The organism is Pseudoalteromonas sp. NSLLW24 (genome assembly GCF_015864725.1).
Taxonomy (GTDB): domain Bacteria; phylum Pseudomonadota; class Gammaproteobacteria; order Enterobacterales; family Alteromonadaceae; genus Pseudoalteromonas; species Pseudoalteromonas arctica.
Window position 1 is genome coordinate 1 of the sequence record NZ_JADYWQ010000020.1, and the last position, 57,671, is coordinate 57,671.

Here is a 57,671-nt window from a genome sequence, read left to right on the forward strand (position 1 = left end):
AAAGTGGTGGAGGGAGCTGGATTCGAACCAGCGAAGGCTGAGCCGTCAGATTTACAGTCTGATCCCTTTGGCCGCTCGGGAACCCCTCCACGATAATTCTCTACTAATTCACTTCCGGTAAAAGGAAAGTGGTGCCGACTAACCGAGTCGAACGGTTGACCTACTGATTACAAGTCAGTTGCTCTACCAGCTGAGCTAAGTCGGCACTGCTTTAGTACGGGGCGAGATATTAGAGTAAGGTTTATTGGGATGCAACAATAAAATTAAAAAAAGTGTAAATTTTTAGTTTAAATGCTCAATATTCACGCGAAAACGCGTTTTTTGCACTTTTTTATACTGTTTCGGTTAATTCGTACCAATAATTCAATCCCTTCATTACGAGCAATGAATCAAAAATACTTCCTGCAAATTGCTGCTGCAATAGTGAGCCATAGCCACCAGCAAAAATAATTTGTGTTGCTTGTTCTGTTTTTTGAGCCGTTAAATTCAGCTTAGCTTGCTCAATTGCCCCGATGGTTGCCACTAAGGCACCGTTTTTTAAACCATTTGGCGTGTTTTTACCCAATTCATTAGTAAACGGTGTTTTACCGTCATCAAAAACACGTTGGGTGTTTTGTGTAAGCGATGAGGTCATTAAATCAAGCCCGGGTAAAATCCAGCCACCTAAATGTAGGCCTTCACTATTGAGCACATCAATTGTTGTCGCAGTACCCGCATCAACAACAATACATACTGTGTTTGGATATAACGTAAAGCCTGCAATAAGCGCAAGCCACCTGTCTATGCCTAAGTTACCCACATGCTCGTAAGCGCATACAAGATCTCCAAGCGTTTTGGTTACCTTGGCCTCAAAGCTAGTAATATTATTACTAGCCGCTTGCACGAGAATATCATTTAGTAAATCACTGCGCCCTACGCACGCATAAATCACTTCGGTTATTTGTAACCAAGGTAGGTTATTTATATCTGCTGGTTGTGCTTGCTCGTTATGCCACAGCACAGCTTTTAGTGATGTATTTCCTACGTCGATCAGTAATCTCATACTTGCGCCTTTCTGAGGGAGACTTCACCACCGTAATAACTTTTTACTTCACCATCTTGGCGAATTCGTATTCCACCTTGTGGGTCAATACCTTCGCATATTCCACGCCAGCTTCGGTGCCCTGTATTTAGCTCAACATAATCGCCAGCAAACGCATTAAGCGAATTCCATTGCTCATACATATCTTGTAAGCCAGTTTGACGATACTGCACTAAACGCTGCTCTAAATGATAAGTAAGTGACGCCACCAGCTGGTTTTTATCAAGCTTTTGAGTATGTTGATTTAAGTCGGTCCACGCTTGGTCTATATGTTGGCTAAAACTCTCAGGCATTTGTAAATTAATACCTATACCAATCACTAACTGACAAGGTCCTTGCGGTTGCCCATCTAATTCAACCAATACACCTGCAAGTTTTTGTTTATTTATATAAATATCGTTAGGCCATTTAAGCTCTACGTCAATTTGGTATAACGCTTTAATTGCATCATAAACAGCAAGGCCTACCGCAATTGATACACCCATTGCAGCTTGAAGCCCGTCATCTAAGCGCCAAAAGTAACTGTAATACAGATTAGCGCCAAATGGGGATTGCCAAACACGGCCGCGTCGGCCGCGCCCTGCTTGCTGCATTTCAGCAACAATAACAGCACCAGACTCAAGCGCTGTTTTAGCCTGTATACGGCGCATAAGCTCGCTGTTGGTCGAATCAATAATAGGGTGTACTTCTACATCGGCAGTATTAGCACCTAGCGCTTTGTAGTGCTGATCAATTTGTGTTTTATTTAAAAGGCCCACCTGACTATTCAAACAGTAGCCTTTGCCAGTCACTTTAAAAATATCCAAGCCCATTTCTTGTAACGTTTTGATATGTTTACTCACCGCAGCTCGGCTAATTCCTAGCTTTTCACCCAAGCCTTGGCCAGATACAAAGCCCCCTTGGTTAAGTGCATTTAAAATAGCGAGTTTGTTTCCATCAGGTGCTTTCATTGCTCAGGCTCCGCGTTAATATGGCATTCGCTGCGCGCATCTATTAAACGTACCTCGTGTTCTAGCATAATGTTGTAACGTGTATAAACCACTTGCTGAATGTGTTTAATCATATTTATTAGGTCACCACCTTCACTATTTCCGTGATTCACAAGTACTAATGCTTGTTGTTGATGCACTTCTATACCGGCCTCGCGGTGCCCTTTTAAACCACTTTGATCGATTAGCCAACCTGCCGCGACCTTGTGATGACTTTGCCCATATTCGTAATGAGGTAAATCTGCAAATTGCTTTAATAGTTCAGCTAACTGCTGGTTGGTTATTATTGGGTTTTTAAAAAAGCTACCCGCATTGGCAAGTGTATATGGGTTAGGTAATTTGCTATTGCGCGTTTTTATAACCTGATCGAATACTGCTTGCGGGGTAATGCTTGAGAGCTGTTGCAGGGGGCCATAACTTAATACTGGTTGCCATTTTTTTGGGAGCGCTAAATGCACTTGCGTGATCACCGCTTTATTTTTGAGAGCATTTTTAAATATTGAGTCTCTGTAAGCAAATTCACATTGCTCGTTATTTAGTGAATGCATAGTTTTAGTGGTTATATCAAAGTACTCTACCAACTCAACAAATTTAGCTATCTCAACGCCATAAGCACCAATATTTTGTACCGGTGATGCGCCAACAGTGCCCGGTATAAGTGCTAGATTTTCAAGCCCGGGTATATTTTTCTCTAATAAATAACTGACTAGTTGATGCCAGTTTTCGCCTGCAGCAATACTTATTAGTGTGTCGCTCTCACGCTCGGTGATTTTAATACCTTTTAAGGCTATTTTTATAACCGTACCCATGTAGTCATTTAAAAATACGGTATTACTGCCCTCGCCTAGCAAACAAAACGGTGCACTAAAACTTTGCGTTTTAAGTTGCTCAAGCTGAGTAATTTCAACAAAATTTTGGCATTGGCTGTTTAATGCGAATGTATGTAAGGAGTGTAATGAATGCGCCACAAAGCTCTCTAAAAATACCGGTAACTAATCGCAATAGTTTACCTCATCGTCGCAAATGTGGCACTAGATTGTAAAAATCACTCAACCCACCGTGTCAATCGTGATATAAAACCAGCACTTTTTTATTTGTGTTCAGAGTAATGATGAAAATTAAACCTCTTTTTTTAAGCCTCGCTATGGCGGGTATGTGTTCGCAAGCAATGGCTAATGCGATTGACCAAAACTCGTATGCTAACCTTGATGATGTTGTTACTACTCACTTAAACCTTGATTTAGATGTCGACTTTGCCGACAAGCAGTTAGAAGGTTTTGTGGAGCATACTCTTCAGTGGAACAACAGCAAAAGTAGAACTCTCGTACTTGATACCCGCGACTTAGACATTGATAAAGTAATGTACAAAGATCAAAGTGGTAACTGGAAAAAGGCGACTTTTGATTTAGCTAAGCGAGATGACGTTAAAGGTTCAAAGCTTACTATTGTGTTTAAAAACCAAGCTGAAGTAGTTCGTATTTACTACAACAGTCGTCCAGAAGCATCTGGCCTGCAATGGTTAACACCAGAGCAAACGGCAAGTAAAACGCATCCATTTATGTACAGCCAATCGCAAGCAATTCATGCACGTAGTTGGATCCCAGTGCAAGATACACCCGCAATGCGTGTAACTTACTCTGCACGAATTCATACACCAAAAGATATACGTGCTGTAATGAGTGCCGACAACAAAGATGCACTTTATAAAGATGGCGACTACATTTTTGATATGCCACAAGCAATTTCACCTTACCTAATTGCTATTGGCGCAGGTAACTTAGAATTTAAAGCAATGTCGCACCAAACGGGCATATTTGCTGAGCCTACAATTTTAGATGCCTCAGTTGCTGAATTTGACGACACCCAAGCCATGATCGACAAAACAAACGCTATGTACGGCGAATATGCATGGGGTCGCTACGACTTATTAATGCTACCGCCAAGTTTTCCGTTTGGTGGCATGGAAAATCCACGCTTGTCATTTATTACTCCAACGGTTGTTGCCGGTGATAAAAGCTTAGTTAACCTTATTGCCCATGAGCTTGCTCATTCTTGGTCAGGTAACTTAGTAACTAACGCAACGTGGGAAGATTTATGGTTAAACGAAGGTTTTACCTCGTACGTTGAAAACCGCATTATGGAAGAAGTATTTGGTCGTGACCGTGCGGTTATGGAACAAGCACTTGATTCAGCGTCTTTACGCGCACAAATTAAAACAATTGATGCACCAGATACACGCCTTAATTTAAAACTTAATGGCCGCGACCCAGACGATGCGTTTAGCTCAGTGCCTTACACTAAAGGTCAGTTATTTTTAATCTATCTAGAAAACAAGTATGGCCGCGATAAGTTTGACCCGTTCGTAAAAGCGTACTTTAAAGAGTTTTCGTTTAAATCACTTACTACCGCGCAATTTGTTACTTACTTAAAAGCTAATTTAATTGAGAAGTACCCTGGTGTTGTAAGTATGGATAAAGTAAACGAATGGATTTTTGAGCCTGGCTTACCAAGTGATGCGCCAAACCCTACTTCTGATGCATTTGATAAAGTAGATACTGCAACAGCAGCATGGTTGAAAGGCGACACAACAGCAGCTCAACTACCAACGGCTGATTGGTCTGTACATGAGTGGCTACACTTTTTAAATAACTTACCACGCGATTTAAGCATAGAGAAAATGAGCGAGCTTGATAGTGAATTTAACCTAACGCAATCAACTAACGCTGAACGTGCGTTTGCTTGGTTTATGCTAGCAGTAGGTAATGGTTATCAACCAATTTATCCTGCGCTTAATAAGCACTTATCAGGTATTGGCCGTCGTAAGTTAATTGTGCCGTTATATAAATCACTTATCACTAACGGTAAAAAAGACTGGGCACAAAGCGTGTACTTAAAAGCACGCCCTGGGTATCACCCTCTTGCGCAAGGTACTATTGACGCATTATTTGAATAAATAGTGTTAACTAGAAACTAAAAAGGGCCAAATTTGGCCCTTTTTGTTTTTCTGTTATTTTACTTTGTTACTTTTTCTAAAAAAGCTTTACGCTCTGTAGTTGTGGCTTGTTGCCACCAAAAATCAAGCATTTGCGGCGCACTTGGCATGCCTTTACCTGTAATTGGTGCTATCGGCTTTATTGGCTGACTAGGACGTGAGGGTCCTGCAGGCATTGTATTTTGCATTACCGGTTTATTGCTTGCTAGCTGCGTGTTAGAAATAACACTTAAAGGCTTAGCAACAGCGCTACTTTTTGCTTTTAAACTAACTTGTGGTGCTTCTGCAAATACTTTTGCAGATACTGAATTTTCAGCACGATTAAAAACTAAGGTATAATCTTTACCTGCTTCAACAGTTACACTTACCCAAAATGGTTCCGACTCCACAACTTCATGCGTGTCATAATCATCTTCATATAAATCGGTGTACTTTAGCCTAAGCTGATAAGTTCCGGGGGCAAGCTCTACATCATCAATACGACTAAACAAAGAGCTTTCTAGCATTTTATCGCCCACTTGCAGTGGTACAAATTCTTCTGGAAAGTGAATATTCTCAGCATTAGCCGAAAAACTAAGTAGTAATGCAACTGCACTACTTATTAAAATTGGTTTAAGCATATTAACTCCTTTATTTGATTTCAGTTTGACACTGCTTTGAAAGTTTGTCATTAGTGAGCTTAAAATTCACAACACTTAATTAGGAACACACTATGAGCCAAGAAACTATTTTTACCAAAATCATTAATCGTGAAATTCCAGCAGATATTATTTACGAAGATGAAAACACTCTCGCATTTAAAGATATAAACCCACAAGCGCCATTTCATGTGTTAATTATCCCAAAAAAAGCAATTGCTACTATAAATGATATAAATCCTGAAAACTCACATTTAGTAGGCAACTTATACGTAGTTGCAGCTAAATTAGCTAAGCAACATAATTTTGCTGAAGACGGATACCGCGTAGTTATGAACTGTAACGAACATGGTGGGCAAACTGTTTATCACATACATTTACACATGCTTGGCGGTAAAGAAATGGGCTGGCCACCTTATCAAAATGTAAAAAAAGTAAAATAATTAAAAGTTTTTATTAAATTGTTCCACTCAATTAATTAGTTACAAATGTTATGATTTTTCATAGTTATAAAGAATAAATAGTTACTTATTTGCAACATTTTGTGTTTAAATAATCGTAATATCGTATTTGTTATTGAGTACATCAGCGATTTTCTAATACAAAAGGTGTGGAAGTCGTGGTAAACTTAGTCAGTCAGCTTTATAAAAGAGTATAAAAAACATGAGCAGTTCAGCCTTTTTGTTATTAGATCAAGAGCCAATTAACACTATTGGTATTAACGTTTTAGAACCTTTGTTAAAAACGCAAGGCCTTGACGTAACCACAGGTACTAATATTTTAGACATACCTGAAGGGACTCGACTTTTGTTTATTGAAACATCAAGCAAGGATGCATGGGGAAAACTAAAAGAACAACTAGTAAACCTACGTATTAAATGCGATATCATATTATTTAATTTAGACGAAAACCCTGAACTTGCTAATCGTGCATTGTTAAGCGGTATTCGTGGCGTATTTTACACAACAGATAACGCCGATGTATTAATGAAAGGTATTCGCTTACTACTTGAAGATCAACTTTGGTACCGTCGCGATATTATGTGTAATGCATTAAATCGTATGCTGCAATTTAATAAAGATGCGCTGCATAAACTAACCGAAGGTGATATTGAGCCTGTTAAACTTACTAAGCGAGAAAAAGCAATAATCTCACTAATGAGTAAAGGTTCGAAAAATAAAGAGATCGCAGAAGATTTAAGTATTAGTCCACATACTGTTAAAACACATTTATACAGTGCATTTAGAAAAACTAAATGTCGTAACCGTATTGAACTTCTATCGTGGGCACAACAAAATATCCCTGATGAAATTCGTTAATCAAATATTTAGTTTAAATTTAAAAGCAGACACTTAGGTGTCTGTTTTTGTATGCGCTATATACTTCTCTAATAACAATTAGCTTAATTAAGTAATCTGTTTTGAGGATTGGTATAAGTGTATACTTTTGATAACTTTAGTTTAATAGCTACTTTGCTGGAATATTAATGCTCGACTCCTTCACTCTTTATTTTGCCAGCATCGCCATCATGGTCGTAATGACCTTACTTAACTTTTTGACATGGCGAACAAACAAACAAATATCGGGCACGCTGCTATACATTTTTTATCCCATATTGCTATTAGGCTCTGTTATTGGCTTTACTCTTGTTGGTGATACACATAATTTAGTAATTATTAGCGCTGCCAGTAGCATGATGTTTGCCGCATCAATAGTGCACTGCCTTTCACTTAGTCAGTTTTTAAATTATCGCGGTATTGGTTTTAAATTACTCTGCTCAGTGACCGCTTTTTGCACTGTAATGCTTGGCTATTACACCTTTTTTGACCCATCTTTACACGAAAGAGTGATTGCATCCGATATACAACACATAGCAGAAGCCGGTTTTTTACTGTTTATATTTATTAAGTGTGCACGCAAACCCTATCCTAATGGCAGTATTGTATACATAACCATTTTAACGCTTGTTGCTTTAAGCTTTATTGGCCGCTCGTTATTTATGGATAACATTGAACAAAAAAATCTTTTAGTAAACGGCTGGTTTAGCTCTTTGCTATTTTTAAATGGCGTAATTGCACCCATGTTTTATGCTGCAGGTATGGCGTTATTATGTAATGAGCGCAGAGAGCAGCACCTCAATAAATTAGCCGATAAAGCACAAAAAGATTTAGAAATACGCGGGCTCTTTTTATCAACTATAAGCCACGAAATTCGCACCCCGCTAAACGGTATTTTAGGCAGCGCCCAACTTGTTATGAACCAAACAAGTGATACCCGCAATAAAGCCTATTGCGAAGCGATTATAAATTCTGCCGAATCACTTAACTTATTGGTAGATAAGGTCCTTGATTACGCGAGCCTAGATCAAAGTGACGAAGCGCTTTACGAAGAAGATGTAGAGTTTAAAACATGGCTTAATAATTTATGCTTATTACTCAGTCCTCTCGCCGAGCAAAAGCAACTCAAGTTTGAACTAATATGTAATATTCCTGAGCAAGCCTGTTATTACTGCGACCAGCAAAAACTTAGGCAAATAATTATTAATTTAGTGGGTAATGCCATTAAGTTTACAGACCACGGAACCGTTAAAATTCAGGTTGATTTAGTATTAGAAAAACAACTTGAGCACACTATAAAAATTAGTGTCAAAGATTCAGGGCCAGGTATAGAAAATGATGAGATAGCCTACTTAACAGAACCTTATGTACAAAGTAGTGCAGGAAAAGAAAAAGGCGGAACCGGCCTTGGTTTAGCTATTACCAGTCGCCTGCTTGAAAAGCTCAGTAGCCGACTCGAAATAGCCAGCCAGCTTGGTACTGGTAGTGTATTTAGCTTTACCGTTACTTTTACTTTAGGTGAATTAAGCCTTGTAGAGCAGCGCCATCAAACTAAAGATTACTTAACAGGTCTTGATGTACTACTGGTTGAAGATTTAGATTTAAATCAAAAAATTGCTATAGAATTTATGGCCGACGATGAGCACAAAATTAAGCTCGCAAAAGATGGGAAAAGCGCCATAGAGCTCATGCAAGCTCACCACTTCGATGTTGTTTTGCTTGATATGAACCTACCTGATTTAACAGGCCAAGAAGTACTTAAACGTCTAAAACGCATTGATCATAAAAATCAACGAACTCCAGTACTCGCATTTACTGCAAGCCTTAGCCCTGACGAAGTAAAAGAATATTTAGAATTAGGAATAAAAGACATTGTAGGCAAGCCTATTAAGCACGAAAAGCTTCGCCAAGCACTTAGCGACTCTCAATCTAATCAAACTGCGAGTATTGCAGTAGAGCTTATTGATACGTTGTATGACAAAACAGCGGCCGAAACACTCACCAGCTCGTTTAGTGAAGATGAAGTATCGTCGATTTATAATGAGTTTGTGCTTTCGGCGCGTAACAAGCTAATTCGCTGTCAAAAGCTTATTGATCAACAACCAGAGCAATGCATTAAGCTTTTACATCGCCAAGCAAGTACCGCTCTGCAACTTGGTTTTAATCGCTATGGTATTGAGCTTAAAAAAATAGAGCGCCGTTTACTCGATAAAAAGCCACATAACGACATGCTTGATGAAGCGCTAGATCTGTGGCAACGCAGCTTAGAGCAATATTTAAAGTTTGTGCGTGGGCAGTTAGAGTAATAGTGAATTAGCTTTAAAATAGCTAATTATTAGCCTCTTCCATATTTATCATCAAATCGCTCTATATCGCTTTCATCAAGTACAGCACCGGTTTGCACTTCAATGACAATTAACGGCTCTTTTTGATTATTAGCCAAGCTATGAATTTGTTTTGCGGCGATATAACACGATTGGTCGTGCGTTAGCGAATACGCTTGCTCATCAATACACACATCTGCAATACCCGAAACCACAACCCAATGTTCAGCACGATGCTGATGGCGCTGCGTCGAAAGCTTAGCACCGCTGTTAACAGTAATTTTCTTAACTTTAAAGCCAATGCCTTCAACCAAAGTACGGTAATTCCCCCACGGGCGAAAAACCACTTGATGATGATTAAGTTTATCAGCCTGTGTTGTAGCAATTTTCTTAAGCAACAAAGGCAGAGAATCTAGCTCATTTTGGTTTGCAATTAACGTGGCATCATGAGTATGAATAATTGCTAAATTGCTTACTCCAAGCATGGCAATAGTGTGTTCAGCCTCGTTAATAACTAAGTTATTAGTGCTTTTTTGAGCCATATAATTAGCATTTAAACTATTACCGTTTTCATCTTTTTTTGTAAGCGCATCAAGGGATGAAAAACTACCTACATCACTCCATTTTAAATCAACAGGCATAACAACTACGTTATTACTGCGCTCTAAAATGGCGTAATCAATTGAATCGCTTGGGCAGTGTTCAAGCGCACTGTTGCTTGGGCGGGTAAACCCTAAATCTTTAGTAAATTGTGCTGCTGCAGCGACACTCGTTGCTATTTTTGGCGCAAACCGCTCGAGCTCTTTTAAATAGGTCGCTGGGGTAAATAAAAACATCCCGCTATTCCAGCTATAACTACCTTGAGCTAAATAACGGTTCGCTGTATCTAAGTCAGGCTTTTCTTTAAATTGAGCAATATCGTAACAACCCGTTCCAGCAATAGCCGCGCCTTGTTTTATATAACCATAACCAGTATGCGGCTCTGTAGGAGTAATAGAAAATGTAACTAGCTTTCCTTGCTCAGCAAGTTTTACAGCTTCAGGGAGCTTAGCCGTTAATACATCAAAGTTTTCAATATGATGATCGGCAGGCATCACTAATAGCGGACCGGTAATCCCATTTTGCAGTGCATAGTGGGCGGCTAATGCGATGGCAGGCGCGGTATTTTTACCTTTGGGTTCGAGTAATAATGCAGTAGGAATTGAGCTTTCAGCTTGCTCGGCGGCAATAAATCTGTGCTGTTCGTTACACACTAAAATAGCATTATCAAACAACTCATTAGAAACACGCGCCAATGTACTTTGCAGCAATGACGTGTTTTCATTTAGTAGTGGTAAAAATTGTTTAGGCATTGCTTGGCGAGAAAGCGGCCACAAGCGAGAGCCTATGCCACCAGCTAAAATTACAGGAGTGATTAAAGTGTTCATGATGTATATTAGCCGCCAACAAAAATATCAGCGACTATTTTAACACTTTATTGGCTCTGCGCTAAATTAACGTGTTTATACTAATGTAAAAGGGTCTGCATCTAAATAGGCAGGAAACGCTGCTTTAAACTCATCCAGTGGCGATTTTTCAAGCGTGATAGTAACTAGTTGCTCTGCGTCATCTTGCGCTTTAGTTAACGCATCGCCTTTGAAGTCGTATACTGCGGTACCGCCATTGTGCGCCACACCATTACCGTCGTCACCCACACGATTAACGCCTACTACGTAACACAGGTTTTCCATTGCACGCGCCATAAGTAACGTATCCCAAATATGGCGGCGCACAGCAGGCCAATTTGCTACGTTTATCATTACATCGTAGTCGTTATTATTACGTTGAAATACCGGAAAGCGCAGGTCGTAACATACTTGCGGTAATAGTTTAAAACCATTGATTTCAAAAACTTTGCGCGCTTGCCCTGCTACAACGTAATCGCCCTCGCTGCCTAAGCGAAATAAATGGCGTTTATCGTAATAACTCACCTCTCCATCGGGCTTTACCCAATAAAACCGATTCGCTTTTTTATCACCTTGTGCAACAAGTACCGAACCTGCAATAACCGCATTATGTTTATGAGCCTGCGCCTTTAACCACGTCAGTACTTTACCGTTTTCTGGCTCTGCACAATCTACATTAATAGCAAAGCCAGTCGAGAATGTTTCGGGCAGCAAAATAAGATCGGGCCGATGCGTAATTGCCTCAAGCTGCTTATTAAACATGGCTAAATTAGCATCTTTATCAAGCCAATAAAGCGAGCTTTGCAATGCTGTAATGGTTAAAGTTGACATAATATTTGCGCAGCCTCTATGAGAGTGTTGTCGTTTTTAGCAAAGCATAAACGAATTACTTTGTCGGTTGGTGGATTTTGATAAAAAACACTTAACGGAATAGCCGCAACACCGGCTTGCTCAACTAACCAGTGGCAAAAATCAACATCGTTTAAATCCGATACATCGCTGTAATCTAACAATAAAAAGTAAGTGCCCTGGCTAGGTAAAATTTTAAAACGGCTGTTACTTAAATGACTCGCTAATAAGTCGCGTTTTTGCTGATAAAACCCACTTAGCTCATCTATATGCTCGCCTTGCTGCTCGAGCATATCGGCAAGCGCATGCTGTGCGGGGGTAAAACTTGAAAACGTAACGTACTGATGAATTTTTCTAAATTCGACAGCTAAATCTGCAGGTGCAATACAGTAACCCATTTTCCAGCCCGTGCTGTGAAACGTTTTACCAAAACTCGATACAACAAAGCTTTTGGCAAATAATTCATCATCGCGTAATACGCTTAAATGCGGTTGTTCATCAAACGTAATGTGCTCATATACCTCATCGCTTATTACATACAAATTGTGAGTACTAACTAACTCTTTAAGCGCTTTTATATCTTGTGGCTGTAATATTTTACCGCTTGGGTTATGAGGCGTATTAATAATAATTGCACGGGTATTTTTAGTAATTGCTTGGCTTACTACTTGCCAATCAATAGTGTAATTTGGCGCACTTAAAGCAATGTGTACCGACTTTCCACCAGCGAGTTCAATTGCCGGTTGGTAAGAGTCATATGCAGGGTCAAATACAATCACTTCATCACTGGGGCGCACAATTGTTTGAATAGCCACAAACAATGCCTCTGTTGCACCTGAGGTAACAGTAACTTGATCAGCTGCGTTTATATCAGCTGCATATTTGCGCTTTGCTAAATCAGCAATTTGTTGCTGTAATCGTGGTACACCACTTGAAGGTGAATATTGATTAACGCCCTGCTGCACATAATAATTTAACTGCGTTTTTAAAAGATCAGGAGCATCAAACTCAGGAAAGCCTTGAGAGAGATTAATTGCCGAAAACTCATTAGCCAACCCGCTCATTTGGCTAAATATACTAACGCCTAAATTTGGTAATTTACTTTCAAACACGTGATGCCCTTAATGATGGTTTTGCGCTTAAAGCGATGCTATCATTGCTTAAAACAGAAGTATAGCCGTCTAAAAACAATTAACTTTACGCTCATTAGTGAGGAATGTATGCAAAACAATACCGCTATTTCACAACTTATTGAAGCCGGAAAATGGGTTAGCCAAAAAGGCTGGGTACCCGCAACAGGTGGAAACTTTTCAGCTCGTACTAGCACTGGCTTTGTTGTTACAGCAAGTGGGCACGATAAAGGCTCACTGACGCAAGCGCATTTTTTGCAATTAGATCACCAAGGCGAGCGCCTAGCAGGAGCTGTAAAGCCATCGGCAGAAACACAATTACACCTAAGTTTGTATCAGCTTATACCTGATGCACAGTTTGTTTTGCATACTCATTCTGTAGCCGCCACCGTACTGTCGCAAATTACCCAAAGGCATCAGCTTGATTTAACAGGCTATGAAATGCAAAAAGCACTGAGCGGCTTTACTTCGCATTTAGAAACGCTGAGCATTCCTATTTTCGATAACGATCAAGATATTGACCGATTAAGCCTGCTGGTCAGTGACCATCATTTACATACACCTATAGAACATGGCGTACTTATACGTGGTCATGGCTTATATGCTGTAGGGCGCAATATTGATGAAGTTCGCCGCCACCTAGAAGCCTTAGAGTTTTTATTTAGTTGCGAACTAGAGCGCCTAAAAATAATAGGTATTCAAGCGGGAGTAACTAGATGATTAAAGCTATTTTAACCGACATCGAAGGCACAATAACCCGCATCTCGTTTGTTAAAGAGGTGTTGTTTCCTTACGCGGCAAAACAGTTACCTACCTTTGTACGTGCCAATGCTAATAAGCCAGATGTAGCCGAGCAAATTAGTGCCGTAAAAGCCTTTATCGAAAAGCCAAACGCCGATATAGAAGAAGTCATTAGCACTTTACTTACCTGGATTGATGAAGATAAAAAAATCACTCCACTTAAGCAGTTACAAGGCTTAATTTGGCAAACAGGGTATGAACACGGCGATTTTAAAGGTCATTTATACCCAGATGCATTTGATTTTTTACAAGCTCAACACAACAACGATATTACTTTATATGTGTACTCATCAGGGTCGGTAAAAGCGCAGCAGCTACTTTTTAAATACAGTGATTATGGTGACATTCGCAGCTTATTTACTGACTTTTTTGACACCAAAGTTGGCGCAAAACAAGAGCAAACAGCCTATAACACTATTGTTGATCTGTTATCGTTTAAAGCAGCAGAAATACTCTTTTTAAGTGATGTAGCCGGCGAGCTTGATGCCGCGCAGGCTGCGGGCTTAAAAACACTACATTTAATTCGTGATGGGCAAGCAAGCACTAAAGCACACCCTTATATTAATGACTTTAGCCAATTTAAATTGGAGCAATTAGTATGAGCCAATTAACAATATATGCCGACAACGATGCAAACAAAGCACTTGTAAGCACATCAAATGCTGATGATATTGCACAGCAACTAGCTAAAGTAAACGTACGTTTTGAACAGTGGCAAGCAAATGCAGATATTAATGAGCACACCACCCATGAGCAAATTATTAGTGCGTACAAAAACGATATAGATCGGTTAAAAACTGAAAATGGCTATCAAACAGTAGACGTTATATCTCTAGCTAAAGGTAATCTTGGCGCATCAGAGCTGCGCAAAAAGTTTTTATTTGAACATACTCATAGTGAAGACGAAGTACGTTTTTTTGTAAAAGGCCAAGGGTTATTTTGCCTACATTTAGGCAATAAGGTTTATCAGGTACTTTGCCAACAAGGCGATTTAATTTCAGTGCCTGAACTTACCCCACATTGGTTTGATATGGGAAGCGACCCTGAGTTTACTGCCATTCGCTTATTTAACAATACAGAGGGCTGGGTAGCAAAAAGCACTGACTCGTCTATTGCAGAGCAATTTCCCTTGCTCGATTAATAAAGCTCAGTGCACGCATGCCTAAACTATATTTTCTATAAGCGTATTTATGCTATTTGCAGGATGACTTCAATCACTTAACTCTGTAATATTATTTTAGCAATGCAGCTGATAAAGAGTAACTTTCTAATGGTGAACGAACAATATCAAAAGTCTAAACAACAACTAGCCTACTCACGTAAGCAAGTTGAAAAGGCTGGTCGTATTTTTCGTAAAAATGAAGGTGATTTTGACTTTGCAATAGAGGTTGTACAAAACTATCGTGCAGCACATTTATATCCGCTGACTATTATTAAAAACCTCGTATGGAAACATGTAAAAAAGCTTCATTTGCTAGAGTCGGCGACTATAGTTAGACGCTTAAAGCGCTTGCCAACTATTATAGATAAGTTACAAAGAGCCTCGTTAGATGGTAAAAGTGAAAACGCAATAAATCTGAAGCGAATGCACGATATAGGTGGCTGCCGAGTAATCTTAGATAATCTAGAGCATCTATATCAACTCAACGCCAGTTTAGACTCGAGTAGAGCAGTTCATAGCGTTAAATCATATGATTATATTGAAAACCCAAAAGCGACAGGCTATAGAGGTATTCATCGTGTTTATAAAAGTTATAACAATTTAGAATCTCACGATTATAAAGGCTTTCAAATTGAAGTTCAGTTGCGCACTAGGCTTCAGCACCTTTGGGCTACTACTGTTGAAATTGTAGATATTATTGAAAAAGAAACACTAAAAACTAATCCCCAAGCAGCCGACACAGATTGGAAGCGATTATTTTTTATCATGGGTGAGTTTCTTGCAGTCAAAGATGGTTCAAATCAATTAAGTTCACAACAATCGCAGGCCTTTGTTGATGAGCTTTCGGCACTAAATAAAAAGCTAGCCGCATTTCATAAGCTTGATGCATTTAATCGCGCATTCCAAGTTGACGAAATTAAAAATAAATCGAAAGATACAGGCTTTGCTTTACTCGTTCACAACACAGAAACACAAATGGGTCGAGTCTTTTTATATGCAGAGAATAAAAAGCAAGAAGCTCTAACACATTACGCCGAACAAGAAAAACAAACTCACAATAACGTGCTTCTGGTAGCAGGGAGCGACTTGAAATCAATAGAAAAAGCCTACCCCAACTACCTAAATAGTACCTCTGAGTTTCTTTCAGAATTCAGTCGCATATTATTGAGTTAGCTCTTTAAGTTTACCCATTAATACTTGTTGCTGGTCATACACACCCGTGTCTAACACCCACCCTGTAACCAGCTTTGCCGGCGTTATATCAAATGCAGGGTTATACACATTAGCATTAGTGGGCGCCCATAAAGCCTCACCAAAGCTACCGCTAACTCCGCGCACTTCTTGAGGATTACGTTGCTCTATTTCTATATCATCACCACAAGCGGTGTTGGTATCAAGCGTGGTAATAGGCGCAACTACATAAAATGGAATGTTATGAAAATACGCAAGTACGGCTAAATTATAGGTGCCCACTTTATTGGCAAAATCACCATTGGCAGCAATACGATCAGCCCCTACCACTATTTTATCCACCTTACCTGCAGCCATTAAACTCGCCGCCATATTATCGCAAATTAGAGTGTAAGGTATTTTCCAGCGCTCAAGCTCAAAGGCAGTTAAGCGACCGCCTTGTAATAATGGTCGTGTTTCATCAACCCACACATGTATGTTGCTATGCTTTTGCTGCGCTTTGTAAATAACACCTAGTGCAGTACCAATACCAGCGGTTGCAAGCGCCCCTGTATTACAATGAGTTAATACATTGTCGCCACTATTTATAAGTTCGGCGCCACGGTTTGCCATTCGCTCACACAGCTCAATATCTTCAATAAACAACCGCTCGGCTGTGGTAACAATACTGGCAACATAATCGCTTTGCGTTAAAGCTTTACGCAATGCCGCCATACAATGCATTAAATTAACCGCCGTTGGGCGAGTGGCTTCTAGCTCATTGATTGCTTTTTCAAGCTCACCTTTAACTACCCCTTGCTCAGCTAAATACGCCACTAACAAGCTCGCGCTTAAACCAATAAGTGGAGCTCCACGTACTTTTAAACTAATGATCAGCTCTTTCATGGTTTCTACATCATGGCATTGATGCCATACCTGCTGGTGAGGTAGTAAATATTGGTCGAGCACACTAAGCGACCCGTTTTCGTATTTTACACTGCTTGCGATTAAATTTTGCATAATGCTTAAGGTATTAAAAATGCGTAACGTTATTTTACACCACTTTGAATAACTCTCAAGTTGGACTTGTAGACATCTAAACATTTAAAGGTATAGAATGCTTAAAAGCTGATTTTTGAGATTTAAACCATGACTAACTATGTTGCTTTTAATGCACAGCGCGCTATCGATTATGTATCGACATTAATTGAATCTAAACAATGTAATTTTTTTGCTCCCGGACAAGCCTTATCGGCATATGAGTTTGGTGATGGCAATCTTAATTTAGTATTTAGAATTACTGATGAGCAAAACAATAGTGTTATTTTAAAGCAAGCTCTGCCTTATGCGCGTTGCGTGGGTGAGTCGTGGCCATTAACGCTTGATAGAGCTCGTATAGAAGCACAAGTTTTGCTTAATCACGGGGCTATTTGCCCAACTTATACTGCTAGGGTTTTACATTATAGTGAAATGCAAGCACTGACTATTTTAGAAGATTTAGGTAATTTACAAATACTGCGAACTGCACAAAATAATGCTGAGCAATTTCCTAAATTGGCGCAGCACGTAGCGACCTACTTAAGCCATACTGGTTTTTATAATTCAGATTATTATTTAACCGCACAAACTAAAAAAGCACTCGTTAGCCAATTCACTAATCCTGAGCTTTGCCAAATCACTGAAGACTTATTTTTTAGCGATCCGTACATTGAGCACGAACGCAATAACTACCCAAAGCAACTACAAAGCGAAGTTGATGCAATACACAAAAACAGCGCATTAAAGTTAGAAATAGCAAAATTAAAAGCTAATTTTTTATCTAACCCGCAAACATTACTCCATGGTGATATGCATAGCGGCAGTATTTTTGTTGATTGTAATAATACAAAGATGATCGATCCTGAGTTTGGTTTTTTTGGTCCTGCTGGGTTCGATATTGGCTCTTTTATTGGCAATTTACTTTTAAATTACTGCGCACAATACGGGCATATTGAAGATTTTGTGGCTCGTCGTAATTACCAAACCCACTTATTAAGCACCCTTGTTGAATGCTATACCTTATTTGAACAGCATTGGCTTACGCTTATAAATGAGCACACTACTGATAATGCGCTAAAGGTTACAGGCTACGGTGAATACTTTATAAAAGGGGTGCTACAAGACGCCATTGGTTACTGTGGTGCTGAGTTAATTAGGCGCACCATAGGGCTTGCACATGTAACCGATATAGATAGTATTGGTGATGATAAGGCGCGTCTTATAGTGCAAAAACAAACATTAGCACTAGGCGAGCAACTTATTTTGAATGCCCACATGTGCAACAACAAAGAAGCATTTTTTAGTTTATTAATAAGCCAATTAAACTAAAAAACACTAAAAAAGGCGCTATTAGCGCCTTTTTTAGTTAGTTAAAAACTTACTTATAGTTTTCGTAAATTTTATCGAGCGGTTCTGATAAACCACTTTCTTGCACTATACGTACATGTTCACGTTTTAATTCGCGTGCACTAGTCACACCACAAGAATGGGCTATTAGCCCAGCTCCGTAATGAATGTATTTATTATAGTTAGCTACTCGTTGCGCTTTATCAGCTACATTTAAACCGCGTTGCAAACGCTCGTTATGCGTAGTGATCCCGGTCGGACAGGTATCTTTATTACATTGCATTGCCTGAATACAGCCCAGTGCAAACATATGCCCTCGAGCCGATACAACAAAATCAGCACCGAGCGCTAACGCCCAAGCAACCTTTGAAGGAACAATTAATTTACCTGAGGCGATTATTTTAATACGATCTCGCAGCCCATGTTTTTCAAGCATATTAACTACAAGCGGTAAACTTTCGCGCAGTGGTAAACCCACTGAATCCATAAGCGGTTGTGGTGCTGCGCCCGTACCACCATCAGCACTATCTATGGTAATAAAGTCAGGCGCGGACTCTATACCACGGTGGTTTATTTCAGCGAACAACGTTTCTAACCATCCGTAAGCACCAATTACCGCTTTAAAGCCTGTAGGTTTACCTGTCGCGTTACGCACAGTGGCAATCATATCGAGAATATCGGCTGGGTTTTTAATTTCAGGATGACCATTGGGGCTAATAGAATCTTGCCCTTCTGGTATGCCCCTAATTTTAGCTATTTCGGCGTTAACTTTGCGCCCTGGTAACATACCGCCTTTACCTGGTTTTGCACCTTGGCTCATTTTAAGTTCAAACATTTTTACTTGTTCGTGAGCCGCTATTTCTTTTAGTTTTTCGGTACTTAAATTTCCATGCTCATCTCGTGCACCATATTTAGCTGTACCAATCTGAAACACTAAATCGGCACCACCTTCTAAATGATAAGGACTTAATCCCCCTTCACCGGTGTTCATCCAACAACCCGCTAGTTTTGCCCCTTTTGATAAGGCTCGTACAGCTGGCTTTGAAAGCGCACCAAAACTCATACCAGATACATTGAATAACGAGTTGGTCGTGTAAGGTGTTTTACAGTATGGACCCAAAGTAACATTACTCGGGTCGAGCGCTTCTTCGTCTAAAGTAGGAAATGCACAGTTCATAAACATAACCGTACCTGTTACTTCTAAGCTTTGCGTGGAGCCAAATGCAGCCGTACGGTCAACATCTTTTGCTGCACGATAAACCCAACTACGCTCTGCGCGGTTAAACGGCATTTCTTCTCTATCTTGAGCAAAAAAGTACTGTCTAAAAAACTCACCTTGGCGTTCAAAAAAATATCGAAAGCGACCAATAACAGGGTAATTACGTCTAATTGCATGCTTGGTTTGTGTTACATCTCGAATATAAAAAACGACAACGATTAAAACCAATAACCCTAAAACAACAATAAACATACTTGCAAATACATCAATACTAAACATTATAAAATTACTCACCCAAGGCCCCTTGATGACTGTTTTTAAAATAAAAAAGTGCTATATCACCAAAATGACATAACACTTTTATTTGTTCAAGGCTTTAACTGCCTTATATCTAATTCTGTTGTTTAGCTAACTCTGCTTTTATATATAAACGCACTTGCGTTTCAAGTACCGATAAAGGCACTGAACCATGGCGTAATATTTGATGATGAAATTCACGAATATCAAAGCTTTTTCCTAGCGCTTGCTCTGCTTCAATGCGTAAACGCTTAATAGTAAGCTCACCTATTTTGTACGAAAGCGCCTGTGCAGGCCATGTAATATAACGATCGGTTTCGGTTTTAACGTTATGCAACGAAAGCGCTGTATTTTCGCTCATAAAGTTCATGGCACGCTCGCGACTCCAGCCATACATATGCATACCTGTATCAACAACTAAACGCGCTGCTCGCCACATTTCATACGTTAAACGACCAAAACGGCTATATGGGTCTTGATAAAAGCCGGCTTCTAAACCTAAATATTCAGAGTAAAGCCCCCAACCTTCGCCAAATGCCGAGAGGTAAGCATCACGGCGATAGCTCGGCAGATTTTCAAGCTCTGCATTAAGTGATATTTGTAAATGATGGCCAGGCACGGCTTCGTGCAGCGTTAATGCTTCTAAAACATACAAAGGGCGCTTATCTAAAGCGTAAGTATTTACCCAATAATACCCTGCTTCATCATCTCGATTAGAGCCTGAATATCGACCGGTTGTGTATTTAGGTGCAATACTAGCCGGTACAGGTGCTACACCATAAGGTTTGCGCGGTAAGGTATGAAATAATTTAGGCAGTTGTGCATCCATTTTTTTAGCAATATAAGATGCTTCTTTTAAAAGTTGCTCTGGTGTTGTGGCGTAAAATTGTGGATCAGTGCGTAAAAAGTGGATAAATTCGGCAAACGTGCCTTTAAAACCTACCTCTGCTATTACGTTTTCCATTTCACTACGAATTCGCGCAACTTCTTTTAAGCCAAGTTCGTGAATCTCTTTTGGTGTCATGTCGGTAGTGGTGTAATGCTTAGCACGGTTTTTATAAAAAGCTTTGCCATTAGGGGTTTCTGAAATACCAATACTTGTGCGAGCGCCCGGTTGGTATTGCTGCGTAAAAAACACTAAGTAATCTTTATAAGATTTTATAACCTCTTTTTTTATAATGATTTTGGCTTTTTGTTGTAGCGCTTTAAATTCACTGTCGCTCAAACCCGCTGTATTAGTTAAAAAAGGTTTATAAAACTCAGATGTAGTTACATCGTCAACAATGTAGGCATTAATTGAATCTTCATAACCTTCTAATACAGCTCTAGGTTGAGTAAGCCCTGTCTCAAGCCCTTTTTTCATCCAATACATGTTTTGCTCAAAAAAGCGTGGAACTTGCGCCAATCGTGCAAGATACACTTGGTAATCTTCCGGTTTTTTATATTTAGAGCTATTTATTATGTACGACAAACCAGAATGAAACCCATATTCAGAGGTGAGCGGCATATAGTGCGCATTAAATACATATTCATCGACACTGTTTTGTACTTGAGCTCGAATAATATCGAAGTTAATTTGATTTTCATCGCTTAGCTTTTCAATATTAATAGTGTCTAATTCAGCAAGTAATCGCGTTTTATTTTTATATTCTTGCGCTAAAAATTCAGGGGATAAATTTGGCAATAAATAACCTTCAACACCACCTACACTATCGTAAGGGTTAATGCTTTCTCTATAATCAACAATACTTTGCGCTACTTTAGTAAATTGTTGATCTGAATTTTGCATGGTCATTTGGCATGCACTTAATGAGCACAAAACCGTGATACCAAATAAAGATTGGCGAAGTGGCTTAATTAAAAAATGATTCATTATAATGTAACTTAGCAGTGTTATTAATTTCATAAAGCTATCGTAGGGTAAATAAATAGCAAGTAAATGAGACCAACCTCATAGTAACAATCCCTACTTATACCAAGTGTATTAATACGTTACATACATTAAATGAAGTAAAAACCAGCCTAATTGATGAGAAAAACAGCGATTAAGCTGCTAAAGCAAAATTTAAGTTCCCTAACTATCGTTTTTGCTTTTAAATAGCTCGGATAATGATTACTGTATAAAAAAATAATAAAAAGCTCGGACGCATAACCGCCTCATGGAATGAGATATTTTAAAATTTGCACTTATGCGTACTTAGTTGGTATTTAAAATGATGTTCCATGATTCCATGGCTATTGCACAAGAAAAAATGACCAAAGTGTGTGTTTTTTTAGAGCGCTATACGCTCCCACCTACGCCGCTGAATTATCAAGTTATTTATGCTTATACCAGTCAAACTAATCTCAAGCTAAATAAAGCTTTAGACCGTGCTATCGCTGTTGAAGACAATATAGATAGCGTTTTAATTGAACAACTACATTCTGAGTTTTTAAATACTGGCCACAAAGCGCAAGTCAACATGATTCAAAATGTTGATGGTGTTATAAACTCACTTTCTCAAAATTCTCAAGCTACTGAAAAGCAAATAATTCGCTTTGCGGGTCAAGTGAGCGAATGCGTACATTCGCTAGATGAGAACAACATAGAACAAAGCCGTCAAGCGCTTGAAGTTCTTCATAATCAAACCGCCGAATTACTCAACCAACATAAGCAATTTAAGCAAGAACTAAGCAAAGCCAAACAACTACACGAAAAAACACAAAAGCAGCTAACTCAACTTCGTAAACAGCATATTATTGATAGCCAAACAGGGCTTTATAAGCGACATTATTTAACGCAACAAACCCAAGTGTGGACTAATCAACAAAAATCTATTTGCGCAATAGCGATTCAAATAGACAACCTTGATCACTTTACTAAAAATTATGGTGATATTATTGGTGAAGTCATTTTGAGTAAAGTCGCTAAGCAAGTGCAAAAATATGTTTTTCAAAGTGGCTTACCTGGTCGCACAGCAAAAGATCAATTTACTGTTCTCCTCGCCGACATAGACCCAGATACAGCTAATGTTATTGCCGAAAAAGTACGAAATGGGGTCGAAAAGCTACGCTTTGTTAGTTCAAAAACAGGTATCAAGCTACCAAGTATTGGCTTATCACTAGGAATTGCTCAGCATCAACAAGAAGATGATTTTAATCAGTTAGCAAAAAAAGCATCTCATGCGGCTTTTAAAGCACGTTCATTAGGTCAAAGTAGTTACACTGCAGGGCAATAAATTACCTGATAAATCATATTCAAATTGCACCTACTGTGTACAATAAAGTACACTAACCTCTATTGTCACGATAGAGATTAATCATGAACGAAACCGAACAAAAGACCACGCATTTTGGTTATAAAACAGTAGCCGAGAACGATAAAGCTTCTATGGTTGCTGATGTATTTCACTCAGTAGCTGCAAAATACGATGTAATGAATGATTTAATGTCTTTTGGGGTGCATCGTTTATGGAAACGTCAAACTATTGCAAGCTCAGGTGTTCGTAAAGGCCATCATGTACTCGATTTAGCCGGCGGCACTGGCGACTTAACGGCAAAGTTTAGCCAATTAGTGGGCGAAACGGGTCAAGTTGTTTTGGGTGATATAAACTCATCTATGCTTAAAGTTGGTCGTGAAAAACTGCATAATCTTGGATTAGTGGGCAATATCGACTACGTACAAATGAATGCAGAAATGCTACCGTTCCCAGATAATAGCTTTGATGTGATCACTATTGCCTTTGGCTTACGTAACGTTACCGATAAAGACAAAGCATTACGCTCTATGTACCGCATTTTAAAGCCAGGTGGTCGTTTACTTGTTTTAGAGTTTTCAAAACCAGAGCATGACGTACTTAGTAAAGCTTACGATTTTTACTCATTTAATTTATTGCCTACAATGGGTAAGCTAGTTGCTAACGACAGTGAATCGTATAAGTATTTAGCTGAATCTATTCGAATGCATCCAGATCAAGACACGCTAAAAGCGATGATGGAAGATGCAGGCTTTGAGCAAACAACATACCAAAACCTCACAGGCGGAATTGTTGCGCTGCACCGTGGTTTTAAATATTAAGGCTAGCAGTTATGGCGCTTGAGAAAATAACAAAAAATAATAATGATGCAATGCCATCTGAATTTTTTATGTTACCTAATTTTGTACTTTCGCTTATTGAGCGTGTACTAAATCAAGCACTTAGCCTTGACCCACAATTATCTCAAAAGCTAAGCGCCGTTAAACATCAGCGCTTAGTGGTTGAAGTAAGAGATTGGCAACAAAGCATCCAACTTGTTTATAGCGCTGAGCAATTACACTTATACAGTGCTCAAAATAATGAAAACGCAGATTGTATGATCAGCGCAGACATAGACACGCTTTTAGCGCTTAAAAACCCAGCTATGCTTACCCAGTTAATTCGCCAAGATAAGCTCGACTTACAAGGCGATTTAAATATTGCGCAAACTTATAGCAATGCGTTTTCAGGCATTGATATTGATTGGCCTGAACAGCTCTCTAGATACATTGGCGATACCCCCGCTCAGCAGTTATATCTGCACTTAAAAAAACTAAAACAAAAAAGCAGCAAAACCAACACTAAAATAAGTACAATGCTTACAAGTTTATGCCAAGATGAGCTCGCAATTACTATTCACCCATTAGAACTTGAGCAATTTAAACAAAAAAATAGAGAACTCAAAGGCCAAGTCGCTGCTGTTGAGCAGCGTATAAATACCTTGTTAAACTCTTTTTCACCTTCAAACACCCGCTAAGGATTTTTTGTGTCGACTGCACGTTTGTATAACATCACCAAAACATTACTTAGCTATGGGTTAGACGAGCTAATTCCAAAACATAAGATCCCTTGGTTTGGTAAAGTAGCTCGTGGCAGTTTGTTTTGGCTGCGTAATCAGCACAAAGAAAAACCTGCAGGGCTACGCTTACGTTTGGCACTACAAGAGCTTGGTCCTGTTTGGATTAAATTTGGCCAAATGCTCTCAACTCGTCGTGACTTACTCCCTCATGATATCGCTTTAGAGCTTGCGTTTTTACAAGATCAAGTTCAGCCATTTGAAGGCGCACTTGCACAAAAAATTATAGAAAAAGCGTTAGAAATTAACGACATAAGTGAGTTGTTTAGTGAGTTTTCACAAATTCCACTGGCCTCAGCATCTATAGCGCAAGTACATACAGCAAAGCTTATTGATGAGCAAAGCATTGAGCAAGATGTAGTAATTAAGGTTATTAGACCCAATATTTACGAGCAAATTAATGCCGACTTAGCGTTAATGGAAAAGCTCGCTAAGGTACTTGCAAAAGTCCATAACGAATCAAAACGTCTACGCCCCGTTGAAGTGGTTAAAGAATACAAAAAAACACTCCTAGACGAGCTCGATTTAATGCGAGAAGGTGCCAATGGCATTCAACTAAAACGCAATTTTGAAGGCTCTGATTCATTATATATACCTGCAGTTTACAGTGATTACAGCCGTAGCAATGTGCTGGTAATGGAGCGTATTTACGGTATACCAGTGTCTGATACGGATGCATTGCTGGCGCAAAACACTAATATGAAATTACTTGCTGAGCGCGGCGTAGAAGTGTTTTTTACGCAGGTGTTTAGAGACAGCTTTTTTCATGCCGACATGCACCCTGGTAATATATTCGTCTCTCGCGAGCATCCTGAAAATCCAATGTATATCGGTATTGATTGCGGTATAGTTGGTACGTTAAGCAAAGAAGATAAACGCTATTTAGCTGAAAACTTTATCGCCTTTTTTAATCGTGATTATCGCCAAGTTGCACAGCTACACGTTGATTCAGGTTGGGTACCACCAGATACTAGCATTGAAGAATTTGAATTTGCAATTCGCACAGTTTGTGAGCCTATATTTAATAAACCTTTGGCTGAAATTTCATTTGGTCACGTGCTCGTAAATCTATTTAATACTGCACGTCGTTTTAACATGCAAGTACAACCGCAATTAGTATTGCTACAAAAAACCTTATTATACGTTGAAGGATTAGGGCGTCAGCTTTACCCGCAACTCGACTTATGGAAAACAGCCAAACCCTTTTTAGAAGATTGGGTGAAGCAGCAAGTTGGACCGCTATCAGTACTGAAGCAAATGTATGCTAACTTGCCATTTTGGGCTGAAAAAATGCCTGAACTACCTGATCTAATTTACCAAAATTTAAAGCGTGCACCACACGCTCATCAACCTCAAGAACAAAAGGTATCTCATAAACCTTTAATATTGAGTTTATTTGGTAGTGCTACAATGATTATGGCAACACTTTGTTATTTACAGCACGATTTAGTAGCTGCAAGCATTGCAATAGCCTTATCTGCTATTAGCTTTATTGCAGCATGGCGCAACGCATAAACTGAGTGCTATTTGCGCTATTGGGCGTATAATTAGTATTTAAAATATACATTTAACCGTTTTATATATTGGAGAAAACCATGGGTTTTGGTGGTATTAGTATTTGGCAATTATTAATTGTTTTAGCGATCATAGTTTTACTTTTCGGCACAAAAAAACTACGCGGTATGGGAGGTGATATTGGAGGCGCTGTTAAAGGCTTCAAAAAAGCAATGTCGGACGACACAGCGAGTGAGCAAGAAAAATCAGAGCAAATTCAACAATCAGAAAAAAGCACCGTTGACGACTCAACCAATACTGAAAAAAACAAAGATAGCAATAAGGTTTAATTAGTATGGGGATGTGGGAGCTTGTTGTTATTTTTATTGTTGGCTTAGTGGTGCTCGGTCCTGAGCGCTTACCTGTTGCTATTAGAACAGTGAGTAAATGGGTTAAAACCGCTAAATCACTTGCCAACTCGGTAAAAGCCGAAGTAAGTGAAGAACTGCGTATTCATGAACTTCACGAAAACCTTAAAAAAGCAGAACAACAAGAACTAAAAGACTTAAGCCCTGAGCTACAAAGTTCATTAACAGAGCTACAAAAAGCGGCTGAATCAGTTACTCACAGCTACAAAAAAACACAATCTGATACATCAAATAACCAACAATTTGATGAGAAAAAGTGAAATTTATTTCTCACTTTGTGGTCAACTTACTACATGGTATAAAAAATAATGGCTGAGGAAGTAAAATCGGGGTTTGTAGCGCATTTAATTGAGTTACGTGATCGGCTAATAAAAGCACTATTGAGCATTTTAGTTATTTTCATTGCCATAGTATATTTTGCGAATGATATTTACGCCTTTGTTGCACAGCCGTTAGTTTCGCATTTGCCAAGTACTGCGACTATGATTGCAACCGATGTAACAGCCCCCTTTTTTGCACCTTTCAAACTTACTTTATTTGTCGCTTTATTTGCGTCGATTCCGTGGATATTGCATCAAATTTGGGGCTTTATAGCACCGGGGTTATATCAGCACGAAAAAAAAATGCTCATGCCCATTCTCGCCTCAAGTATAATATTATTTTATGGCGGCATAGCTTTTTGTTATTTTGTAGTTCTGCCAATTATTTTAGGCTTTTTTACAAGTACCGGCCCCGAAATGATGACCCTTGCGCCCGACATAAGTAGCTATTTAGGGTTTGTATTAAAACTATTTTTTGCATTCGGTATCGCTTTCGAAATTCCAGTAGCTATTATGCTGCTATGCTGGAGTGGCGCAACAACAACAAAAAGTTTAAAAGAAAAGCGCCCTTATATCGTCGTGGGTGTTTTTGTAGTCGCGATGTTTTTAACACCGCCTGATGTTTTATCACAAACATTATTAGCATTTCCGATGCTTCTTTTGTTTGAACTAGGTTTAATTTTAGCAAAATTTTATACCGCCAAACCACAAAAAGAATCTGAGGAATAAAATGAAAAAACAACTACTCTCACTATTGGTTTTATTAAGTGCGCCTACTTTTGCTGCGCAAACTGAATTTAATACTCAAGCGTTACAGGCATGTAGCTTTATTGAAAATGACTTTAACCGATTACTTTGCTATGACAATACAATTGCTGGTAAATCACTAACAAAGCCAACAATAACAAAAACGCTCACTCCACCAACGGCTAACAATGTACCTCAAGTCGTAGTTGCTGCACCAATTCAAGCAAAGGCAAAAGCTGACGATTTTGGCTTAGAGCACAAAGAATCACAGGTAGAAAAAGAGACTGAAATTAAAGCTATGGTTACTTCAGTGAAAGAAGCAGCTTATGGCGAGTTAATTATTTCGCTAGATAACGGCCAACAATGGCGTCAAATTGGCTCTGACAGCATGCGTTTAAAAGAAAACGATACAATTGTAATCAGCCGTGGTGCATTCAACTCCTTTTTACTGAAACAAGACGGTAAAAACCGCTCTATTCGCGTTAAACGTACTAAGTAATGTCATATACGTTAATTGATGCTGGAGTTAACTTAACTAATCATCAATTTGATGACCAGCATTATGATGTAATTACCCGTGCAAGCGAAGCCGGTGTTACAAATATGCTTATTATAGGTTGTGATATTGCGAGTAGTCAGCAATCACTTGAACTTGCGATAAAACATCTCCAATATTCTACGGCGGGTGTCCACCCACATGATGCTAAATCGGCGACGAATGAATTAGAAGCACAATTAACTGCACTTGCAAACAATAAGCAAGTCATAGCGATTGGTGAATGCGGCCTTGATTATAACCGTGACTTTTCGCCTCGCGATGTACAGCGTAGTGTTTTTAGACGCCACCTAGCACTTGCCGAAAAATTAGATTTACCTGTTTACTTACATGAACGTGATGCAAGTGACGACATGCTAAGTATTTTAAAAGAGTTTAATATTCGCGGTGTACTCCACTGCTTTACGGGTAACTCAGCAGCTCTAAAGCAATATTTAGATTTAGGTCTGTATATTGGTATAACGGGTTGGGTATGTGATGAAAGGCGTGGTAAAGATTTACAACAACTAGTGCCTAGCATTCCTCTAGATCGATTATTAATAGAAACTGATGCACCATTTTTAATTCCACGAACAGTTAAGCTAAAACCTAAATCGCGTAAAAATGAACCCGCTCTGCTTCCTTATATTTGCCAAACAGTTGCGCAACTTTATCAAATAGATGAAGAAGTTGTGGCCCGCAAAACTACAGAAAACTTTTACAATGTTTTTGGTTTAAAGAGCTGCTAATGGCGTGCGCAAAAGCATTACTAAGTCTATTGATGCTTCTTTGCACTTTTTGCTCTTTCGCAAGCCCTGTAATAATAAAACATGATTTTAACTCCCAAAACATTAATAACCTGCATTACTCTTTTGAACCAACTTCGCTATTAGATGCACATCAAAGTAGCCATATACAGTGGCAAAAAAACACAGGTAAACCTCTTAATTTAGGACTAGAGCAGCGTTCTGTATGGATGAAATTTAAAATAAAAAACACGCTTAGTTATAATACCGAACAACTGTTGTCACTAAACAACCCTCTGCTAAACGACGTTCAAGTATATCAGTTACATAACTCGCAATTAATTTCTCACACCCAAATTGGCGATGCATACCCCCTTGATAAACGTGCGATTAAGAGTGAATCTTTATTAGTTAAACTAATTAGCCCTGCAAATAGCGAAACCATTATTATTATGAGAGTGACGAATAGCTCCGGCTTGCGAGTCCCTTTAACGCTGTGGCAACCAGAAGCTTATTTGGCACATAAAGGTAAACTTAATTTACTCTATGGCTTATTGATTGGTTTTATATTTTCTTTAGGTGTGAGTTGCTTAGTTTTATATAGTTTTTCACGTAAACGTTATTTTGTTTATGCTGGTTTAATTACCCTCACATTAGGTAGTTTATTAGCCTACATTTGTGGCTTTGGCCTAAAATATATTCATCCTAATTTGCCAGCGTTACAGCAAGTTATGATCCCTATATTACTTATGCTTATTGCTTTAATGTTTTTGCCTTTACAAAAGCAAATTTGCCATCCAAAGCCCTCTTTTTTACTTACGGTTCAAAAAGTGATAGTTAACGCATTAGGTGTCTCGTTATTGTTTATTTGGCTATTTCCAACCCATATAGTGACACTATTTTGCTTAACTACTATCCCAATCGTTTTAGGCTTTTATATTGCAACTACACTTATGTGCATACGTTTATCACCTTCTAAACCTAATAAAGCGCTACTGCTCGTATTAGTTTTTTTCTTGGTGGTGATGCTTTATTTTATTGTTGCAGTAATAGGGCTATACGCCTTTGACAGAAGTACATTAGCATTTGTATTTACATGCTTTTTTAGCTGCACATTTTGTCTATGCTACAGTGTAATGAAGTTATTTATTTTGCAACGTGATGAAGAAGTAATTGCTCAGCAAACCTTGATTGCTGAAAATGCAGCTCAAGATACGCTACTTAAAGAGCGCTTAAAGTTACAAGAAAAAACACGCCAAGAACTCGAATCACAAGTCGACGAACGCACCTTTGAATTACAAGTTACACTCAGAGAACTTGAAGAAAAAAACCGCTCACTTGAGTTACTCAATACCGAAGACGCTTTAACCGGAATAAAAAACAGACGCTTTTTTGATAAAAAGCTAATAATGGAGATTCGTCGGTCTCGTCGAGAACAAACGCCGCTTAGTATTGTTATGCTTGATATAGACCGATTCAAAAGCATTAACGATACATACGGACACATAATTGGCGATCAAGTTATTAAAGCTGTATCTGACCTTATAAAAGATCATTTAAAGCGACCACTCGATGAAGTTGCTCGTTATGGCGGTGAAGAGTTTGTGGTGCTATTACCTAATACCCCCAGCGAAGGTGCACAAGACATAGCTGAAAAAATACGAGCAGCTATCTCAGCCAGTACAGTAACGGTTGCCAATAATGATATTCAATTTACAATTAGCGCTGGTGTATACACCAGCATTGCTGATGATGTTAGCAACCCTCAAATTTTTACTGAGTGCGCCGACAAAGCACTTTATTACGCAAAGCAACATGGCCGTAATCAAGTAATCACTTTTCCATTACCACAGTAGGAGCATATTAATATGGCCCAATCAGGATTAGACCTTTTCCCGTATACTCGCATGCGCAGAATGCGCCGCAGCGACTTTTCTCGCCGCTTAATGGCCGAAAACCAACTTAGCGTAAACGATTTAATTTACCCTGTATTTGTACTAGAAGGTAAAAATCGTCGCGAAGCAATTGAATCAATGCCTGGTATTGAACGTCTATCGATAGATTTACTATTACTTGAGGCAAAAGAACTTGTTGAGCTTGGCGTACCTGCCGTTGCTATTTTTCCGGTAACCCCTGCGGACAAAAAATCACTATTTGCCGAAGAAGCATATAATGACGATGGCTTAGTGCAACGCACTGTTCGCGCTTTAAAAGAAGCCTTTCCTGAGTTGGGTGTAATTACTGATGGTGCACTTGATCCATTCACGACGCACGGTCAAGACGGCATTATTGATGACACAGGCTATGTAATAAACGACGTAACCACCGAAATTTTAGTTAAACAAGCACTCTCGCATGCAGAAGCGGGCGCTGATGTAATTGCCCCTTCGGACATGATGGATGGCCGTATTGCTGCAATTCGTGAAGCACTTGAAGCTGATGGGTTTGTGCATACCCGTATTATGGCCTACTCAGCTAAGTACGCATCTAGCTACTATGGCCCATTCAGAGATGCAATAGGTTCTGCTGGAAACTTAAAAGGTGCCGATAAAAAAACCTACCAAATGGACCCAGCAAACTCTGATGAAGCAATACGTGAAGTCGCATTAGACTTACAAGAAGGCGCTGATATGGTCATGGTTAAGCCTGGCATGCCTTATTTAGATATTGTACGTCGTGTTAAAGACGAGTTTGGTGTACCTACTTTCGCATATCAGGTAAGTGGCGAGTATGCAATGCACAAAGCAGCTATTGATAACGGTTGGTTAAGTGAGGAAGCTACTATAATGGAGTCTTTACTTGCATTTAAGCGTGCAGGCGCTGATGGAATATTGACCTATTTTGCTAAGCAAGCCGCACAATACCTAGCTAAAAAGTAAGGTTTTTATAAAAAGGCGGTTAAACCGCCTTTTATTTACATTCGTTTACATTTTTGTATTATTTTCGTCATATTTATTCTCTAAACTGGTGTCCCATTTTGGGATTAATACACGGGAATAATAAAAAAATGTTTAAAACAAAAATAACACCACTCGCACTTGTTATAGCAAGTCTCAGTGCGCCAGCCTCCGCAGATCTAATCATTTCAGAATACATAGAGGGAAGCAGTAATAATAAAGCAATTGAGCTTTATAATAACTCGTCATCTCCACTAACTCTTGATCAGTACTCACTAAGTTTGTATGTAAATGGCAAAACTACAATTCAATCAACTCTTGATTTGTCTGGTACTTTGGCAGCTAACAGTACCTTTGTTGTTGTTAATTCAAGTTCAAATGATGCACTAAAAGAAAAAGCCGATTTAGAACATGGTGTTGCTAACTTTAATGGTGATGATGCGTTAGTTCTAATGCAAGGTAGCACTGTAGTCGATAGCTTTGGCCAGCGCGGTGTAGATCCCGGTTCGTTTTGGTCTGAGGGCGCAGTACAAACACAAAATAAAACACTTCGTAGAAAAGATAGTATTACCGCAGGTAGAACAACACCTGACGCAGAGTTTAACCCGAGTGAAGAATGGGTACAGTTTGACCAAGATGACTTTGATGGTTTAGGTTCACATGCAGGTAATGGTGGAACAACACCTGAACCAATTCCAGAACCAGAACCACTTGAACCACTTGTTTGTGGCGCAGAAAAAGTACTAATTAACGCTATACAAGGCGATAGCTCTGCAAGCCCGCTTGTTGATACTTTAGTAGAGTTTGAGGGGATTGTAACCGCAGACTTCCAAGATGATGATCAATTAAAAGGCTTTTTTGTTAGCTCACTTGCTGCTGACATAGATGCAAATCCTCTCACCTCTGAAGGTGTATTTGTTTATTTTGCAGATATTGACGTAAACGTAGGCGACCATGTACGTGTACAAGGTACTGTAGAAGAATATTTTGATGCAACACAAATCGGCAGTGTTAGCCAAGTTGCCATATGTGGCACTGGTTTAGCTGCAGCAGCTACAAAAATCACTTTACCTTTAGCTGATACAACTGATTTAGAAGCTTTTGAAGGTATGTTAGTTACATTAGAACAACCATTAGTAGTAACTAATAACTTTGGCCTTGGTCGATATGGTGAAGTTGAATTAGCAACAGAACGCTTGTATCAAGGTACCCAAGTTGCATTACCTGGAGATGCAGCTAATGCAGTTGAAACTGAAAATCTACTTAAAAAGATTTTACTAGATGATGGCTCTACAGTACAAAACTTAGACCCTACAGCCTACCCAACTCCAGGCTTATCAGCAGAAAATACATTACGTACTGGCGATACAGTTAATACGGTTACGGGGGCACTTGCTTATAGCTTTAGCCTTTACAGAATCCACCCAACGGTAGCACCTTCGTTTATTGCAACAAATGCACGTGAAAATGCGCCTGAACTTAATGCTGAAGCAGATTTACGTGTAGCTAGCTTTAACGTACTTAATTACTTTAATGGTGATGGCCAAGGCGGAGGGTTCCCTACAGCCCGAGGTGCAGATTCAGAAGCTGAATTTACTCGCCAAGAAGCTAAAATTGTAAGTGCCATTAGCGCTATCCAGGCCGATGTTGTTGGTTTAATGGAAATTGAAAATGATGGTTTTGGCGAATTTAGTGCAATTGCAAGCTTAGTAGATGCATTAAATGACGCTGATAGTGCTAACAAATATGCATTTGTTGATTTTAACGTAGATCAAATTGGTACCGATGCAATTACTACCGCACTTATCTATCGTGCTAACAAAGTAGAAGAAGTAGGTACTGCTGCTATTACGACTGAGGCTCCATTTGATTTTAGTAACCGTGCTCCAATTGCACAAAGCTTTAAATCATTAGAAACTGATGAAGTATTTACTGTTGCTGTGTCACACCTTAAATCTAAAAGCTGTGGTAGTGCTTCTGGAAACAATGCAGATTCAGGTGATGGACAAGGCTGTTGGAATGAAATACGCACAGAAGGTGCTAATGCATTCGCAAATTGGCTTGATAGCAAACCAACCGGTGTTGACGACGAAGATACTATTTTAGTCGGCGATATGAATGCTTACGCAATGGAAGATCCTATACGTGCATTTGCTGATAAAGGCTACAAAAATGTAGTTGCAGAAGTTGATGGTGATACGCTTGGTTATTCTTACCGCTTTTCTGGTCGCGCTGGTAGTTTAGATCATGCAGTAGCTACCCAATCACTACTTAGCAAAATTGTCGCAGCAACAGATTGGCACATCAACGCAGATGAACCTATTTCTCTTGATTACAATGTAGAGTTTAAAAGCGAAGGTCAACAATCTAGTTTGTACTCTGAAAGTGCATACCGCGCATCAGATCACGACCCTGTAATTATTGATATTAAATCTGAAATCACTTTAACACCTGAAGAGCAAACGCCAGTTATTAAAGCTGATCAAGTTTTTGCAGTCGATGAAAACAGCGCAATTGGAACAATTATCGGCACACTCGATTTTAGTGATCCAAATGCCGATGAATCACCAGTTGTTAAATTTATCACATCTGATAATGACAGCGTTTCTATTAACAATCAGGGGCAGCTAGTTGTTGCTGGAGAGATTGATTACGAATTTGAAAATCGTATTACTTTAACAGTGCAAGCTCAGGATAGCGTGGGTAACTTATCTAACGTTGAAAAAGTAGCCGTGAAAGTAAATAACTTACGCTCAGATGATGATAATGATGCAGGTTCATTATTATGGTTATCACTTCTTTTAGCACCACTATCAATAGTGCGTCGATTTAAAAAGAAATAACTAAGTTAAATCTAAACATTTAAAAGCCGCTCTTGCGGCTTTTTTATTTTATACAAATGTAATTCAGACAAGCTTCATTAAACCCCCCGTAATATGTTCAGACGATCTGTGAATCTTCTAGTAATTAATCAGTAACAACTACATACATTTGAGTGAATTTTACACAACAAAACCTCAGTGAATTATGTATATAAATATTACCTATTGAAAAATATGAACTTTTATTAAGGTTTAAATTTTGCTCTAAGTTATTTAGAAGATACTTACAAAATAAAATCAATATTTACCCTAAACGTAAAAATAAGTCGTGTTTTTATAAAGGAATGAGAATGAAACAACTAACCCAAAATCTGCCTAAATGGCAAAAGAAGTCAGCACCACTACTGGGTCTACTTATTATTTTTTCGACTTGGGGCAATAGCAACCAAGCGATTGCTGCAACCGTTGATGTAGCAATCCCACAAAGTAGCTTATTTGACGTAATTAGCGCCCGCGCTAAAAAGTTAGCAAGCGAAGAATACGTGGCGCCTAAAAACATTGAGCTTGAAGCACTTAACAATATTGATTATCAAGATTACCGTTCAATTCGATTTAAAAAAGACAAAGCAGTATGGAAAGATGAAGGCCTGTACGAGCTGCAATTATTCCATCCTGGTTTTTTATATAAAACACCTGTGACAATAAATACCGTTGATAGCGACTCTAAACGCAGTCGCTTACCTTTCAGTACTGACTTTTACCAATACGATGGCACTGCTGCACCACTACAAGAAGAAATAGCTAAAAGTGTTGCGGATACTCAACTAGGCCATGCTGGATTTCGCTTACATTACCCGTTAAATACTAACGAGTATAAAGACGAAGTAATGGTATTTCAGGGAGCATCGTATTTTAGAGTTGTTGGCCCTCAGCAAGTTTATGGATTATCAGCTAGAGGCCTTGCCATTGATACTGCAGAAAATTCAGGTGAAGAATTTCCAATGTTCAAAGAGTTTTGGTTAGTTAAACCAAAGGCCGACCAAACACAAATTACCATTTTTGCATTATTAGATAGCCCATCTATATCGGGTGCATACAAGTTTAGTGTTGACCCTACAACTAATATGCTAGTTGATGTTGATATGCAGATATTTGCACGTAAAGACATTAAAAAGCTCGGCGTAGCTCCATTAACGAGTATGTTTTACCACGGTGAAAACAGTACCAAATTTTTTGATGACTATCGCCCTGAAGTTCATGACTCGGATGGCCTATTAACTCAATCTGCTGATGATAAATGGGTATGGCGCCCTCTTAACAACCCTTCACAGCTAAGTGTAACTTCGTTTTCATACAATAATCCAAAAGGTTTTGGGTTAGCTCAACGAGATCGAGATTTTAATAACTATCTGGACACAGAAGCACATTACCACAACCGCCCTAGTCTATGGATTGAACCACAAGGTGAATGGGGAAATGGCCGTGTAGAGCTTGTAGAGATACCTACTGACACAGAAACTAACGACAATATCGTCAGTTACTGGGTACCAGAAAAGCCAATGAAAGCCGGTGATTCGTTAAAGCTAAGCTACAAAATGACGACCTTTAATGCAGCTTTAACTCAGCACGAAAAAGCGAGAGTACTGCGCACAAGAATCGGTAGTGCTGCTTTACCTGGTGAGGACAACCCTCCACCAAAAAGCCATCGCCAATTTACTGTTGATTTTACTGGGTCAGAAATAAATCAACTCTCTGAACAGTTAAAGCTAGATGCCGACATTCAACTTACAACAGGCGAAGTAACCGACGTGAATGTACAAAAACTGCCTGATTCACGAGGATGGCGTGTAGCCTTTAAAATTGCACCACAGGACGATCAACCCGTTGATATGCGTTTATCGTTAAAACTACGTGATAAAGAAATTAGCGAGGTATGGAGTTATGTTTGGTACCCAAATGACATCAAGTAATAAAGGTAAGGGCACTCCAATGCCATTCAAAACATTAAGAGTTTGGCTATTTGCTATTGCAGCGCTTGGCACATCTGGCTACGGCATATCTATTATGTTTGAGATTTTAAGCTCAAACGGTATGACATTACTTGAGTATGCTCTTTTAGTATTATTCTCAATCACTTTTGCCTGGATTGTAACGGCCTTTTGTAGTGGAACAATCGGCTTTGTATTACAGCTATTACGAATTGACCCACTTACGCTAAAGCGTATTAAACCAATTGAGTTCAATAGTGAGGCAATTAACGCCCAAAAAACCGCCGTTGTAATGCCTATTTACAACGAAGACACCCACCGTGTTATCGCGGGCTTTGAAGTTAGTCTGCAATCGTTAAAAGAAACAGGTCAACTTGCAAACTTTGATTTTTACTTATTAAGCGACACGCAAGACCCAGAAATAGCTAAAAACGAGCTAAGTGCATGGCATGCATTGTGTGAACGTTTAGGTGATACGGCTAAAAACGTTTTTTATCGTCGTCGCGAAGATAACAAACACCGTAAAGTAGGTAACCTAACCGACTTTTGTGAGCGCTGGGGCAGCCAGTACGACCATATGATTGTGCTTGATGCAGATAGCGTAATGACCGGGAAATGTATGTTAGAGCTTACTACAAGTATGCTCAACAACCCACAAGCAGGCCTGATCCAAACTATTCCGATCCCTGTTCGTCAAGATACCTTTTTTGGCCGCTTTTTACAGTTTGCGTCAGTGCTATATAGCCCAATGCTCGCTACTGGCTCAGCTTTTTGGCAAACTGATAAAGCCAACTACTGGGGTCATAATGCAATCATTAGAGTTGAAGCATTTATAACGTGCTGTGGCTTGCCAACACTAAAAGGTAATGCACCTTTTGGCGGCGAAATTTTAAGTCATGACTTTGTAGAAGCTTCACTACTTCACAGTGCTGGTTGGGATGTATTGTTGCTATCAGATATTGAAGGTAGCTATGAAGAAGTACCAAGTAACATTCTAGACTACGCTGTACGCGATAGACGCTGGGTGCAAGGTAATATTCAGCACTTGGGTTTACTATCATCATCAAAATTAAAATTAATGAGTAAGCTACACTTTTTACTTGGTGCGACAGCCTATATTTCATCACTAATTTGGCTCTCAATGCTAGCGCTAAGTACTATTGATGCAGTAACGCGCGCATTAAATAGTGATGTGTACTTTAACCGTGTTTATCAATTATTCCCTACATGGCAAATAGCTAAAACCGATCTGATTGATTCACTCCTGTATTTAACTATTGTTATTTTATTAATGCCTAAACTAATGGGCATAATAGTAACCTTAATACATAGAAACAAACGCTTTGGTGGTTCAATTAAGCTCATACTAGGTTCAATCATTGAAACCGTATTTGCTATTATTGTTGCCCCATTAATGATGGTATTTCATGCTTACTTTGTACTTTGTGTGTTTTTAGGTAAAAAAGTGAAGTGGGATGCACAACCGCGCGAAGGTCGTATGGTTCCGTGGAAAGAGGCGTTTGGTTATACGTTATTCTCAACTGTTGTGGCTATTGCATGGGGTTGTACGGCTTACTACTTCACGCCCGTATTCTTTTGGTGGTTATCACCTATATTGCTGGGCTTAGTATTAGGCGCTCCGATTATCCGTTATACCAGTAGCATTAAACTCGGTGTACAACTAAGAAAGTTAGGTATATTTATTTGCCCTAGTGAAGTTGATAACGACTCAACTCTAGAAGCACTTAAAATACATCTAAAAGAAATTTCGGTACCAAAGGAAGGTGCTTATCCACAAACAATACCGGCACTACCACAAGAGCATTTGGTAACAATGCCTATCCAGTCTTTTAAGAAGCCACGCAGGCTAAAGATGAAAGCGCTAAAAGCTAAGGCTATAAAAAAGTTTAATTAGCGCGTTATAAAATACAAAAACAAAAAAGGAGCGATTAATCGCTCCTTTTTGCTATCTAAATTAAAGATCAAGCATTGCATTTATCGCTAATATTTTCAATTTTGTTAGCTAACTTATTGCAGTACATTTTAGAAATAGCTGATTGCGTTTCATCATCAAGTTGCCAGTTATAAAAATGGAACGTTTTACCATTATCTAACTCCACCTTAAAAATGGTGAAAAGAAAAAACGAACTAAATGATACGCAACTAATTTCCTCGCTATTGATATAACGCTTTGTGCATAAACGCGTATAACAAATGCCTGCTTTATAACAATGTAAAAAACGAAGATGAAGAATATTAAAAGTAGTAATAATCAGTAGAGCTGGCATTACAGTGAGAAAAACAATTTTTAGGTTCACAGAAAATATAATATGAATTAAAAATATTAAGCTGAATGCTAAAACGCATTTTGTAAATTGTAGCCACCAGTTTGGTGCTAATTTAATAGATTTCATGATTGTTACGTCTTATATAGAATTAATAGCAAACGTCTCTGCTGCGGAGACTTCCTTATCTGACTTTAGAGCTCTAGTCTAAAAGTGCTAGTATTCTACATTACGTATATAGATGCATCAATAGAAGTTCTTAAAATTCATGCAGTTACATTTACTTTACAATTAACCTCTTATAAACCAACCAATTAAGTAATTGAGGTAAATAAATTGCTTTCTAGTACCTTTTTATTAATTAGTAACATAGGACTAATTAATAATAAAAAGTAGTTATAAACAACTAAAAAAATAAAACCAAATTATAGGCAATAAAAAACCCGCAACATGTGCGGGTTTTTTTAAAGAGTTAAAGAGCTAATTACTTAGCAGCTTTTTTCTCTTTTTCTGCAGCGATTACTGTATCAGCAACGTTTTGCGGACATGCAGCGTAGTGTGAGAACTCCATAGAGAACTGACCACGACCAGATGTCATTGTACGTAGTGTACCGATGTAACCGAACATTTCTGATAACGGTACGTCAGCTTTAATACGGCTGCCTGTTAAACCAGCTTCTTGGTCTTTCATCATACCACGACGACGGTTAAGGTCACCGATTACGTCACCAACGTGATCTTCTGGAGTGAACACGTCAACATTCATGATTGGCTCAAGAAGTTGTGCGCCCGCTTTAGGGATCGATTGACGGAAAGCGCCTTTAGCAGCGATTTCGAACGCGATTGCAGATGAATCCACGGCATGGAAACCACCGTCGAAAAGTTCAATTTCAACGTCAAGTACAGGGAAGCCAGCTAGAACACCAGTACCCATCATTGACTTGAAGCCTTTCTCAACTGCAGGCCAGAATTCTTTAGGTACGTTACCACCAACTACTGATGATTTAAACGTGAAGCCTGAAGCAACTTCGCCTGGCTTGATGCGGTAGTCGATTTTACCGAACTGACCAGAACCACCAGATTGTTTCTTATGCGTGTAGCTATCTTCAATTTCTTTAGTGATAGTTTCACGGTAAGCAACTTGTGGTTGACCAACAATAAGGTCTACGCCGTAAGTACGCTTAAGGATATCTACTTTGATATCTAAGTGAAGCTCACCCATACCTTTAAGGATAGTCTCGCCTGAATCTTCATCAGTTTCAACTTGGAAAGATGGATCTTCTGCAACCATTTTACCGATAGCAACACCCATTTTCTCATTACCGCCTTTATCTTTAGGCTGTACAGCAATCGAGATTACTGGAGTTGGGAATACCATTGGCTCAAGTGTTACAGGGTGCTTAGGATCACATAGAGTGTGACCAGTTTGCACGTTTTTCATACCTACGATAGCAATGATGTCACCAGCTTGTGCGCTAGTTAATTCGTTACGATCATCTGCTTGCATCTCAACCATACGGCCAACACGCTCAGTTTTACCAGTAAACGAGTTAAGGATAGTGTCACCCTTGTTTAGTTTACCTGAGTAAATACGTACGAATGTTAATGCACCAAAACGGTCATCCATTATTTTGAATGCTAACGCTTTGAAAGGTTCGTCAGTAGATACTACTGCGAACTCGCCATTTTCGTTACCTTCTTCATCCATAAGAGGTTGAGGATCAACTTCTGTAGGACATGGTAAGTAATCAACAACAGCGTCAAGAATAAGCTGCATACCTTTGTTCTTAAACGCAGAACCACAGTATGTTGGGAAGAAAGCAAGGTCACGAGTACCTTTACGGATACAACGTTTGATGTCTTCTAAAGAAGGTGCTTCACCTTCCATGTAAGCTTCAAGTAGTGCATCGTCTTGCTCAAGGGCAGTTTCAACAAGCATTTCATAATACTCGTCAGTTTTATCTACCATGTCTGCAGGAATGTCTGTGATTTCGTAGTTTTCAGGAAGACCAGTGTCATCCCAAACGTATGCTTTTTTAGTTAAAACATCTACAACACCAACAAACTCATCTTCAATACCAATTGGTAAAGTCATGATTAGTGGAGTTGCGCCAAGTACTTTACGTACTTGCTCAGTTACACGGTAAAAATCAGCACCCATACGGTCTAATTTATTTACGAAGATAATACGTGCAACTTCTGAATCATTAGCATAACGCCAGTTAGTTTCTGATTGTGGTTCAACACCACCAGAACCACAGAACACACCGATGCCGCCATCTAGTACTTTAAGTGAACGGTAAACTTCAACTGTGAAGTCAACGTGTCCAGGAGTATCGATAACGTTAAAGCGGTGATCTTTCCAGAAACAGCTTACAGCCGCAGACTGAATAGTAATACCGCGCTCAGCTTCTTGTTCCATGAAGTCAGTAGTAGATTCACCATCATGAACCTCACCAGTTTTATGGATTTGACCAGTAAGCTTTAGGATACGCTCAGTAGTCGTGGTCTTACCCGCATCAACGTGCGCGAAAATACCAATGTTTCTGTACTTCGATAAATCTGCCATTAATTTTGCTCTTAATAAAGTCGATAAATTATTCCGCAGGAGTATAACATCACTTAAAGCGAACATCACCATACAAGCCGCTTAAAATGCAATCAATTCAACATATTTTTTTTATCGTCAGTATCTATTAAATATCAAACATAACAAAAAAAACGTAAGACACTGAAATAAATAGCATTTAATATTTTAGCATCAGGTACACAAAGTTACTTCGCTATTTTATAGCAACGTTCAGGGCGGCCAATACTGCCATAACTTTGATCCGCTGTTAACTTACCTGATTCAAGCAAATACTCCAAGTAACGGCGTGCTGTAGAGCGACTAACACCAACCAAATCGCCCATTTGCTGAGCGGTAAATGCAGTGGTTGCGTGCTCTACAAAAGCATCATGTATTTTTTGCAGGGTAAGTTGATCGACCCCTTTTGGTAAACGAACAGACGTGTTGGTTTGCTGCTTTGAACCAAATAACGTATCAACCATTGACTGCGTTACTTCACTTGCATCAGAAAAACATTGTTGACGTGATTCAAAACGTGCAAGTGCTTGATCAAGTCGGTTTAACATTAATGGTTTTACTAAAAAGTCGCATGCACCTAACTGCATTGCTTTTTCAAGGGTTTCGACCTCTTTTGCAGCGGTGAGCAGCATAACTTCACTTTTAATCGTTCGACGTCGTAAGTCGGTCAATAAATCAAGTCCGTTACCATCAGGTAAATGTATATCGAGTAAAATCAAATCGGGTTCAATTGCATGCAGTAAGGCTGTTGCCGTGCTTAAATTACCTGCAATGCCCACTACCTGATACTGTGCTTGCCTTAAACTTTGCTTTGGCGTTTGACTACCTGCGACACCATTTGGTAATAACAAGTACTGCGCTAATAGCTGTGCTACCTCTACTTCGTCTTCAATTATTACTACTGAATACGTCATGTTTAATGCTCTTATTATTTTGGAATGTAAACACTTAGTCTTGCACCAAGTAGGTCTGACTCACCAATTTCTAACGTGCCACCGCATGAGTCTAAATTTGTTTTTACTAAATATAAACCAATACCATGCTCTGCTCCTGATTTAGAGCTGTACTGAGGGGTAAAAATAACATCATGGTCAGAACCTAACCCAAAGCCTGTATCTTCTACATCAAATAAGAGAGTTTGGCTGGTTTCATCAACGGTTACCCGTACTTTTGCAGAGCGAGAGTTCGATGACCTAATAGCAGCCTCAATCGCATTATCTATAAGGTTACCTAAAATAGATACAACTCGCTCGAGCATATCTTTACGTGCAATAACACCAAGTAGGCTGTCGGGGTTAAGCTCAAGCGCAACATTTAATTCTCTTGCTTTATGATATTTACCCACCAACAAACCAGCAAGCACAGGGTCTTGTATGCGCTCTAACAAGTTATGAATTTGTGCCTGAGAGCCCTGGCTTTCTTGCCCTATTATTCCTATAGCTTGTTCGTTTTTGCCCATTTGCACTAACGCACCAATTAAGTTGAGCTTATTAGAATAGTCATGAGTTTGTACCCTTAAAAGCTCTGCAAAAGCCTGAACTTTAGTAAGTTGTTGGCTTAAATACTCAAGTTCATCAGAGGGGCGCATACTCAGTAAAATACCATCCGCCTGCCCTTGCACTTGCAAAGAAAATCTCGATAAAATAAGGCGTTTATCGGCGGCAAATAATTCAAAGCCCACTATTTTACGTCGCTGATTACGCAATAAAAATTCTGCATGTTCAGGTAATAAATCGTTTAAGCTGAGGTTCTGATTAATAATTGAAGTTGGTTTATCTAATATTTCGCAGGCGCGTTGATTGAGTTTTCGTACTTTTCCGTCCGGGTCGAGTGCAATAATACCGCTGCGTACCGTATTTAAAATTGCATCTTGTTCTGAAAACAAACGTGCAATTTCATCTGGCTGCAGGCCAAAAATAGCATTTCTGACACGCTGTCCAATATAAATAGCCGCCAGTATACTTAAACCTACAAGTATTAAGCCCCATATTAAAATTTCACTACTGCGAGAGAGAATAAGCGGATCGATTGATTGTACTAAAAAACCAACCGATACAACGCCTACTATTTCATTATTACCTGCGTACACCGGCACTTTGCCACGAATTGATTCACCTAAGCTACCATGGGCCACCGAAATATAGCGTTCACCTTTTAATGCAGCTTGGCTATCGCCTCCGACCATTTTTTTGCCAATTTTATCTTCATCTGGATGCACAATACGAAGCGCATTTTCATCGCCAACAACAATAAAATCAGCACCTACAAGCTGTCGTAAATCTTCAATTTGCATGTTAATAGCGGTTAAGTCACTAGGTATTTTCAGTGCATTAATTACATCAGCACGTGTGGCAATACTGCTTGCCACAGCTAATGCTTTATCACCAATATGGTTATGTAAGCTTTGCGCTGTAAGTTGATACACCAACGCGCCAAATAATAAAGCCTGCAATACACACAATCCTGTTACCCAAATAATTAATCGTGTTTCTAATCGCTTAGGTTTTGTGACCATGTTTTGCAATGGATTTAGCTTGTTGGTGTTTTTCATTTCATTCTCAATCATGCATTCACTTTGTCTGCACGGCGTTGCATTAAATAATCTTTTAACGGAAACAACAGCACTAAAATTGAAATTACAAATATGCTCAATGTTAGCGGACGATCCCATAAAAAGCTTAATGAGCCATCAGAAATCATCATTGAACGACGGAAGTTTCGCTCAATCATATCTCCTAATATAAAACCTAATAATAATGGTGCCATAGGAAATGACAGTAATCGCAATACTAGCGCAACCACCGCAAATCCTACCATCATAAATAAGTCGAAGGTATTGAAGGACACTAAGTAAACACCAATTAAGCTAAAGAACAATATCATCACGGTGAGTACCGACTTAGGCATTGCTAATACTTTTGCAAAGTAAGGAATAAGCGGCAAATTTAAAATAAGCAGTACAATATTACCAAAGTACATACTTACAATAACCGCCCAAAATACACTTGGGTTTTCTTGCATAAGCATTGGACCTGGTTGAATGCCGTAAGCAATCAAAGCACCTAGCATAATTGCCGTAGTACCTGAGCCCGGAATACCAAGCGTTAACAGTGGAACAAACGATCCTGTACACGCCGCATTATTTGCCGACTCTGGCGCAGCTAAACCACGTAATGAGCCTTTACCAAACTTTTCTTTCAAACCTTTTGGCGCTAAATTTCGCTCTGTTGCATAAGCCATAAAGCTTGCAATAGTTGCACCAGCACCCGGTAACACCCCCACTATAAAACCTAAAATAGACGAGCGACCAATCACTGGTGCTATCTCTTTAATCTCGGCTTTACTTAACTTGGTTGAACCTATTTGCGGTGTGTCTGAGTCATTAATGTTTTTAGCATCTTTTTTCTCTGGTTTTACAACATTTACAAGCGCCTCGGCTAATGCAAACGTTGCCATAGCAACCAGTAAAAAGCTTATTCCGTCGAGTAAATCAGGTTGCCCAAAGGTAAATCGGTCAGTCCCTGATGATGGATCAATACCAACCGTTGCTAGCATCAAGCCAAACACAGTCATCATCATTGCTTTTAAAAATTGCCCTTTATTTGAAAATGCTGCAATAGCTGTTAAGCCTAAAAACATCAACACAACATAATCAGGGGATTGAAAACTCAATGACACTTTTGCTAATAAAGGTGCAGCTACCATTAATAATATGGCGCCAATCGTTCCGCCTATAAAGGAGGAATAAGCAGCAATTGCCAATGCTTTACCTGCGTGCCCTTGTTTAGCAAGCGGGTAGCCATCAAAGGAGGAAGCTACCGTACCCGCCACGCCAGGCGCATTAATTAAAATAGATGACGTAGAGCCACCAAAAATAGCGCCGTAATAAACACCCGCCATTAAAATCATGCCCGAATCGGCGCCAATGCTGTAAGTAATTGGGATCATCAAGGCAATTGCGGTAATTGGCCCCAATCCTGGTAACATACCTATAAAAGTACCTACCAAGCAGCCAGCTATAACGTACATTAAATTATTAAAGTCGAGCACGGTCGACAAACCAAGCATAATTCCATCAAACATAACTTAACTCCACAAATCGCCCGGAACCAAGTAAATACCTAATACTTGAGTCATCAAAAACCAAAAAACCACCGCAACCGGTATCGATGCAAATAGCAAAATTCCCTTACGTCTTTCGCCCATCACAAAAAAGCCCGCAAGCAAAAACGCACTAGTAGAAATTAAAAAACCAATTGGCTCCAGTGCCCCGCTATAAATTACCATTAATATTAATAAACCAAAGGTGCGCAGTACGTGTGACTTTTCAAGAACATCATCAGTATTAGTTTTCTCTCTTGGTTTAAGCAATGTTGAACCAATAGAAAGTAAGCACACCACAATACCAAACCCGGCATATACTTTAGGAAGTGTCGCTGAGGTAACCGTTTCGTATTCTTCAAACGGTAGTAGCGGAATTTGCCATGCAACCACAGCGTATAAAGTAAATAGCGCCAAGAATAAACTTGGCCCTATTAATTCTCGATTCGTCATTTTAAAACCTCGATTACGGCAATGTGCGGATAAAGCCAAGCTCTTCCATTACAGCTCTAAGCTGCACTTCTTGTGCTTCTAGTGACTTAATAAACTCATCTTTTTCTTGAAAAAGATTTAGCCAACCGTTACGAGCTCGTACAGCTTCCCACTCAGGTGTACTTTGCAACTCACGTAGTTTTTTTGTGTACTGTGCTAACTTTTCAGCGGGTAAATTAGGCGCAGCAAAAAGACCACGCCAATTAACAAATTCCATATCGTAACCTAGTGACTTAAGTGTGGGTATTTTTGGGTAATCAGGTAAGGGCTCACCCGATGTAACCGCTAAAATACGTGCTTGACCACCGTTAGCTACTTCAAGCGCTTCACTTAAGCCAGTAGAAAGTAAATTCACTTCGCCTGAAAGCAACCCAGCCTTAGCTTTACCGCCTGCATCGTAAGGAATATAACGTAGGCGTCGACCATCTATACCCGCAGCTTTAACTGCTTGAGCCGCCACTAAGTGATCCATACTGCCGCGAGCAGAACCGCCCGCTACTTTTACCGAACTTGGATCTTCTTTTATTGATTTAATAACATCCTCCCAAGTTTTAAATGGAGAATCGTTACGCACTACAAACGCGCCATAATCTGCAATCATACTGGCTACAGGTGTTAAATCGCGATAGCTATAAGGAATTCGGCCACTTAACGCGCGCAATACGATAGGCGTTGAGTTAACCATTAAAATATCGCCCTTTTTAGTGCCCGACTCAATTAAATACGCAATAGCACGACCGCCTCCACCACCAGACATATTTTGAAAAGATGCATTATTTTCAATGCCTGACTTAACTAAACCTTCGCCTATACCACGGGCTGTTGTATCCCAACCACCACCAGGTCCGCCAGGGATTAAAAAGTGAGTGTCGGCCATTGCCATTGGGCTGCTAAGTACTAATGATGCTGCAAGTATGGTCGTTTGTAATGATTTAAATAATTTCATTGTGTGTCCCTTTAAAATAAATACTGCATACGTGCACTAAAGCCCATACCAGAGTCTTCGTCGCCAACCAGCGCAGTAGTACCGGCACCTTCTACATCGCTGTAAATTAGATTACCCATAAACTTAATATCACTACTTACGTAATAAGATGTACCTAATGTATAAGTTGTCGCTTTTGTGCCTTGTAAGCTACTTGTAGCATCTACTTCTGAAACACGTGCCACCAACTCCCATGCATCTTTAATATTTTTAGGTTGTACAAATAATGCAGAGCTCGCTTTGTATTGGCGCTGTTCTCCACCTAAAAAGTAACTTGCCGATACATGAAAACCATCAAAGCGCTCGCCATCTAAAAAATCAGCACTATTAGCGGCATCAAGTGAGCGGCTTGCATATTCAGCCTCAAGTGTTAAAGAATCCGCCTGATAAGCAAACTCAAGACCGGTTTGCGATAAACTATCAAGTGGGCTTGTTACACCACCAGCAGCATAATCAACAAGGCGAGTATTAGTCTCGCGCACTTCACCACGCGCAAAACGTGCGCCTAATTCATTGCCACCCATATCGCGATATGAATGCCACACGCCTAAATGAATTACATCGCCAGGTGATGTACTCGACCATGTAGCACGCCCAGTAATAGCAAGAGTAAGCTTATCGTTTTCATCGCTACCTGTTGCACCAAATGCATCATTTTTATAAACGCCTATCGCGTAACGAAAGCCAGAGTCTTTAAAATATTGATAGGCAGAAGCGCCCCAACGAAAAAATGGGGAGAAAGTATTGGCAAGCGAACTACGCTCAATTGTATTAATGTGCTTTGAACTGGTTAATGCATTTAGCGATATATCTTCGCGAATTTTACCTGCTTTAACTTTAAGTCCGTTATCAAACGCATAACGAACACGCGCCATCACTATTTCAGCAGTGCCTTCGGCAAACTCGAGTAACAACTTGTGATCCCAATTTCCGTGCTCACTTTCAACGTAAGTACGAATACGACGAGGGAAAAAATTGCTCCCGCCAGAGCCCTCGTTATCAGCATTGTAAGCACCATCAAAATAGTTGTAGTCGAGCTGAACCCGTCCACCAAACTCTAAATTAAAACCACTGGTTGTTTTTAATGCACTTACTTCTTTTTGTAACGCATCTAATTGCTCTTGTAGTTTTTGCGTATCGTTATCGGCTAAAACGGATGTACTTGCTAATGCTGCAGCAACTGCCAAAGCGAGTTGTGTGTTACTTGCTTTCATTATTTTCTCCACGCTTGTGTATGTATTTATTGTCAGGTAGATAAGCGACGACAAACTGCTATCTAACTCGCAGCTTATTGTTAACGTGAAATTAACTAAATATTTAGAAGGTAAGGTGCATTGATGATCGTTATATGCTTTTTGCTCATAAAGTTCATGAACAAAAAGAGCAAAAACAGTTACTGTTATATTTTGATTTATAAACACTTTTAAAGGTTTGAATGATTACCGTACGAATAAATAGATAGGATTTTTGCAGCTCTAATAAAGCCCACAATAAAGTAGGCTTAGCTAATTATGATTTAGCAATACAACTAGAAAATCATTTTAGGAACATTTGAGGGGGGTTAAGCGTTTCGCACTTACCATAGCAGTTTATTTATATACTATTAATTAACTGCTCAACAATGAATTTGTTAACATCACATTGTCAAAAAAGCCTGAATTTGGTACATTATTCCTTCAATAGTATTTATAAAAACAACTATAAGACCCTACAATGAAATGGAACTTCCTTCGACTCAGCTCTTGGCTAATTGCACTTACCTTATTAATTTTCTCTCATAATATTTTTGCGCAGCAATATAAAATAGATAAACCAGCTAATTGGGTTAATACACATATTATTGAGCAACCCAAGCATTCCGACATAACCAAGGTACGTGACGGCACACTTTATTTGTTACTCGATAACCAATCCTATATACCGAGCAGACAAAAACAGCAACGCTATACGCGTTTGGTTATGAAAGCTTTAAATCAAAGTGGTGTTGATTATATAAGCCAGCTTAATCTTGATTTTGATCCAAGTTACGAGTCGCTAACACTAAATAGCTTAACGATTATTAGAAATAATGAGCGTATTGATAAGCTTGGTAGTGCGAGAATGACGGTTATACAAGGTGAATCTGAGTTAGCTGATCGTATTTATAATGGTAGCTTATCACTCAATATTATTATTGATGATATGCGCAGTGGCGACATACTCGATTACAGCTACACAGTGACAGGTAGCAACCCTATATATGCTAATAAATTTAGTACAAGGCGCACGCTTAACTGGTCGGTACCCGTAGTGCAACAAAATATGCGTGTACTTTGGGGTAAACAAACGCCTTTACATATTAATACAATAAACGGCGCAGCTGATATTCAAGAAACACTTAACAAATATGGCAAAGATTATTCTATAACTCTTTTTGAAGAACCTTTACTGGAGCAAAATTCTCAAACCCCAACGTGGTACGACCCGTATACACAAGTTTACTTTTCTGAGTTTGACGATTGGGGTCAGGTAGTTAACTGGGCATATCCGCTTTATCAATCAGCCATAGAAACCCCAGACAGCATTTTGGATGTAGCTGAAGAAATAAAAGCTAAACACACAAAAACATCAGATAAAATTGCTGCGGCACTGCGCTTTAGCCAAGACGAAGTTAGATATTTAGGGCTTGAAATGGGCACTAACTCGCATCAACCAACGTCAGCTTCAGAAACGCTTTCGCTACGATACGGCGATTGCAAAGATAAAACAGTACTGCTTATTTCGTTATTAAAAGCGATGGATATAGAAGCCTTTCCTGCGCTAGTTGATACGAAGGAAACCAAACGTTTAAAAGAACTTCCACCTTCTGCAAGTGTGTTTAATCACGTAATTGTTACGCTTAAACAAAACGGAAAACGCTACTGGCTCGATCCTACGATTAGCTACCAACGAGGTACTCTTGAATATTTAGCACAGCCTGATTATGGCTATGCCCTAATTATTGATAAAGGTGAAACCGCTTTAACTTCAATGGCGCAAAAACCTCTACATACAAATGTATCTATAGAAGATAACTTTTTTATTGCTGAAAAAGTATCTGAGCCATCACGTTTTGAAACTCAATACACTTATGCTGAATTTGAAGCAATTAACCGAAGAAGCAATATAGCCAGCAGTGGTCTAAATAGCGTTGCTAAATCTTACTTCGAGTATTACCAAGGCTTTTTAAATGGCTTATCAATCAATGAAGCAATGGCAATTAGTGAGCAAGAGCAAACGGGTAAACTAATAACCAAAGAATCGTATTTAATTAATGAATTTTGGGAAAAAACAGACGAAGGCTACGAAGCTAGTTTTTATGCGAATGAAATACAAAATAGCGTTTACGAACCAAAGCAGGTAAATCGTACCGACCCACTTTACTTTGACTACCCCAATATAATTAACACCACAATAAAACTACATTTTGCAGAAAAAGGTTGGGGATTTGATAGCGATCAACAAGAAATTGATAACGACTACTTCAACCTAAAAACAACTACTGAATTTAATGATAATGTTTTAACACTGAGTTATGACTATTACGCAAAACAAGATCATATTAAAGCCGCTCAAATAGATGATTATTTAGCACAGCGTAAAAAGTTAATATCAGCAACCCATTACCCTATTCTAAAATACGCGGAAACGACCGAAACGCCTCAAACAACAGCTGATGTGCTAGATAGCTTTGGTTATAGTTGGCTTAAATATGTGTTGGCTGGCTATATTTTAGTACTCATATTCTTTTTCGCCGATTGGCGATTAGAGTCAGCAAAAAAAGTGAAATTTGAAGATAGTCCATTTTATGCAGTATCTGTAAGTAAGTTTATTATTTACAGTATTTTAAGTTTAGGCATATTTGTTAACTACTGGAGTTATCGTAACTTTAAAGCCATTAAAGAGCGCGATAACTCAAGTATTATGCCTATTGCTCGAGGTATATTTGCATTTTTATGGTATTACCCTTTGTATCTCGCACTTGCAGAGCACAGCCAACAACAGTTAAACAAAAATAGAGTAATGCCTAACTGGACTGCCTTAACACTCTGGCTAATGGTACTTGCCAGCGCCTTTGCTTATCGAATGGACGAATACGCAACCATAGTGATTTGTATAATGCCATTTTTATGGTTGCCTCTAGTTAGTTACATTGAACAAACCGATACAAGTAAAGAAGCCCTACATTACAACTCGTACTGGCGAATTAGACAGTATTTAATCTCGCTTGCGTTTGCACCTCTATTATTTTTAGGCGTACTTCAAGAAGTAAATATTTTACCCAATGCCGCAATTATAAAAGGCGATAGTTTATGGTCTTACCAAGTACACTTTTTAAAACGTAATCGCCTAACACCTGAAAACGAAGAAATACTTTATTTTTATAGCGATGCAGTATTTGATTACCGAGAAGACGGTAACGGAATAACCGAGAACTATATTTTTAGTTACTACAAAAACGATGACGGCAGGCTTGAATCGGATCTTAGTCACTTTAAAGACATAGAAAAAATAGAAACCACCTACGGTAAAACCAAACTTGATAACACAAGCATTAAAGTAATAAAAACTGACGGTAGTGATTTCTTGCTCATTGTAGGGCGTCTAAACAAGCAGGATAAAGTACTAGTGGAGCAGATTAATTTACGTATAACAGCAAATAAAGTGCGTTAGTGGCTTAAAATATCCAATTAAGTACGAATATTTTTAGCCACTAATTAAAGGCTGTTGATCTTTGGGGGTTAAGATTTTATAAGAGACTATTTTATTTGATATCAAAGCAGTCGCTGTCTTGGAAGGCGATAAAATCATTCCTAGCTTGAATTTATTTTAACTTCGAAAGATTAATACTTTTATAATAAAAATTCATATCAAATTATTCAATAAGCATTAAACATCTATTCTTAATTGTTTAACCAAGATAAGCATTTTTATGAAATGGCAGTGCTAACTAGCCGATTTATATATGAATAAAAAACAAGTGCCACAATAATAAGAATCATTTGCATTTAGGTGTTGACAGATAGTTAGATCTAACTGATAATCAATATCAACAAGACGGATTGCATACCACTTGTTAAGGAATGAATTGATTTGTTTCTCGACCCTGAAACAACGTGTGGCGCACGTAAACAGCTATGGTTACTTGTTATGAACCGCAACGCCCCTTGATGTTGATGATGAGTAACCGCCCTACTATTTTACTTGCTACATTGCTCATATCGGTGACGGTAGATATGAAACTAAAAAAGCCCTTACGGGCTTTTTTTATGTCTGTAATTTAGTAAAACTAAATCTCTTTAATTAAATAACCTGAACTCTGGTTAAATATTAACGACGGTTTTTACGAGCTCGCGCTCGGCGTTGAAGCTTTTCTTCTTCTTTAGCTGCTTTTTTAGCTTCTGCAGCGGCGCGTAAACCAGCAACCATTACTTCTTCTTCCTCACGCATTTGCGGAGTTTCCATAGTAATACGGCCAATAATACCGTCGCGTAATTCGTTGATTAGTATTTCAGACATTTTATATGTGTCTATTTGATTACCACCACGAATACAGCCGCGTTTTTTACCTGCCATTTCAACAAACTCCCAGTCACTTTCAGGCAGTTCGGTAATTTTATAACGCGCTTTTAAAAGCTCAGGGTATGCACGCAATAAGTACTCAGCGGTGTAACTTGCTACTTCTTCATACTCAAGCGCCGTATCACGAATGGCACCGGTAGCGCCTAAGCGATAACCTGAGTTTTCATTCTCTACTTTTGGCCAAAGCATACCTGGCGTATCGTAAAGCATAATACCGTCTTCAAGCTTAATGCGTTGTTGTGCTTTGGTTACCGCAGGTTCATTACCTGTTTTTGCAACTATACGTCCAGCCAGTACATTAATTAACGTAGATTTACCCACGTTAGGAATACCCATTATCATGGCTTTAATTTGCTTATCTGCACCCACTTTATGCGGCACTAACTTTTTACAAAGCTCATTTATACGACTTACTTCAGCTGCTTTATCATGTCCAAAAGAAATCGCTTTAACACCATTTTCTTGTTCAAAATAATCTTTCCAGATTTGAGTCATTTTAGGATCAGCTAAATCAGCTTTGTTCAAAATTTTGATGACCGGCTTGCCTTCACGCAAGGTTGCCACCATCGGGTTTTCACTACTGTAGGGAATGCGCGCATCAAGCACTTCAATGATCACATCCATTTGTGGCATTATTTCTTTAATTTCATTGCGGGCTTTATTCATATGCCCAGGGAACCACTGGATAGCCATTTTTAACTCCTAACGTATAATTAACCGCTATTTTAACTGGCAATTCATTTAATTGCGCTATACTGACGCAAATTTTTTCAGATTAGTTGTTATGGCTCTTAAATCCACCATTATGAAAGTGCAGTTATCGCTTAGCGATATGGACCGCCACGTTTATCAAGATTTTAATTTAACCTTGGCTCAACACCCATCAGAGACCGATCAACGGTTGATGATTCGCTTACTCGCTTTTGCGCTAAATAGCTGTGATGGTTTAGAATTTACTAAAGGATTAAGCGCTGATGATGAGCCTGAACTGTGGCATGTAAGCTATAGTGAAGAGATAGAGCTGTGGGTTGAGCTTGGCTTACCAGATGAAAAACGCCTTAAAAAAGCCTGTAATAAATCTAAAAAAGTAGTGCTATATACTTATGGTGAAAACAATCAAGCAATTTGGTGGCAAAAACATCAACCTAAATTGTATGAATTTAAAAATCTAAGTATTTTTAGCCTTGATTATGCAGCAACACAAGCACTTGCTGCTTTAGTTGATCGTGGAATTAAGCTCGCCATTACCATTCAAGATGGTGAAGTATGGGTAAATACCGATACAACCAATATTGAAATAAAACCGCTACAGTTAATGTAATTACGGTAGTTATACCAATTGCATTAAATTAGTTATCTATTATAGCGACAAATAAATAAGTCGATAACAAGGTGAAAATTATGACATATAGTTGTTCTATATAAATAATTTTTAACGCAGGTAGCGGATTATTTAATACGCTAGAATGATCATGTTTTTAATAAAATTGGTATTAGGGAGCATATGAAAGTTAAACACGTTATTGTTTTACATGGCTTGTATATGTCTGGCTTTGTTATGCGCCCACTTTGTTCACGGCTTGAAGAATCGGGGATGACAGTATTAAACATTACCTATAATACGCTCGACCCTCACCGCGATACCATATTTGCACAAATTGATGAGTGTATTTCTAACGAGCCTGCAGCGCTTGTATGCCACTCTATGGGAGGGCTGATTGCACGTGCTTACCTAGAGGCAAACTCCCCTGCTAGCCAGAATGTTACGAAGGTAATTACGCTTGGTACTCCACACAAAGGCAGCCATATTGCGCAAAAGATGAAGCAAAAAGGGTTTGAATCATTTTTAAAAAATAGTGTTGAATTTTTACTTACTAAAAATGGTAATTGGCCTTTTAAAGCTAAGCTTTACAGTATTGCAGGCGATTTACCTATTGGGCTTATGCCCTTAATAGTTAAAGGTAGCCAGTCAGATGGCACTGTATTACTAGATGAAACCAAACTTAAAGGTATGGCCGAACATAAAGTGTTTCATTTAAGCCATACCAGTATGATTTACTCGCGCCAAGTACTCGATTACATTTTAAAGTGCTTAAACGAAAGCGATTAATCCTCAGCATTGGCTGCTATTTTATAACTAATTAAAAATACTACTGCTAATATAAGCGGAATCGGCGCCGCAATGTAGCCAAAAACATCCGAATTCGCAAAACTCGCACCTGCTAAGTGGGCTACTAACCCTAATACAAATGCGATGACTGCAAGACCTACCACTATTAACTCCGCTTTATTTTGTTTCGCTGTTTTTGCATGCATGTTATCTCTCCTAATTATTTCGACACACTTATTATGCGCCGTTAGGGTGGATGATTTTTGACCTGCATCAATAAAAAAATAGCTAAATTATCGCCTTGAATAAAGTTTGTTTTAGATCATAATTTATACTTATTTAGAGTTTATTTACTTTTAAGGGGTGGTATTTTTATTAATCAGACCCATTTCTATTAATAGTTAAAGGTGCGTATTGGTATCAAAAGCAGTTAATAGGTTAAAGCTATTAACTAGATATATTTAAACGATTTTACTAAACAATAAAAATCCGCGATACTTATCACAAGTTCACAAACAAACGGTTATTCAGGAGCAAGTTATGTCACATGTAAACGCAATTGGTCTAAACAGTGCAAAAAGCGAAGACATCATAAAGTCACTCAATACATTATTGAGTAGCTACCAGATTCAATACATGAACGCGCGTGGCTTTCACTGGAACATTAAAGGCCGTAACTTTTTTGAACTACACGTTAAATTTGAAGAAATTTATAACTTACTACTTCTAAAAGTAGACGAAGTTGCAGAACGTATTTTAACGTTAGATGGTGCGCCTCTACATGCATTTTCTGATTACCTTGAAGTAAGTAAAATTAAAGAAGCTAAAGGTATTAGTGATGGCGTTACAGCCGTAGAAAACCTACTTGCTGGTTACAGCACATTAATTCACATGCAGCGTGATATTTTAAGCCAAGCTGGTGATGCAGACGATGAAGGTACAGCCTCACTAATGAGCGATTACATCTCAGAGCAAGAAAAATTGGTTTGGATGCTAAAGGCTTACTTAGACTAAACCAGCAAAAAAAAGCCCTCAATGAAGAGGGCCACAAATAGGGATAAATCGTTAAATAATCAAGCGATTCGGTTACTATATTAGTCTCCCCCCAATACTAAACAACGCCCCTGTTACCAGTGGCGTTGTTTTTGGTTTAAGTGGGCACAATGCTCATATATTGGGATAAACAATGTGTAAGTATTACTGCTCTTATTATTTTTTCCAATAAAAAAGCCCCAGCGATACTGAGGCTTTGTGAACGTAACTAATTAAGTAACTATATTAGTGTCGTTATTGTTGGTTAGAATTTACTTCTAAAACCTATGTAGAATGATTGACCAATTGGGTCGTACGTACCAGCATCAGTTTCAGTACCAGTACTTGAACCGCTCACACCCGATAAAATGCGCGGTGGCTCTTTATCAAATAAGTTACTTGCACCAGCGTAAAGCTCTGTTGAATCGCTGATATGGTAACTTGCTTGAACATCATGATACGTTACTGAACCAATCCCTACTCCACCTGGAGCAATACCAAAACCACTTAAGAATTGATCATCAAAGTCTGCAGCGCCAATGTAAGTTAAGCTCCAGTTAAAATCAAAGTCGTTAAGTTTATAACCAAAGTTCCAGTTAGCTTTATGCTCTGATGCACCAATTTCTCCAGCAAACTCATCTTTATCAGCGCCTGGAAGTGGAATGCTATAACCATCGATTAGGTAAGTATAAGCAAGGCGAGTTCTAAACGCACCTGGACCAATATCAGTAGAGTACGTTAGTGTTAAATCAACACCTTCTGTACCTAAACCACCACTGTTAGATACACCACTGTCGATAAATTCTAGTGAACCAGCACTATTATTACCTGATGGCGCACTACGACGAGTTACAAAGTCACAAAAGCTTGTATCGCCGCCGCCATAACATTGGTCAAGAATAAACTGACGAGGTGTAGATACTATTGCATCTGTAATTTCGATATCAAAGTAATCAAGCGTAATGTCTAGTCCTGAAATTAGGTTTTCTGGTGTAAATACTAAACCTACTGTTACAGAGTCACCAACTTCTTCTTTTAAATCTTGGTTACCACGGTTAAAGCCACTAATGCCTTGTAAGTCAGACTGGTTAAGCGTGAACTCACCATTTGAAGCGATATTAGTTGTAACACCACCATCTGTTCGACAAGCATCACCAGCAGCACCACCGCCACTATTAGTAACACCTAAACATGGATCGTTTAAGCCACTTGGGAAAGTTTGTGAAGGCGGAGAAAATAGTTCATCGATATTTGGAGCACGTGTTGAACGAGCACGAGTAGCACGTAAACGTAAGCTATCCATTACTTCCCAATCAACACCCACATTCCAACTTTCAGTGCTACCTACAGTTGAATAGTCAGATAAACGAACTGCTGCATTCATCGTTACAGTATCAAGTACTGGGATGTTTGCTTCTACATAGTACTCTGTTACGTCAAACGAGCCTTCTGTTGCTGGGATTGCATTACCCGCATTAAGACCTGCTTGCTGTAGTGCATCAAATTCACTGCGTGAAAATTCTTCGCGGTATTCAAAACCAGCTGCAATACCTACCGTACCTGCTGGTAAATCAAATAAATCACCTGAAATATTACCACCAATGATTTCTTGCTCAACCGACGTTGAAAGTGAGCTAGGTGCACTTACAAAATCAATAGCACCTTGCGATAACGAATTAAAACCATAAATGTCTACTGGTGCACAATTAAAGCCACGTGCTGTCGCATCGATACAGATAGCCTCATCAGTAATACCATCACCATCTAAATCTTGGCTATCGATCACAGCTTCTAAACCTTGACGGAAGCTTTGTACATTAACTAGACCGC

The 57,671-nt window shown here is 39.0% G+C and carries 47 protein-coding genes and 2 tRNA genes (1 of these 49 running past the window's edge); 27 read left to right on the forward strand and 22 right to left on the reverse strand.

Translation table 11 applies throughout. The features are described from left to right. Window positions 1–4 precede the first annotated feature (4 nt). The 5 genes from I6E72_RS17110 to murB form a co-directional block, all read right to left on the reverse strand. Window positions 5–89, reverse strand: a tRNA-Tyr gene (locus tag I6E72_RS17110). A 40-nt stretch (window positions 90–129) separates the two neighbouring features. Beyond that, a tRNA-Thr gene (locus tag I6E72_RS17115) sits at window positions 130–205 on the reverse strand. Between the two features lie 126 nt (window positions 206–331). After that, a complete protein-coding gene (locus tag I6E72_RS17120; RefSeq protein ID WP_197113337.1) occupies window positions 332–1,042 on the reverse strand; it encodes a type III pantothenate kinase in 711 nt (236 codons plus the stop codon). Beyond that, entirely contained in the window at window positions 1,039–2,031 is a 993-nt protein-coding gene (birA, locus tag I6E72_RS17125) for a bifunctional biotin--[acetyl-CoA-carboxylase] ligase/biotin operon repressor BirA (protein ID WP_165723034.1), read from the reverse strand. The genes I6E72_RS17120 and birA overlap by 4 nt, the downstream gene beginning before the upstream one ends. Next, window positions 2,028–3,038 (reverse strand): UDP-N-acetylmuramate dehydrogenase, encoded by a 1,011-nt coding sequence (gene murB / locus I6E72_RS17130; RefSeq protein WP_121955042.1) that lies wholly within the window; start codon window positions 3,036–3,038, stop codon window positions 2,028–2,030. Before murB ends, birA begins: the two co-directional genes overlap by 4 nt. Window positions 3,039–3,181: 143 nt before the next feature. Between murB and I6E72_RS17135 the strand changes: the two genes are divergently transcribed. Next, complete coding sequence (locus I6E72_RS17135; protein ID WP_165723035.1) at window positions 3,182–5,023, forward strand: M1 family metallopeptidase; 1,842 nt, start codon at window positions 3,182–3,184, stop codon at window positions 5,021–5,023. A 59-nt stretch (window positions 5,024–5,082) separates the two neighbouring features. Here the strand turns inward: I6E72_RS17135 and I6E72_RS17140 are convergent, their stop codons facing one another. Beyond that, window positions 5,083–5,682 (reverse strand): DUF2057 domain-containing protein, encoded by a 600-nt coding sequence (locus tag I6E72_RS17140; RefSeq protein WP_024589455.1) that lies wholly within the window; start codon window positions 5,680–5,682, stop codon window positions 5,083–5,085. A 92-nt stretch (window positions 5,683–5,774) separates the two neighbouring features. Between I6E72_RS17140 and I6E72_RS17145 the strand changes: the two genes are divergently transcribed. The 3 genes from I6E72_RS17145 (at window position 5,775) to I6E72_RS17155 (ending at window position 9,344) form a co-directional block, all read left to right on the forward strand. Beyond that, window positions 5,775–6,143 carry a histidine triad nucleotide-binding protein gene (locus I6E72_RS17145; protein WP_007579887.1) on the forward strand — a complete coding sequence of 123 codons (369 nt, stop codon included), beginning with the start codon at window positions 5,775–5,777 and terminating at the stop codon, window positions 6,141–6,143. A gap of 220 nt (window positions 6,144–6,363) precedes the next feature. Then, entirely contained in the window at window positions 6,364–7,020 is a 657-nt protein-coding gene (locus I6E72_RS17150; RefSeq protein WP_004334929.1) for a helix-turn-helix transcriptional regulator, read from the forward strand. A gap of 167 nt (window positions 7,021–7,187) precedes the next feature. After that, on the forward strand, window positions 7,188–9,344 hold the full coding sequence (locus I6E72_RS17155; protein WP_024589456.1) for a response regulator: 2,157 nt from the start codon (window positions 7,188–7,190) through the stop codon (window positions 9,342–9,344). A 29-nt stretch (window positions 9,345–9,373) separates the two neighbouring features. On the opposite strand, the gene I6E72_RS17160 is transcribed toward I6E72_RS17155, so the two are convergent. The 3 genes from I6E72_RS17160 to I6E72_RS17170 all read right to left on the reverse strand — a co-directional run bounded on the left by I6E72_RS17160 (window position 9,374) and on the right by I6E72_RS17170 (window position 12,768). Beyond that, entirely contained in the window at window positions 9,374–10,789 is a 1,416-nt protein-coding gene (locus I6E72_RS17160) for a mannose-1-phosphate guanylyltransferase/mannose-6-phosphate isomerase (protein WP_197113339.1), read from the reverse strand. Between the two features lie 75 nt (window positions 10,790–10,864). After that, the gene (locus I6E72_RS17165) at window positions 10,865–11,638 is read right to left on the reverse strand and encodes an amidohydrolase (RefSeq protein WP_197113341.1); all 774 of its coding nucleotides are present in this window, start codon (window positions 11,636–11,638) and stop codon (window positions 10,865–10,867) included. Further along, on the reverse strand, window positions 11,626–12,768 hold the full coding sequence (locus I6E72_RS17170) for a methionine aminotransferase (RefSeq protein ID WP_197113343.1): 1,143 nt from the start codon (window positions 12,766–12,768) through the stop codon (window positions 11,626–11,628). The genes I6E72_RS17165 and I6E72_RS17170 overlap by 13 nt, the downstream gene beginning before the upstream one ends. Before the next feature lie 108 nt (window positions 12,769–12,876). Here I6E72_RS17170 and I6E72_RS17175 point away from each other — a divergent pair, with 108 nt between their 5' ends. The 4 genes from I6E72_RS17175 to I6E72_RS17190 all read left to right on the forward strand — a co-directional run bounded on the left by I6E72_RS17175 (window position 12,877) and on the right by I6E72_RS17190 (window position 15,922). Next, window positions 12,877–13,506 carry a methylthioribulose 1-phosphate dehydratase gene (locus I6E72_RS17175; RefSeq protein WP_197103490.1) on the forward strand — a complete coding sequence of 210 codons (630 nt, stop codon included), beginning with the start codon at window positions 12,877–12,879 and terminating at the stop codon, window positions 13,504–13,506. Next, window positions 13,503–14,189: an acireductone synthase gene (mtnC, locus tag I6E72_RS17180; RefSeq protein WP_197103488.1), complete on the forward strand. Its 687-nt coding sequence runs from the start codon at window positions 13,503–13,505 to the stop codon at window positions 14,187–14,189. Before I6E72_RS17175 ends, mtnC begins: the two co-directional genes overlap by 4 nt. Continuing rightward, window positions 14,186–14,728 carry a 1,2-dihydroxy-3-keto-5-methylthiopentene dioxygenase gene (locus I6E72_RS17185; protein WP_197113345.1) on the forward strand — a complete coding sequence of 181 codons (543 nt, stop codon included), beginning with the start codon at window positions 14,186–14,188 and terminating at the stop codon, window positions 14,726–14,728. Before mtnC ends, I6E72_RS17185 begins: the two co-directional genes overlap by 4 nt. 129 nt (window positions 14,729–14,857) lie before the next feature. Beyond that, a complete protein-coding gene (locus tag I6E72_RS17190; protein WP_007579871.1) occupies window positions 14,858–15,922 on the forward strand; it encodes a RelA/SpoT domain-containing protein in 1,065 nt (354 codons plus the stop codon). Here the strand turns inward: I6E72_RS17190 and mtnA are convergent. Next, window positions 15,911–16,939 carry an S-methyl-5-thioribose-1-phosphate isomerase gene (gene mtnA / locus I6E72_RS17195; RefSeq protein WP_197113347.1) on the reverse strand — a complete coding sequence of 343 codons (1,029 nt, stop codon included), beginning with the start codon at window positions 16,937–16,939 and terminating at the stop codon, window positions 15,911–15,913. The two genes, I6E72_RS17190 and mtnA, sit on opposite strands and share 12 nt — an antisense overlap. Before the next feature lie 129 nt (window positions 16,940–17,068). On the opposite strand from mtnA, the gene mtnK reads away from it, so the two are divergent. Next, complete coding sequence (mtnK, locus tag I6E72_RS17200; protein ID WP_197113349.1) at window positions 17,069–18,286, forward strand: S-methyl-5-thioribose kinase; 1,218 nt, start codon at window positions 17,069–17,071, stop codon at window positions 18,284–18,286. A 49-nt stretch (window positions 18,287–18,335) separates the two neighbouring features. Here mtnK and I6E72_RS17205 read toward each other — a convergent pair whose 3' ends face one another. Then, on the reverse strand, window positions 18,336–19,802 hold the full coding sequence (locus I6E72_RS17205; RefSeq protein WP_007579865.1) for an FMN-binding glutamate synthase family protein: 1,467 nt from the start codon (window positions 19,800–19,802) through the stop codon (window positions 18,336–18,338). A gap of 112 nt (window positions 19,803–19,914) precedes the next feature. Then, complete coding sequence (locus I6E72_RS17210) at window positions 19,915–21,693, reverse strand: DUF885 domain-containing protein (RefSeq protein ID WP_197113351.1); 1,779 nt, start codon at window positions 21,691–21,693, stop codon at window positions 19,915–19,917. Window positions 21,694–22,051: 358 nt separating this feature from the next. Here I6E72_RS17210 and I6E72_RS17215 point away from each other — a divergent pair, with 358 nt between their 5' ends. The 14 genes from I6E72_RS17215 to mdoH all read left to right on the forward strand — a co-directional run bounded on the left by I6E72_RS17215 (window position 22,052) and on the right by mdoH (window position 38,563). Further along, entirely contained in the window at window positions 22,052–23,038 is a 987-nt protein-coding gene (locus I6E72_RS17215; RefSeq protein ID WP_007579862.1) for a GGDEF domain-containing protein, read from the forward strand. An 83-nt stretch (window positions 23,039–23,121) separates the two neighbouring features. Then, a complete protein-coding gene (gene ubiE, locus I6E72_RS17220) occupies window positions 23,122–23,877 on the forward strand; it encodes a bifunctional demethylmenaquinone methyltransferase/2-methoxy-6-polyprenyl-1,4-benzoquinol methylase UbiE (protein ID WP_024589468.1) in 756 nt (251 codons plus the stop codon). Between the two features lie 11 nt (window positions 23,878–23,888). Continuing rightward, window positions 23,889–24,572 carry a ubiquinone biosynthesis accessory factor UbiJ gene (locus tag I6E72_RS17225; protein ID WP_197113352.1) on the forward strand — a complete coding sequence of 228 codons (684 nt, stop codon included), beginning with the start codon at window positions 23,889–23,891 and terminating at the stop codon, window positions 24,570–24,572. A gap of 9 nt (window positions 24,573–24,581) precedes the next feature. Continuing rightward, the gene (ubiB, locus tag I6E72_RS17230; RefSeq protein WP_101217598.1) at window positions 24,582–26,186 is read left to right on the forward strand and encodes a ubiquinone biosynthesis regulatory protein kinase UbiB; all 1,605 of its coding nucleotides are present in this window, start codon (window positions 24,582–24,584) and stop codon (window positions 26,184–26,186) included. A gap of 80 nt (window positions 26,187–26,266) precedes the next feature. Continuing rightward, entirely contained in the window at window positions 26,267–26,515 is a 249-nt protein-coding gene (gene tatA, locus I6E72_RS17235) for a Sec-independent protein translocase subunit TatA (RefSeq protein ID WP_007579853.1), read from the forward strand. Between the two features lie 5 nt (window positions 26,516–26,520). Further along, complete coding sequence (gene tatB, locus I6E72_RS17240) at window positions 26,521–26,853, forward strand: Sec-independent protein translocase protein TatB (RefSeq protein WP_165722836.1); 333 nt, start codon at window positions 26,521–26,523, stop codon at window positions 26,851–26,853. 48 nt (window positions 26,854–26,901) lie between these two features. Further along, window positions 26,902–27,642, forward strand: a complete 741-nt coding sequence (gene tatC, locus I6E72_RS17245; RefSeq protein WP_121953986.1) for a twin-arginine translocase subunit TatC — start codon at window positions 26,902–26,904, stop codon at window positions 27,640–27,642. Window position 27,643: 1 nt separating this feature from the next. Further along, window positions 27,644–28,159 carry a hypothetical protein gene (locus tag I6E72_RS17250; protein WP_165722835.1) on the forward strand — a complete coding sequence of 172 codons (516 nt, stop codon included), beginning with the start codon at window positions 27,644–27,646 and terminating at the stop codon, window positions 28,157–28,159. Then, the gene (locus I6E72_RS17255) at window positions 28,159–28,944 is read left to right on the forward strand and encodes a TatD family hydrolase (protein ID WP_007579842.1); all 786 of its coding nucleotides are present in this window, start codon (window positions 28,159–28,161) and stop codon (window positions 28,942–28,944) included. Before I6E72_RS17250 ends, I6E72_RS17255 begins: the two co-directional genes overlap by 1 nt. After that, a complete protein-coding gene (locus I6E72_RS17260) occupies window positions 28,944–30,797 on the forward strand; it encodes a sensor domain-containing diguanylate cyclase (protein WP_197113368.1) in 1,854 nt (617 codons plus the stop codon). Before I6E72_RS17255 ends, I6E72_RS17260 begins: the two co-directional genes overlap by 1 nt. 12 nt (window positions 30,798–30,809) lie before the next feature. Continuing rightward, window positions 30,810–31,820: a porphobilinogen synthase gene (gene hemB, locus I6E72_RS17265; protein ID WP_007579839.1), complete on the forward strand. Its 1,011-nt coding sequence runs from the start codon at window positions 30,810–30,812 to the stop codon at window positions 31,818–31,820. 128 nt (window positions 31,821–31,948) lie between these two features. Beyond that, window positions 31,949–34,681 carry an ExeM/NucH family extracellular endonuclease gene (locus tag I6E72_RS17270; protein WP_197113370.1) on the forward strand — a complete coding sequence of 911 codons (2,733 nt, stop codon included), beginning with the start codon at window positions 31,949–31,951 and terminating at the stop codon, window positions 34,679–34,681. Window positions 34,682–35,010: 329 nt separating this feature from the next. After that, a complete protein-coding gene (locus I6E72_RS17275; RefSeq protein WP_165726630.1) occupies window positions 35,011–36,630 on the forward strand; it encodes a glucan biosynthesis protein G in 1,620 nt (539 codons plus the stop codon). Then, window positions 36,602–38,563 (forward strand): glucans biosynthesis glucosyltransferase MdoH, encoded by a 1,962-nt coding sequence (gene mdoH, locus I6E72_RS17280; protein WP_197113372.1) that lies wholly within the window; start codon window positions 36,602–36,604, stop codon window positions 38,561–38,563. Before I6E72_RS17275 ends, mdoH begins: the two co-directional genes overlap by 29 nt. Before the next feature lie 854 nt (window positions 38,564–39,417). Here mdoH and fusA read toward each other — a convergent pair. The 7 genes from fusA to I6E72_RS17315 form a co-directional block, all read right to left on the reverse strand. Beyond that, a complete protein-coding gene (fusA, locus tag I6E72_RS17285) occupies window positions 39,418–41,502 on the reverse strand; it encodes an elongation factor G (RefSeq protein ID WP_010554859.1) in 2,085 nt (694 codons plus the stop codon). Between the two features lie 206 nt (window positions 41,503–41,708). Further along, a complete protein-coding gene (locus tag I6E72_RS17290; RefSeq protein WP_024589479.1) occupies window positions 41,709–42,434 on the reverse strand; it encodes a response regulator in 726 nt (241 codons plus the stop codon). Window positions 42,435–42,448: 14 nt separating this feature from the next. Continuing rightward, the gene (locus I6E72_RS17295; RefSeq protein ID WP_197113397.1) at window positions 42,449–44,071 is read right to left on the reverse strand and encodes an ATP-binding protein; all 1,623 of its coding nucleotides are present in this window, start codon (window positions 44,069–44,071) and stop codon (window positions 42,449–42,451) included. A gap of 11 nt (window positions 44,072–44,082) precedes the next feature. Further along, window positions 44,083–45,603 (reverse strand): tripartite tricarboxylate transporter permease, encoded by a 1,521-nt coding sequence (locus tag I6E72_RS17300; RefSeq protein WP_008136529.1) that lies wholly within the window; start codon window positions 45,601–45,603, stop codon window positions 44,083–44,085. A gap of 3 nt (window positions 45,604–45,606) precedes the next feature. After that, window positions 45,607–46,074 (reverse strand): tripartite tricarboxylate transporter TctB family protein, encoded by a 468-nt coding sequence (locus tag I6E72_RS17305; RefSeq protein WP_197113374.1) that lies wholly within the window; start codon window positions 46,072–46,074, stop codon window positions 45,607–45,609. 13 nt (window positions 46,075–46,087) lie between these two features. Next, window positions 46,088–47,059: a Bug family tripartite tricarboxylate transporter substrate binding protein gene (locus I6E72_RS17310; protein ID WP_008136527.1), complete on the reverse strand. Its 972-nt coding sequence runs from the start codon at window positions 47,057–47,059 to the stop codon at window positions 46,088–46,090. Window positions 47,060–47,070: 11 nt separating this feature from the next. After that, window positions 47,071–48,312: an OprO/OprP family phosphate-selective porin gene (locus I6E72_RS17315; RefSeq protein ID WP_101163938.1), complete on the reverse strand. Its 1,242-nt coding sequence runs from the start codon at window positions 48,310–48,312 to the stop codon at window positions 47,071–47,073. Window positions 48,313–48,811: 499 nt separating this feature from the next. On the opposite strand from I6E72_RS17315, the gene I6E72_RS17320 reads away from it, so the two are divergent. Next, complete coding sequence (locus tag I6E72_RS17320; protein ID WP_197113376.1) at window positions 48,812–51,790, forward strand: DUF3857 domain-containing transglutaminase family protein; 2,979 nt, start codon at window positions 48,812–48,814, stop codon at window positions 51,788–51,790. 657 nt (window positions 51,791–52,447) lie between these two features. Here the strand turns inward: I6E72_RS17320 and ylqF are convergent. Beyond that, complete coding sequence (ylqF, locus tag I6E72_RS17325) at window positions 52,448–53,392, reverse strand: ribosome biogenesis GTPase YlqF (protein WP_169061299.1); 945 nt, start codon at window positions 53,390–53,392, stop codon at window positions 52,448–52,450. A 91-nt stretch (window positions 53,393–53,483) separates the two neighbouring features. On the opposite strand from ylqF, the gene I6E72_RS17330 reads away from it, so the two are divergent. Next, a complete protein-coding gene (locus I6E72_RS17330; protein WP_024593828.1) occupies window positions 53,484–54,020 on the forward strand; it encodes a YaeQ family protein in 537 nt (178 codons plus the stop codon). A 183-nt stretch (window positions 54,021–54,203) separates the two neighbouring features. After that, on the forward strand, window positions 54,204–54,809 hold the full coding sequence (locus I6E72_RS17335; RefSeq protein ID WP_024599695.1) for an alpha/beta fold hydrolase: 606 nt from the start codon (window positions 54,204–54,206) through the stop codon (window positions 54,807–54,809). Here the strand turns inward: I6E72_RS17335 and I6E72_RS17340 are convergent. Further along, window positions 54,806–55,015 (reverse strand): hypothetical protein, encoded by a 210-nt coding sequence (locus I6E72_RS17340; protein WP_024599694.1) that lies wholly within the window; start codon window positions 55,013–55,015, stop codon window positions 54,806–54,808. The two genes, I6E72_RS17335 and I6E72_RS17340, sit on opposite strands and share 4 nt — an antisense overlap. Before the next feature lie 334 nt (window positions 55,016–55,349). On the opposite strand from I6E72_RS17340, the gene I6E72_RS17345 reads away from it, so the two are divergent. Further along, entirely contained in the window at window positions 55,350–55,823 is a 474-nt protein-coding gene (locus tag I6E72_RS17345; RefSeq protein WP_004334993.1) for a Dps family protein, read from the forward strand. Window positions 55,824–56,106: 283 nt separating this feature from the next. On the opposite strand, the gene I6E72_RS17350 is transcribed toward I6E72_RS17345, so the two are convergent. After that, a protein-coding gene (locus I6E72_RS17350) for a TonB-dependent receptor domain-containing protein (RefSeq protein WP_197113378.1) crosses the window boundary here: on the reverse strand, window positions 56,107–57,671 show its 3' portion. Its footprint extends 1,378 nt past the window's final position; 1,565 of the gene's 2,943 nt are visible here — the last part of the coding sequence; the start codon falls outside the window, past its right edge; it ends in the stop codon at window positions 56,107–56,109.

Bases quoted from the DNA above. Each gene is read 5' to 3' on its own strand.
- I6E72_RS17120 (WP_197113337.1), bottom strand. From the start codon at position 1,042: ATGAGATTACTGATCGACGTAGGAAATACATCACTAAAAGCTGTGCTG.
- birA (WP_165723034.1), bottom strand. From the start codon at position 2,031: ATGAAAGCACCTGATGGAAACAAACTCGCTATTTTAAATGCACTTAAC.
- I6E72_RS17135 (WP_165723035.1), top strand. From the start codon at position 3,182: ATGAAAATTAAACCTCTTTTTTTAAGCCTCGCTATGGCGGGTATGTGT.
- I6E72_RS17140 (WP_024589455.1), bottom strand. From the start codon at position 5,682: ATGCTTAAACCAATTTTAATAAGTAGTGCAGTTGCATTACTACTTAGT.
- I6E72_RS17145 (WP_007579887.1), top strand. From the start codon at position 5,775: ATGAGCCAAGAAACTATTTTTACCAAAATCATTAATCGTGAAATTCCA.
- I6E72_RS17150 (WP_004334929.1), top strand. From the start codon at position 6,364: ATGAGCAGTTCAGCCTTTTTGTTATTAGATCAAGAGCCAATTAACACT.
- I6E72_RS17155 (WP_024589456.1), top strand. From the start codon at position 7,188: ATGCTCGACTCCTTCACTCTTTATTTTGCCAGCATCGCCATCATGGTC.
- I6E72_RS17160 (WP_197113339.1), bottom strand. From the start codon at position 10,789: ATGAACACTTTAATCACTCCTGTAATTTTAGCTGGTGGCATAGGCTCT.
- I6E72_RS17165 (WP_197113341.1), bottom strand. From the start codon at position 11,638: ATGTCAACTTTAACCATTACAGCATTGCAAAGCTCGCTTTATTGGCTT.
- I6E72_RS17175 (WP_197103490.1), top strand. From the start codon at position 12,877: ATGCAAAACAATACCGCTATTTCACAACTTATTGAAGCCGGAAAATGG.
- mtnC (WP_197103488.1), top strand. From the start codon at position 13,503: ATGATTAAAGCTATTTTAACCGACATCGAAGGCACAATAACCCGCATC.
- I6E72_RS17185 (WP_197113345.1), top strand. From the start codon at position 14,186: ATGAGCCAATTAACAATATATGCCGACAACGATGCAAACAAAGCACTT.
- I6E72_RS17190 (WP_007579871.1), top strand. From the start codon at position 14,858: ATGGTGAACGAACAATATCAAAAGTCTAAACAACAACTAGCCTACTCA.
- mtnA (WP_197113347.1), bottom strand. From the start codon at position 16,939: ATGCAAAATTTAATCGCAAGCAGTGTAAAATACGAAAACGGGTCGCTT.
- mtnK (WP_197113349.1), top strand. From the start codon at position 17,069: ATGACTAACTATGTTGCTTTTAATGCACAGCGCGCTATCGATTATGTA.
- I6E72_RS17205 (WP_007579865.1), bottom strand. From the start codon at position 19,802: ATGTTTAGTATTGATGTATTTGCAAGTATGTTTATTGTTGTTTTAGGG.
- I6E72_RS17210 (WP_197113351.1), bottom strand. From the start codon at position 21,693: ATGAATCATTTTTTAATTAAGCCACTTCGCCAATCTTTATTTGGTATC.
- I6E72_RS17215 (WP_007579862.1), top strand. From the start codon at position 22,052: ATGGCTATTGCACAAGAAAAAATGACCAAAGTGTGTGTTTTTTTAGAG.
- ubiE (WP_024589468.1), top strand. From the start codon at position 23,122: ATGAACGAAACCGAACAAAAGACCACGCATTTTGGTTATAAAACAGTA.
- I6E72_RS17225 (WP_197113352.1), top strand. From the start codon at position 23,889: ATGGCGCTTGAGAAAATAACAAAAAATAATAATGATGCAATGCCATCT.
- tatA (WP_007579853.1), top strand. From the start codon at position 26,267: ATGGGTTTTGGTGGTATTAGTATTTGGCAATTATTAATTGTTTTAGCG.
- tatB (WP_165722836.1), top strand. From the start codon at position 26,521: ATGGGGATGTGGGAGCTTGTTGTTATTTTTATTGTTGGCTTAGTGGTG.
- tatC (WP_121953986.1), top strand. From the start codon at position 26,902: ATGGCTGAGGAAGTAAAATCGGGGTTTGTAGCGCATTTAATTGAGTTA.
- I6E72_RS17250 (WP_165722835.1), top strand. From the start codon at position 27,644: ATGAAAAAACAACTACTCTCACTATTGGTTTTATTAAGTGCGCCTACT.
- I6E72_RS17255 (WP_007579842.1), top strand. From the start codon at position 28,159: ATGTCATATACGTTAATTGATGCTGGAGTTAACTTAACTAATCATCAA.
- I6E72_RS17260 (WP_197113368.1), top strand. From the start codon at position 28,944: ATGGCGTGCGCAAAAGCATTACTAAGTCTATTGATGCTTCTTTGCACT.
- hemB (WP_007579839.1), top strand. From the start codon at position 30,810: ATGGCCCAATCAGGATTAGACCTTTTCCCGTATACTCGCATGCGCAGA.
- I6E72_RS17270 (WP_197113370.1), top strand. From the start codon at position 31,949: ATGTTTAAAACAAAAATAACACCACTCGCACTTGTTATAGCAAGTCTC.
- I6E72_RS17275 (WP_165726630.1), top strand. From the start codon at position 35,011: ATGAAACAACTAACCCAAAATCTGCCTAAATGGCAAAAGAAGTCAGCA.
- mdoH (WP_197113372.1), top strand. From the start codon at position 36,602: ATGTTTGGTACCCAAATGACATCAAGTAATAAAGGTAAGGGCACTCCA.
- fusA (WP_010554859.1), bottom strand. From the start codon at position 41,502: ATGGCAGATTTATCGAAGTACAGAAACATTGGTATTTTCGCGCACGTT.
- I6E72_RS17290 (WP_024589479.1), bottom strand. From the start codon at position 42,434: ATGACGTATTCAGTAGTAATAATTGAAGACGAAGTAGAGGTAGCACAG.
- I6E72_RS17295 (WP_197113397.1), bottom strand. From the start codon at position 44,071: ATGAAAAACACCAACAAGCTAAATCCATTGCAAAACATGGTCACAAAA.
- I6E72_RS17300 (WP_008136529.1), bottom strand. From the start codon at position 45,603: ATGTTTGATGGAATTATGCTTGGTTTGTCGACCGTGCTCGACTTTAAT.
- I6E72_RS17305 (WP_197113374.1), bottom strand. From the start codon at position 46,074: ATGACGAATCGAGAATTAATAGGGCCAAGTTTATTCTTGGCGCTATTT.
- I6E72_RS17310 (WP_008136527.1), bottom strand. From the start codon at position 47,059: ATGAAATTATTTAAATCATTACAAACGACCATACTTGCAGCATCATTA.
- I6E72_RS17315 (WP_101163938.1), bottom strand. From the start codon at position 48,312: ATGAAAGCAAGTAACACACAACTCGCTTTGGCAGTTGCTGCAGCATTA.
- I6E72_RS17320 (WP_197113376.1), top strand. From the start codon at position 48,812: ATGAAATGGAACTTCCTTCGACTCAGCTCTTGGCTAATTGCACTTACC.
- ylqF (WP_169061299.1), bottom strand. From the start codon at position 53,392: ATGGCTATCCAGTGGTTCCCTGGGCATATGAATAAAGCCCGCAATGAA.
- I6E72_RS17330 (WP_024593828.1), top strand. From the start codon at position 53,484: ATGGCTCTTAAATCCACCATTATGAAAGTGCAGTTATCGCTTAGCGAT.
- I6E72_RS17335 (WP_024599695.1), top strand. From the start codon at position 54,204: ATGAAAGTTAAACACGTTATTGTTTTACATGGCTTGTATATGTCTGGC.
- I6E72_RS17340 (WP_024599694.1), bottom strand. From the start codon at position 55,015: ATGCATGCAAAAACAGCGAAACAAAATAAAGCGGAGTTAATAGTGGTA.
- I6E72_RS17345 (WP_004334993.1), top strand. From the start codon at position 55,350: ATGTCACATGTAAACGCAATTGGTCTAAACAGTGCAAAAAGCGAAGAC.